This window comes from Mesorhizobium sp. M6A.T.Ce.TU.016.01.1.1, assembly GCF_003997065.1.
Taxonomy (GTDB): domain Bacteria; phylum Pseudomonadota; class Alphaproteobacteria; order Rhizobiales; family Rhizobiaceae; genus Mesorhizobium; species Mesorhizobium mediterraneum.
In genome coordinates this window covers 457,042-513,157 of record NZ_RZTJ01000003.1, presented here as the reverse complement: position 1 = coordinate 513,157, position 56,116 = coordinate 457,042, and the positions used below count along the sequence as shown (strand labels likewise).

General features: G+C 63.0%; 53 protein-coding genes (2 of these 53 running past the window's edge). 28 read left to right on the top strand and 25 right to left on the bottom strand.

The features are described from left to right. A protein-coding gene (gene der, locus EOC94_RS08580; RefSeq protein ID WP_127289759.1) for a ribosome biogenesis GTPase Der crosses the window boundary here: on the bottom strand, positions 1-1,187 show its 5' portion. 247 nt of this gene lie to the left of the window's left edge; the window shows 1,187 of its 1,434 coding nt (coding positions 1-1,187); the start codon lies at positions 1,185-1,187; its stop codon lies off the left edge, out of view. Positions 1,188-1,276: 89 nt separating this feature from the next. After that, positions 1,277-1,942, bottom strand: coding sequence for a tetratricopeptide repeat protein (locus EOC94_RS08575; protein WP_127289757.1), 666 nt, complete (start codon positions 1,940-1,942; stop codon positions 1,277-1,279). Between the two features lie 193 nt (positions 1,943-2,135). Between EOC94_RS08575 and EOC94_RS08570 the strand changes: the two genes are divergently transcribed. Beyond that, positions 2,136-3,140 (top strand): polysaccharide deacetylase family protein, encoded by a 1,005-nt coding sequence (locus EOC94_RS08570; RefSeq protein WP_127289755.1) that lies wholly within the window; start codon positions 2,136-2,138, stop codon positions 3,138-3,140. Between the two features lie 27 nt (positions 3,141-3,167). Here the strand turns inward: EOC94_RS08570 and sbmA are convergent, their stop codons facing one another. From sbmA to EOC94_RS08555, 3 genes are all read right to left on the bottom strand, one after another. After that, a complete protein-coding gene (gene sbmA, locus EOC94_RS08565; protein ID WP_095483942.1) occupies positions 3,168-4,445 on the bottom strand; it encodes a peptide antibiotic transporter SbmA in 1,278 nt (425 codons plus the stop codon). 121 nt (positions 4,446-4,566) lie between these two features. Beyond that, positions 4,567-5,727 carry a YbfB/YjiJ family MFS transporter gene (locus EOC94_RS08560; protein ID WP_127289753.1) on the bottom strand — a complete coding sequence of 387 codons (1,161 nt, stop codon included), beginning with the start codon at positions 5,725-5,727 and terminating at the stop codon, positions 4,567-4,569. 144 nt (positions 5,728-5,871) lie between these two features. Beyond that, a complete protein-coding gene (locus EOC94_RS08555; RefSeq protein WP_095483940.1) occupies positions 5,872-6,084 on the bottom strand; it encodes a hypothetical protein in 213 nt (70 codons plus the stop codon). 97 nt (positions 6,085-6,181) lie between these two features. Here EOC94_RS08555 and EOC94_RS08550 point away from each other — a divergent pair, with 97 nt between their 5' ends. The 3 genes from EOC94_RS08550 to EOC94_RS08540 all read left to right on the top strand — a co-directional run bounded on the left by EOC94_RS08550 (position 6,182) and on the right by EOC94_RS08540 (position 8,936). Continuing rightward, a complete protein-coding gene (locus EOC94_RS08550) occupies positions 6,182-7,090 on the top strand; it encodes a LysR substrate-binding domain-containing protein (protein WP_127289751.1) in 909 nt (302 codons plus the stop codon). Between the two features lie 188 nt (positions 7,091-7,278). After that, positions 7,279-8,535 (top strand): aminopeptidase, encoded by a 1,257-nt coding sequence (locus EOC94_RS08545; protein ID WP_127289749.1) that lies wholly within the window; start codon positions 7,279-7,281, stop codon positions 8,533-8,535. 44 nt (positions 8,536-8,579) lie between these two features. Next, positions 8,580-8,936, top strand: coding sequence for a DUF488 domain-containing protein (locus tag EOC94_RS08540; protein ID WP_127289747.1), 357 nt, complete (start codon positions 8,580-8,582; stop codon positions 8,934-8,936). Between the two features lie 24 nt (positions 8,937-8,960). Here the strand turns inward: EOC94_RS08540 and EOC94_RS08535 are convergent, their stop codons facing one another. After that, on the bottom strand, positions 8,961-9,314 hold the full coding sequence (locus tag EOC94_RS08535; RefSeq protein ID WP_126103309.1) for an ArsC family reductase: 354 nt from the start codon (positions 9,312-9,314) through the stop codon (positions 8,961-8,963). A 176-nt stretch (positions 9,315-9,490) separates the two neighbouring features. Here EOC94_RS08535 and EOC94_RS08530 point away from each other — a divergent pair, with 176 nt between their 5' ends. Continuing rightward, the gene (locus tag EOC94_RS08530; protein ID WP_127289745.1) at positions 9,491-9,856 is read left to right on the top strand and encodes a metalloregulator ArsR/SmtB family transcription factor; all 366 of its coding nucleotides are present in this window, start codon (positions 9,491-9,493) and stop codon (positions 9,854-9,856) included. Beyond that, positions 9,853-10,338 carry an SRPBCC family protein gene (locus tag EOC94_RS08525; RefSeq protein ID WP_127289743.1) on the top strand — a complete coding sequence of 162 codons (486 nt, stop codon included), beginning with the start codon at positions 9,853-9,855 and terminating at the stop codon, positions 10,336-10,338. The genes EOC94_RS08530 and EOC94_RS08525 overlap by 4 nt, the downstream gene beginning before the upstream one ends. Before the next feature lie 9 nt (positions 10,339-10,347). Here EOC94_RS08525 and EOC94_RS34505 read toward each other — a convergent pair whose 3' ends face one another. The 9 genes from EOC94_RS34505 to EOC94_RS08485 form a co-directional block, all read right to left on the bottom strand. Then, on the bottom strand, positions 10,348-10,542 hold the full coding sequence (locus tag EOC94_RS34505; RefSeq protein ID WP_245465524.1) for a hypothetical protein: 195 nt from the start codon (positions 10,540-10,542) through the stop codon (positions 10,348-10,350). Between the two features lie 106 nt (positions 10,543-10,648). Beyond that, positions 10,649-11,029: a hypothetical protein gene (locus EOC94_RS34500; RefSeq protein ID WP_245465523.1), complete on the bottom strand. Its 381-nt coding sequence runs from the start codon at positions 11,027-11,029 to the stop codon at positions 10,649-10,651. 30 nt (positions 11,030-11,059) lie between these two features. Continuing rightward, complete coding sequence (locus EOC94_RS08515) at positions 11,060-12,043, bottom strand: 2-dehydropantoate 2-reductase (protein WP_127289866.1); 984 nt, start codon at positions 12,041-12,043, stop codon at positions 11,060-11,062. A gap of 2 nt (positions 12,044-12,045) precedes the next feature. Then, entirely contained in the window at positions 12,046-13,578 is a 1,533-nt protein-coding gene (locus EOC94_RS08510; protein WP_127289741.1) for an acyl--CoA ligase, read from the bottom strand. Beyond that, positions 13,571-14,269, bottom strand: a complete 699-nt coding sequence (locus EOC94_RS08505; protein ID WP_126107223.1) for a fumarylacetoacetate hydrolase family protein — start codon at positions 14,267-14,269, stop codon at positions 13,571-13,573. The genes EOC94_RS08510 and EOC94_RS08505 overlap by 8 nt, the downstream gene beginning before the upstream one ends. Positions 14,270-14,271: 2 nt before the next feature. Then, a complete protein-coding gene (locus EOC94_RS08500) occupies positions 14,272-15,027 on the bottom strand; it encodes an ABC transporter permease subunit (protein ID WP_127289739.1) in 756 nt (251 codons plus the stop codon). A 6-nt stretch (positions 15,028-15,033) separates the two neighbouring features. Then, positions 15,034-15,837 (bottom strand): ABC transporter ATP-binding protein, encoded by an 804-nt coding sequence (locus tag EOC94_RS08495; RefSeq protein ID WP_127289737.1) that lies wholly within the window; start codon positions 15,835-15,837, stop codon positions 15,034-15,036. Position 15,838: 1 nt separating this feature from the next. Further along, the gene (locus EOC94_RS08490; protein ID WP_127289735.1) at positions 15,839-16,666 is read right to left on the bottom strand and encodes an ABC transporter permease; all 828 of its coding nucleotides are present in this window, start codon (positions 16,664-16,666) and stop codon (positions 15,839-15,841) included. 12 nt (positions 16,667-16,678) lie between these two features. Then, positions 16,679-17,674 (bottom strand): ABC transporter substrate-binding protein, encoded by a 996-nt coding sequence (locus EOC94_RS08485; protein WP_127289733.1) that lies wholly within the window; start codon positions 17,672-17,674, stop codon positions 16,679-16,681. A gap of 178 nt (positions 17,675-17,852) precedes the next feature. On the opposite strand from EOC94_RS08485, the gene EOC94_RS08480 reads away from it, so the two are divergent. Beyond that, positions 17,853-18,545: an FCD domain-containing protein gene (locus EOC94_RS08480; RefSeq protein WP_126103317.1), complete on the top strand. Its 693-nt coding sequence runs from the start codon at positions 17,853-17,855 to the stop codon at positions 18,543-18,545. Between the two features lie 66 nt (positions 18,546-18,611). Here the strand turns inward: EOC94_RS08480 and EOC94_RS08475 are convergent, their stop codons facing one another. The 7 genes from EOC94_RS08475 to EOC94_RS08445 all read right to left on the bottom strand — a co-directional run bounded on the left by EOC94_RS08475 (position 18,612) and on the right by EOC94_RS08445 (position 26,141). After that, positions 18,612-20,039 carry an aldehyde dehydrogenase family protein gene (locus EOC94_RS08475; protein WP_126103318.1) on the bottom strand — a complete coding sequence of 476 codons (1,428 nt, stop codon included), beginning with the start codon at positions 20,037-20,039 and terminating at the stop codon, positions 18,612-18,614. A 40-nt stretch (positions 20,040-20,079) separates the two neighbouring features. Further along, on the bottom strand, positions 20,080-21,165 hold the full coding sequence (locus tag EOC94_RS08470) for an ABC transporter ATP-binding protein (protein WP_126103319.1): 1,086 nt from the start codon (positions 21,163-21,165) through the stop codon (positions 20,080-20,082). Further along, positions 21,155-21,763: a cupin domain-containing protein gene (locus EOC94_RS08465; protein ID WP_126103320.1), complete on the bottom strand. Its 609-nt coding sequence runs from the start codon at positions 21,761-21,763 to the stop codon at positions 21,155-21,157. The genes EOC94_RS08470 and EOC94_RS08465 overlap by 11 nt, the downstream gene beginning before the upstream one ends. A 190-nt stretch (positions 21,764-21,953) precedes the next feature. Then, positions 21,954-23,024, bottom strand: a complete 1,071-nt coding sequence (locus EOC94_RS08460; RefSeq protein ID WP_127289731.1) for an ABC transporter substrate-binding protein — start codon at positions 23,022-23,024, stop codon at positions 21,954-21,956. Beyond that, positions 23,009-23,887 carry an ABC transporter permease gene (locus EOC94_RS08455; RefSeq protein WP_127289729.1) on the bottom strand — a complete coding sequence of 293 codons (879 nt, stop codon included), beginning with the start codon at positions 23,885-23,887 and terminating at the stop codon, positions 23,009-23,011. The genes EOC94_RS08460 and EOC94_RS08455 overlap by 16 nt, the downstream gene beginning before the upstream one ends. Then, the gene (locus tag EOC94_RS08450; protein ID WP_127289727.1) at positions 23,884-24,771 is read right to left on the bottom strand and encodes an ABC transporter permease; all 888 of its coding nucleotides are present in this window, start codon (positions 24,769-24,771) and stop codon (positions 23,884-23,886) included. Before EOC94_RS08450 ends, EOC94_RS08455 begins: the two co-directional genes overlap by 4 nt. An 86-nt stretch (positions 24,772-24,857) precedes the next feature. Next, positions 24,858-26,141, bottom strand: a complete 1,284-nt coding sequence (locus tag EOC94_RS08445) for an FAD-dependent oxidoreductase (RefSeq protein WP_127289725.1) — start codon at positions 26,139-26,141, stop codon at positions 24,858-24,860. Between the two features lie 276 nt (positions 26,142-26,417). On the opposite strand from EOC94_RS08445, the gene EOC94_RS08440 reads away from it, so the two are divergent. From EOC94_RS08440 to EOC94_RS08420, 5 genes are all read left to right on the top strand, one after another. After that, on the top strand, positions 26,418-27,575 hold the full coding sequence (locus EOC94_RS08440; protein WP_127289723.1) for a fumarylacetoacetate hydrolase family protein: 1,158 nt from the start codon (positions 26,418-26,420) through the stop codon (positions 27,573-27,575). A gap of 255 nt (positions 27,576-27,830) precedes the next feature. After that, positions 27,831-28,763: a substrate-binding domain-containing protein gene (locus EOC94_RS08435; RefSeq protein ID WP_127289721.1), complete on the top strand. Its 933-nt coding sequence runs from the start codon at positions 27,831-27,833 to the stop codon at positions 28,761-28,763. 118 nt (positions 28,764-28,881) lie between these two features. Continuing rightward, entirely contained in the window at positions 28,882-29,868 is a 987-nt protein-coding gene (locus EOC94_RS08430; protein WP_127289719.1) for an ABC transporter permease, read from the top strand. A 3-nt stretch (positions 29,869-29,871) separates the two neighbouring features. Next, positions 29,872-30,666, top strand: coding sequence for an ATP-binding cassette domain-containing protein (locus tag EOC94_RS08425; protein WP_095483917.1), 795 nt, complete (start codon positions 29,872-29,874; stop codon positions 30,664-30,666). Between the two features lie 70 nt (positions 30,667-30,736). Then, a complete protein-coding gene (locus EOC94_RS08420; RefSeq protein ID WP_095484020.1) occupies positions 30,737-31,759 on the top strand; it encodes a LacI family DNA-binding transcriptional regulator in 1,023 nt (340 codons plus the stop codon). 584 nt (positions 31,760-32,343) lie between these two features. Here the strand turns inward: EOC94_RS08420 and EOC94_RS08410 are convergent. Beyond that, positions 32,344-32,925, bottom strand: a complete 582-nt coding sequence (locus tag EOC94_RS08410; RefSeq protein ID WP_126103328.1) for a TetR/AcrR family transcriptional regulator — start codon at positions 32,923-32,925, stop codon at positions 32,344-32,346. A 167-nt stretch (positions 32,926-33,092) separates the two neighbouring features. Between EOC94_RS08410 and EOC94_RS08405 the strand changes: the two genes are divergently transcribed. Genes EOC94_RS08405 through EOC94_RS08395 form a run of 3 tightly spaced genes read left to right on the top strand, consistent with a single transcriptional unit; the run spans position 33,093 to position 37,799 of the window. Then, on the top strand, positions 33,093-33,443 hold the full coding sequence (locus EOC94_RS08405; RefSeq protein ID WP_245465522.1) for a hypothetical protein: 351 nt from the start codon (positions 33,093-33,095) through the stop codon (positions 33,441-33,443). Beyond that, positions 33,437-36,613, top strand: coding sequence for a multidrug efflux RND transporter permease subunit (locus EOC94_RS08400; protein ID WP_127289715.1), 3,177 nt, complete (start codon positions 33,437-33,439; stop codon positions 36,611-36,613). Before EOC94_RS08405 ends, EOC94_RS08400 begins: the two co-directional genes overlap by 7 nt. A gap of 16 nt (positions 36,614-36,629) precedes the next feature. Next, positions 36,630-37,799 (top strand): efflux RND transporter periplasmic adaptor subunit, encoded by a 1,170-nt coding sequence (locus EOC94_RS08395; RefSeq protein WP_126103331.1) that lies wholly within the window; start codon positions 36,630-36,632, stop codon positions 37,797-37,799. Between the two features lie 61 nt (positions 37,800-37,860). Here the strand turns inward: EOC94_RS08395 and EOC94_RS08390 are convergent, their stop codons facing one another. Then, complete coding sequence (locus EOC94_RS08390; protein ID WP_127289713.1) at positions 37,861-38,808, bottom strand: LysR substrate-binding domain-containing protein; 948 nt, start codon at positions 38,806-38,808, stop codon at positions 37,861-37,863. A 101-nt stretch (positions 38,809-38,909) separates the two neighbouring features. On the opposite strand from EOC94_RS08390, the gene EOC94_RS08385 reads away from it, so the two are divergent. The 5 genes from EOC94_RS08385 to EOC94_RS08365 all read left to right on the top strand — a co-directional run bounded on the left by EOC94_RS08385 (position 38,910) and on the right by EOC94_RS08365 (position 44,827). Next, positions 38,910-39,698, top strand: coding sequence for a 2OG-Fe(II) oxygenase (locus EOC94_RS08385; RefSeq protein WP_127289711.1), 789 nt, complete (start codon positions 38,910-38,912; stop codon positions 39,696-39,698). Positions 39,699-39,794: 96 nt separating this feature from the next. Then, on the top strand, positions 39,795-40,517 hold the full coding sequence (locus tag EOC94_RS08380; protein WP_127289709.1) for a GntR family transcriptional regulator: 723 nt from the start codon (positions 39,795-39,797) through the stop codon (positions 40,515-40,517). Between the two features lie 24 nt (positions 40,518-40,541). After that, a complete protein-coding gene (locus EOC94_RS08375) occupies positions 40,542-41,648 on the top strand; it encodes a mandelate racemase/muconate lactonizing enzyme family protein (protein WP_127289707.1) in 1,107 nt (368 codons plus the stop codon). Between the two features lie 339 nt (positions 41,649-41,987). Further along, positions 41,988-43,310, top strand: a complete 1,323-nt coding sequence (locus tag EOC94_RS08370) for a homoserine dehydrogenase (protein WP_127289705.1) — start codon at positions 41,988-41,990, stop codon at positions 43,308-43,310. Between the two features lie 20 nt (positions 43,311-43,330). Then, positions 43,331-44,827: an FGGY family carbohydrate kinase gene (locus EOC94_RS08365; protein WP_127289703.1), complete on the top strand. Its 1,497-nt coding sequence runs from the start codon at positions 43,331-43,333 to the stop codon at positions 44,825-44,827. Here the strand turns inward: EOC94_RS08365 and EOC94_RS08360 are convergent. Then, positions 44,824-45,786, bottom strand: a complete 963-nt coding sequence (locus tag EOC94_RS08360) for a sugar-binding transcriptional regulator (RefSeq protein ID WP_095483908.1) — start codon at positions 45,784-45,786, stop codon at positions 44,824-44,826. The genes EOC94_RS08365 and EOC94_RS08360 overlap by 4 nt on opposite strands. Positions 45,787-46,219: 433 nt before the next feature. On the opposite strand from EOC94_RS08360, the gene EOC94_RS08355 reads away from it, so the two are divergent. From EOC94_RS08355 to EOC94_RS08320, 8 genes are all read left to right on the top strand, one after another. Continuing rightward, positions 46,220-47,230, top strand: coding sequence for an ABC transporter permease (locus EOC94_RS08355; protein WP_127289701.1), 1,011 nt, complete (start codon positions 46,220-46,222; stop codon positions 47,228-47,230). A 117-nt stretch (positions 47,231-47,347) separates the two neighbouring features. Next, positions 47,348-48,286 (top strand): sugar ABC transporter substrate-binding protein, encoded by a 939-nt coding sequence (locus tag EOC94_RS08350; protein ID WP_127289699.1) that lies wholly within the window; start codon positions 47,348-47,350, stop codon positions 48,284-48,286. A 17-nt stretch (positions 48,287-48,303) separates the two neighbouring features. After that, positions 48,304-49,812 carry a sugar ABC transporter ATP-binding protein gene (locus tag EOC94_RS08345; RefSeq protein ID WP_127289697.1) on the top strand — a complete coding sequence of 503 codons (1,509 nt, stop codon included), beginning with the start codon at positions 48,304-48,306 and terminating at the stop codon, positions 49,810-49,812. Between the two features lie 143 nt (positions 49,813-49,955). Continuing rightward, a complete protein-coding gene (locus tag EOC94_RS08340; RefSeq protein WP_126103342.1) occupies positions 49,956-50,720 on the top strand; it encodes an SDR family oxidoreductase in 765 nt (254 codons plus the stop codon). Positions 50,721-50,728: 8 nt separating this feature from the next. Further along, complete coding sequence (locus EOC94_RS08335; protein WP_126103343.1) at positions 50,729-51,514, top strand: SDR family oxidoreductase; 786 nt, start codon at positions 50,729-50,731, stop codon at positions 51,512-51,514. Positions 51,515-52,089: 575 nt separating this feature from the next. Then, positions 52,090-53,064, top strand: a complete 975-nt coding sequence (locus EOC94_RS08330; protein WP_127289695.1) for an ABC transporter substrate-binding protein — start codon at positions 52,090-52,092, stop codon at positions 53,062-53,064. A gap of 76 nt (positions 53,065-53,140) precedes the next feature. Continuing rightward, positions 53,141-54,226 carry a glycine betaine/L-proline ABC transporter ATP-binding protein gene (locus tag EOC94_RS08325; RefSeq protein WP_127289693.1) on the top strand — a complete coding sequence of 362 codons (1,086 nt, stop codon included), beginning with the start codon at positions 53,141-53,143 and terminating at the stop codon, positions 54,224-54,226. Next, positions 54,223-56,116: the 5' portion of an ABC transporter permease subunit gene (locus EOC94_RS08320; RefSeq protein WP_127289691.1), read on the top strand. The gene runs 89 nt beyond the window's last position; only the first 1,894 of its 1,983 coding nucleotides appear in the window; it begins with the start codon at positions 54,223-54,225; the stop codon falls past the right edge of the window. The genes EOC94_RS08325 and EOC94_RS08320 overlap by 4 nt, the downstream gene beginning before the upstream one ends.

The window sequence follows — 56,116 nt, the reverse complement described above, 5'->3', positions numbered from 1 at the left end:
ATGCCTTCCAGCCAGCGGTTGAGCTTGCCGGTCGAGACGCGGCTGTTCCACACTCTGTGCGTCTTGATGACGGCATCCATCAACTTGTCGAGGCCGCGCCCAGTCTCGGCCGAGACCGGCACTGCCTGCATGCCCCGCGCCTGCGGCAACAGCCGCTCGGTCTTCTCGCGCAGTTCCGCCAGGAGTTCCTGGGGGTGGTCGATCATGTCCCATTTGTTGAAGGCGATCACCGGCGCGCGGCCCTCGCGGATGATCAGGTCGGCAATCTGCAGATCCTGCTTCTCGAAGGGAATGGTGGCGTCGAGCACGATGATGACGATCTCGGCAAAGCGGATGGCGCGCAAGCCGTCCTGCACCGACATGACTTCCAGCTTTTCGTGGATCCTGGCCTTGCGGCGCATGCCGGCGGTGTCGAACAGTTTCAGGCGGCGGCCATGCCAGTCCCAGTCGACGGAGATGGAATCACGGGTGATGCCAGCTTCCGGCCCGGTCAAGAGCCGCTCCTCGCCGATCAGCGCGTTGATCAGCGTCGACTTGCCGGCGTTCGGGCGGCCGACGACGGCGATGCGCATCGGCTTGGTATCGTCATAGCTCGGCTCGGCATCCGGATCGGTGATGTCCTCGCCGATCAGCACCTCGCTGGCGGCGGTCTCCTCGTCCGCATCCCCTTCTTCTTCGCCGAAGGCGCGCGCCTCGCCAAGCGCTGCGATCACCGCATCGCGCAAATCGGGCAGGCCCTGGCCGTGTTCGGCCGAGACCGGGATGGGCTCGCCAAGGCCGAGTTCCCAGGCCTCCAGCATGCCGCCCTGCGCGCCGCGCGCCTCGGCCTTGTTGGCGACGACGACAACCGGCTTGCCGGATTTGCGCACGATCTCGGCGAAGGTCTTGTCGTCAGGCATCAGCCCGGACTTGGCATCGATCGTGAAAAAGATCAGGTCGGCTTCGCGTATGGCGATCTCGGTCTGGGCGCGCATGCGGCCTGGCAGCGTCGAAGCAGCAGCGTCCTCGAAGCCGGCGGTGTCGATGACATCAAAATGCAGATCGTAGAGCTTGGCGGCGTGGACGCGACGGTCGCGGGTGACGCCCGGCGTGTCGTCGACAAGCGCCAGCTTCCTTCCCACCAGGCGGTTGAAAAGGGTCGATTTGCCGACGTTAGGCCGGCCGATGATGGCGACTTTGAATGTCATCGGACTCTACCTATTGTGCATGTCGTTGACCCCAAAACCGCTGCGCACCCTTGGGTCAAGCCCGAGGGCATGCTTTTGGGCAACATGCACTACGACGCGCTGCCCGACCCGCGGATCAGCTCGGACATCAACGTCGCCCGCTCGCGCGCGTTGCGCGGGGCGCCGTCATCCGAGGCGATCTGGTCGAACAGTTTCAGTGCGTCCGTCGCCTTGCCTTCCTTCCAGGCGGCAAGGCCGAGCGCCTCGCGCGCCGTATGGCGCAGCGTGTTGGTATCGGCGGTGAGAGCCTCGACGCGGCTGGAGACATCGGCGAAGGAACCGTGGTCAACGAGCAGCAGTGCTGCCCTGAGGCGCGCCATGTCGCGAAGACCCGATGGAATGTCTGCGTCGGCGGCGACCTCGTCGAAGTCCTTGACTGCGGCGGCGACGTCGCCCTTGTCCGCCTTGACGGTTGCCGCGCGCATGCGGGCGAGCAGCGGATAGGCGCCGTAGCCATCCTTTTCCAGCGCATCGAGGGCCGTCAGCGCTTCGTCGCTCTTGCCCTCATTGGCAAGCTTCAGCGCCTGCGAGAAGGCATCGCCCGAGCGATTGGCGCGGGTCTCGTCCCAATAGCGATAGCCGACGAAGGCAGCGGTGCCGACCACCACCAGCACCGCGAGCGCAAGCAAGGCAGGACCAAAACGGTCCCATAGCGCATGCGCCTGATCGCGACGCATCTCTTCGTTGACTTCGCGGATAAAACTGTCGTCCGACATGGATCAAAAACCATTCCTGCCCCGGCCGGGGCGTACATGAGCCCGCGTTTTAGCGAAATTCTGTCCGCATGGAAGGGGTTCGACAGGAAAATCGGCTAATCGCCGGATAGGCGACGTAAATGGCGACCGCACCCGCGCCACATTTCGCCGATAGCCGGTGCTCGAACCCTCCCCAAATCCAGATCAGATGTCGATGCCTCGCTTGTCCCGCATTGTTGCGTTTTCCATCGCGTCGCTTGCTGCGGCGGGCACTGCCGTCGCCGATCCGCCCGCGGCGCCTGCGCCGACAAAGCCGAAGCAGGTCGTCATCATCTCGTTCGATAGCGCTCGCGATATTCCGCAGTGGAAGCGCAGCCGGGCGCTGGCAGCCCGCACCGGCGCCCATTTCACCTATTTCGTGTCCTGCGTCTTCCTGCTCTCGCCGAAAACGCGCAAGGAATATACGGCGCCCGGCAAGACCGCAGGCAAATCCAACATCGGCTTTGCCGCCTCGAAACAGGAAGTCGCTGACCGGCTCGAGCAGATAAACCTTGCCGCCTCGGAAGGTCATGACATCGGCAGCCACGGTTGCGGCCATTTCGACGGCAAGGACTGGAGCAAGGCCGACTGGCTGAGCGAGTTCGGCTCTTTCTCACACATTCTCGAAAGCGCCTATTCGATCAACGGCATTGCCCCCGAACCCGCGGGCTGGCGCGAAATCGCGCGCAAGGCGGTCGGCTTTCGCGCGCCCTATCTGTCTGCAAACAAGGCGCTCTACGAGGCGCTGCCAAGGGCGGGCTACCTGTTCGACGCGAGCGGCGTCTCGCGCGGCCCAGTCCGGCCGACGACCGCAAATGGCATCACGCGCTTTTCGCTGCCGCAGATTCCGGAAGGGCCCCGCTCAAGGCCAGTTATCGCGATGGACTACAATCTCTATGTCAGACATTCCGGTGGCTTCGAGCGGCCGAGCAAGACGGACGAATTCGCCGACCGGACCTATGACGCCTTTCGCGCCGCCTTCGACGTCCAATACCAGGGAAAACGCATTCCGCTGGAGTTCGGCTTCCATTTCACGCTGATGAATGGCGGCGCCTACTGGAATGCGCTGGAGCGCTTTGCCGGCAAGGTCTGCACTAGGCCCGACGTCGAGTGCATCAGCTATCGCGACTATGTTTCGCGCCAACGCGGCCACGAAAAGCAGGCGTCGGTGGGCGGCTGAACCGGAAGCGCTCGCCGCCCGCCTCTCCTAGCTTGCCGGCTGATCCTCAGGGCGCAAGCCGGCTCGCTCACGCTCCAGATAATGCTGATCGATTTCGGGTAGCGGGGCCCCTTCAAGCGTCGCCTCGAAGGCGCGCAGGCGCTTGTAGATGGATATCAGTTCGACAATGGTCGGCCAGGAATTCACAAGATACTGGAACGAACTGGCGACTTGTGAAAAGGCGGTGACAATTTGCTGAAAAATTCCAAAGGTTATCTTACCAAGAGCCAAGGTTGGTACAAGAATAAGCGTGGCAAAAACGTTGTCAACCTGGAGATATAGATAGCGCACCATGTCGAAGTAGACATAATGAGCGTATAGCGTGAAGTAGTTCTTTCGAACATTTCTGAAAAGCTCGACCAGCGTTGGCGGCTGCGCTCGTTCCGTATCGTCCTCACCGAGGACAAGTTCCTTGCGCAGAGCGGCTTCAACACGCTGATTACGAAATTCCAGCCCGGGCAGCTTGACGCCGACGACTGCCAACAAGCCGGTTCCAAACAACGACCACGCGATCGCTGCAATAACCAACGGATAGGGGATTGCTCCGAGTATGGGGAGAGTTGGAACATGGAGAGAAAGGGATGCCAGCAAAGGTAGAAATGCAATCAGAGTCATGATGGAGTCGATGAAGTTCACTCCGAGCCCCTGCATTGTGCCCGAGAAGCGCATCGTGTCGTCCTGAACGCGCTGCGACGCCCCTTCGATATGGCGCAGCCTTGGCCAATAAGCCGTAAAATAGTCGTTCATCGCGGTGCGCCAGCGAAACACATAGTGCCTGACGAAAAAGACGTTCAGGACGGCAATGGTCATATAGACCAGGGCCAACGACAGGAACTGCCATACTCCGTAGTAAAGCTCGGCAGGCGTAACGGAGCCGGGCGTTGTCAGGGCCTTCTGCACCATGTCGTAAAACATGCCACGCCAGTCATTGAGCGCCACACTTATCTGCACGATGAAATTAGTGACGAAAATAATCAACGCAGAGCCAAGGATCGACCAGTTCTGCCAACGGTGTGGGGCATACAGCGCCCAAAAAAGGTAGAATACGCCCATACCCGCGAAGAAATATCCGTAGAACCAGAGGAATGCCGGTGTCAGGAATCTTATTGGGCTGATGACGGGTGCGGCCTGCGGATCGACCGGCGGCATCCCAAGCATCGTGCCAAGGTGCTCGCCGCCAAAAAACCATAGGATAACCAGCAGAAGGCTCCAGACGGCCGCCGAGATGAAAAAAAGCTTCGGCTGCGGGAAGAAGGATACAAACACTGTGGGGAAATCCTCGGTCGATGCGCAAATCAGCGGCGTTGCTGTTCAGCGGGCATAAGGTCACACATCGGTCGGAATGAAAATGCCCGTGCCCGATGCCCATCCCCGAGCAAACCCACAATCATGGCGATTTTGGCGCAGCCGACCAGGTGATCGCGCCCGAGACAAGCAGAACGGCGGCGGCCACGATCGATGCGAGGAAGAAGTCGCCCGAGGCTTGCGCAAGCAGACCGGCGACGATCGGACCGACGATCTGACCGAGGCCGAAAGAAGCCGTCATCAACGCCAAGGTCCGGCGTGGCGCTTGCGGGGCAAGCTGCCTTCCGGTCTGCAGGCCGAGCGCGGTGATGGCGATGAAAGTCCCGCCAAGCAGAAACCCGCCGAGCAACGGCCCAACGTGTCCGCCCATGGCGACGCTCGCGGTGACGCCGACCACCTCGACGAGGCACCCGAAGGCATAAGCCGCATACAGGCCGATCCTTGCGGCGATCTTCTGCCAGAGCCAGATCGAAGGAATCCCGGCCAGGCCAGTGACCATCCAGACCATGGCTTCGAACACACGACCGCCGCCACCCTGCCGGACGATGGCGATCAGAAACGTCGCCGTCACGATATAGCCGAAGCCGAACAGGCCATAGGCGACGATGATCTTCATCAGCGAGCGGTCCTTCGGCAGCGCCGGTTCGCGACCATCGGCGCCGTTGGTGGTCGCAGTGCTGCCGACCAGCAACGCCACGACGGCAAAGCCGCAGGCGGAGAATACGGCGGACCAGAACCAGCCCGCTGCCCAGCCGGCATGTTCGGTGACGAGGATAGCCATCAGCGCCGAGGACGCCGCTATGCCGAGGCCGACGCCGCCGAAATGCAGCGCCTGCAGGTCGTTTCGGCCGGCGGCGGCCAGATGGCCGAAAACGATGCTGGACAGGAAGACCAAGACGAAGGCGCTGGCCAGACCGGCAAGAAACCGGATGACGAGAAAGGCCGCCATCGTGTCGGCCAGGCCCATCAGCCCGGTGAGGACCGCGGTGGCGGCAAGACCGGCCAGCATCAGCAGGCGCTCGCGACCATGCGCCCAGCCGCCGACGGCTGCAAGCGCACCAATGAGATAGCCGAGATAGTTAGCGGATGCGATCCAGCCGGCATCGGCCGGCGACAGGCCAAGTTCCTCCATCATGCCGGGCAGGATCGGTGTGTAGACGAAGCGGCCGATGCCCATGGCAGCGGCCAAGCCAATCATGCCGGCAAAGGCGAGACGCAAAGGAGACGGCGAAACGGCTTTCATTGCAGTGCACAATAGGTGCACGAGCCTGTCAAACAATCCGCTTGCGTTGGGCCAGAACGGGTTGCCGCAGCCGCCAGCATCCAGCCTCTGCCCGCACGTGCCGGCAACTGAGGGCGACCGCCCGCTGCTACCGTTTCAGAAGCTTCAACCGCAACCTGCTTGCACGGTAGCCGTCTCGTAGGCAGTGCGCCGGGCCGTCAGCCGGAACGGCACGTCGCCGAGCTCGCGCTCCGACATGGTGTCGAGCACAGGATGCGACAGCGGATCGATCACCCATCGGGTGGTCTCGCTTTCAGGCGACCGGCTTTGCCGCGCGCCGGCAGCGGAAAAGACCCTGAGCAATGACAAAATCTTCATCGGATTTTCCTCCACTGGTCTGCTTGTTTCGCTAAAATCTGCCAATCAGCCCCGCGTTTCAATTGAGATTTCAATCGCGGCGGTTTAGAAAAACTGTATGGTCATGCTGAACCGCGTCCACCTCAACGGCTTGCGCGCCGTGGAAACCGTCGCCCGTCTGGGATCGCTTTCGGCTGCGGCGAGCGAACTCAACGTGTCCGCCAGCGCCGTCAGCCAGCAGGTCAAGCGAACGGAAGAGCAACTCGGCCAGACGCTGTTCGAACGAACGGCAAGCGGTCTGGTGCTGACCGAATTCGGCACCGTCTTCACCGCGCGCCTTGGGGCAGGTTTCCGTGAGCTTGCGCACGCCGTGGCGCTCGCCGACGAGACCTCAGAATGCACGCTGGTGGTTTCGGTCGCGCCGGCCTTCGCCTCGAAGTGGCTGCTGCCGAGGCTGTCGCGGCACTTCGCCCGGCATCCGAATGTGCTTTTGCGCATCGACGCCTCGGGCCGGATCGCCGATCTCGACCATTCCGACATCGACATCGGCATCCGGATGGGCGACGGCAAATGGCCGGGCGTCCGCGCGGAACTGCTACTGGCGCAGGAGGTGTTTCCGGTCTGCGCGCCGTCGATCGCGGCCAGACTGAAGTCGATCCAAGACCTGGCGCAGATCTGCGCCATCACCGACGAGCGGTCGATGATCAGTTGGGACAGTTGGTTCGAGGCGGCCGGGGTGAAGCCTGTCACCTTTCTCAAGGGTGCGCGTTTCACCGACCCGATGCTTTGCCTGGAATCGGCGATTGCCGGCCATGGCGTGATGCTCGCCTGGCAATTGCTGACGGCTGACGCTCTCACCGACGGCCGACTGGTCGCGCCGTTCGGCGTGCGCGCTGAGAGCGGGTTGGGCTACTGGCTGGTGACCGCCAAGACCGAAAGCCGCAAGGTCAGGGATTTCAAGATCTGGATCCGCGAAGAGATAGCGGCGACCATGGCGCAATTCGGCTCGCTCGCCAGCGTGGGTTGAACCTGGGCGCACGACCCCAAAAATCGGAATCGATTTTTGGAAAAGGATCATGCGCAAGATCAAAGTGCCACAGCGTCCTTTGCGCGTCCGACAGGACGCGCGGCGCTGTGGTAGTCGCAATCGCTGTGGAAAGCGCAGCGACGGCGATCTATGTAGGAACCAGACACCACATCACGGCAGGCAGGATCATGACCACACATTCGCGCGGCGTTTCCGCAACGATCGACCCGGTGAAACTCGACAGGCTGGCCGAAGTCGCCATCAAGGTCGGGTTGCAATTGCAGCCGGGGCAGGATCTGGTGCTGACGTCGTCGATCGCAGCGCTGCCTTTGACGCGGCGGATCGTCGAGCACGCCTACAAGGCCGGCGCCGGCCTGGTGACGCCGATCTTCAACGACGATGAGATCACGCTGGCGCGCTTCCGCCATGGCGCCGATGCCGGCTTCGACCACGCCGCCGGCTGGCTCTATGAGGGCATGGCGAAGGCCTTCGCCAACAATGCGGCGCGGCTCGCCGTGCGCGGCGAGGATCCGTCGCTGCTGTCGGCGCAGGATCCGGCGAAAGTGGCGCGCGCCAACAAGGCGAACTCGATGGCCTATCGGCCGGCGCTGGAAAAGATCACCGGCTTCGACATCAACTGGAACATCGTCGCCTATCCTGATCAGGCTTGGGCTAAGCAGGTTTTCCCGGGCGATACCGACGACGTCGCCGTAGCCAAGCTCGCCGACGCCATCTTTGCCGCCTCACGGGTCGATGTCGACGACCCGATCGGCAACTGGATGGCGCATAACGCCGCACTTCGCGGCCGCACCGCATGGCTGAACGGCCATAATTTCCACGCGCTGCATTTCACCGGACCCGGCACCGATCTGACCGTCGGTCTCGCCGACGGCCATGAATGGATGGGCGGCGCTTCGACCGCCAAGAACGGCGTCACCTGCAACCCGAACATCCCGACCGAGGAGGTCTTCACCACGCCGCATGCCAGGCGCGTCGAGGGCCATGTTTCGAGCACCAAGCCGCTGTCCTACCAAGGCACGCTGATCGATGAGATCTCGGTGCGTTTCGAGGAAGGCAGGATCGTCGAGGCAAAGGCTTCGAAGGGCGAGGACGTGCTGAAGAAGGTGCTCGACACCGATGAAGGCTCGCGCCGTCTTGGCGAGGTCGCGCTGGTGCCGCATTCCTCGCCGATCTCGGCGAGCGGGCTGCTGTTCTTCAACACGCTGTTCGACGAGAACGCCGCCTGCCACATCGCATTGGGACAGTGCTATTCGAAGTGCTTTGTCGACGGCGCCTCGCTCAGCCAGGACGAGATCGCGGCGCGCGGCGGCAACAAGAGCTTCATCCATATCGACTGGATGATCGGCTCGGACAAGATTGACATCGACGGCATCGGCAAGGACGGCAGCCGCGTGCCGGTCATGCGCAAGGGCGAGTGGGCGTAAGGAGCCGCCAACAGCCGTCATGGCGGTCAACCCCGGAGTTGACGATGAAACTCGACATCAAGGTCAAGCGCATCTATGAGCCGCCCTCGCCTAACGATGGGCAGCGGGTGCTCGTAGACCGCGTATGGCCGCGCGGCGTCCGCAAAGAAGACGCCGAGCTGACGCTATGGCTGAAGACCATTGCGCCAAGCGATGAATTGCGCAAATGGTTCGGCCACGAGCCGACGCGCTGGATGGAATTCCAGCAGCGATATCGCGGCGAGCTCGACAGGAACGGCGACGCGGTCGGCCAGCTGCGCGCCCTGTTCGACAAGGGCCGGGTGACGCTGCTCTACGGCGCCCAAGACGACATGCATAATAACGCAGTGGCTTTGGCCGACTATCTCAGCCTAAAGGGTTGAGGCGGCACGTCCGCTGCACCGCGTCTATTTCCCAACCACCGCCTGCTGGTAAACATCAGGCTTGAAGCCGACGAGGATGCGATCACTGAGCTCCAGCACCGGCCGCTTGATCATCGTCGGCTTGGCCAGCATCAGCGCCTTGGCTTTGTTCTCGTCGAGGCTCAGCTTGTCCTTGTCCGACAGTTCGCGAAACGTCGTGCTCGCCTTGTTGAGCAGGATTTCCCAGCCGACCTTGCTGGACCAGCCGTCCAGCCGCTTCGCGTCGAGCCCTTCGACCCGGTAGTCGTGAAACCGGTAGGCGACGTCATGGCGTTCCAGCCAGGTGCGGGCCTTCTTGATCGTGTCGCAATTGGTGATGCCGTACATGGTGATCGTCAAGATTGTGATCCTCGGACTGATCTGTGTTCGAATCCGGCGGCACCCTAAAACCGCATTTGCGACTTTGCCAGCGGCCAGGCCGGCATCTTCAAATTTTTGGGCTTGCCAATACTAAGGAATTTTCCTAAGTATTTTCCCGAACCATCTTTGGCCATGCGCAGTGCCGCGAGGAAGACATGACCGTCGCAACAAGCCCACAGACCGCGAGTCCGAACGTCCCACCGATCGACGGCATTTTCCGGGCGCTTGCCGATCCGACGCGTCGACGTGTTGTCGAGCGGCTGAACAGAAGCCCCGCCTCGGTCGGCGAGCTTGCCCAGCCCTTCGACATGGCCCTGCCCTCCTTCATCGAACATCTCAAGGTGCTGGAAGGTTGCGGGCTGGTGCGCTCGCAAAAGACCGGCCGCGTCAGGACCTACCGGCTTGCGCCAGAGCCGCTAAAGCTCGCCGAAAACTGGCTGGCCGAGCAGCGTGCAATGTGGGAGCGCCGCCTCGACCAATTCGATGCCTACGTCATGACACTCAAGGAGAAAGACATATGAGCCAGGCCCCTCTGTTCAAACCGGACCCCAGACTGGACCTCGTTCTCGAACGCGTCGTCGACGCGCCGCGAGAATTACTCTGGACCGCCTACACCAAGCCCGAGCATGTCCGGCAATGGTTCACACCGAAGCCGTGGATCGTCACCGATTGCGAGATCGACCTTCGGCCCGGCGGCCTGTTCAGGACCCGCATGCAATCGCCCGACGGCAAGGAGATCAACGACAGGCATTGCTGCTACCTCGACATCGTGCCGCGCGAGCGGCTGGTGTGGACCGATGCACTGCTGCCCGGCTATCGGCCGTCAGGAGACCCATTCATCACAGCAATCATATCCTTCCAGCCGGAAGGCAAGGCGACGCGCTACACCGCGACCGCCATCCACCGGGATGAGGCAACGCGCAAGAACCACGAGGAGATGGGCTTTTTCGATGGCTGGGGCACCGTGGTCGACCAGCTTGCGCAATACGTCAAGACGATTTGAGCAGATTGACTATGACGTGGCGATCAACGGCCAGCGATCCAGGTCCTTGTACACCGTCAGACCGCGCAAGCTGTGAATAAGAATGAATTCCCTTGCCACAAAGCTGATCGGATCGATGGGCTGCCTAGGGATGAATTTTTGGTCATAGGCGAGCGTCATGTGCGGAACGAAATGATCTGACGACCTGAGGCCGTTCGTCTTCATTCCGATCCCAAGCAGCCGGCTGAGTTCGCAAACCGGTCCGCTATCGGCCAGAAGAACTAGCGGTCGCGAGGGCGGCCTTCCCCCGCCGCCGGACGGCCGGGGAAGCTTACGGCATGGCGAAATGTGACTTCAAACTCTGGCATGATGACAAGTCGGCCTGACCGGGATGCAGCGAAGACGGTTTTCGGTCGAAGCCTTTTGTAGTCGCCGACATGTTGAAGACTGACGGAAACCGCTCTTCCAACAGCAGCGAGCCAGTTATGCCATTGACGTAGCAGAGTTGTTTCTGCACCGCCGAAAACGGGGAATAGTCCTTCTGCTGCAAGAACAATCCGAAGAACACATGATCAGGCCGTTTCGGCTGCCATGGCGGGGCGGGTATGCCGAAATCGAATTCGCCTTGGCGATACATACGCTCACGTTCGGCGAGGAACGCTCCTGTTTTACCATAAGAACAAAACGGGAACACACCTCCGGAGTCAAGCATGGTTCGAGGAACCCACTTACCCCGTCACGCCTACGTCAGATAGCAGCCGCGCTCGGTGGCGAGGCGGCGCACCAGTGCCAGCACGTTGTCGATGGTAGGCGTCGGCTGGCCAGTCAGCCGGCCAAGCTCCTGGACCGCCGTCACCAGCGCGTCGATCTCCATTGGACGGCCGCGCTCCAGATCCTGCAGCATCGAGGTCTTGTGTTCGCCGACGTCGCCGGCACCCTTGATGCGGCGGTCGACCGAGATCGGGAACCGGACGCCGAGGCTTTCGCCGATCGCCTGCGCCTCCAGCATCATGGTGCGGGCAAGCGTGCGAGTTGCCTCGTCGGCAGCGATTGCCGCAAGCGTGCTGCCGGTCAGCGCGGAAATCGGGTTGAAGGAGAGATTGCCCCAGAGCTTCACCCAGATTTCGCCGCGGATGTCGTCGCGGACGGGCACCTGCAGGCCCGCAGAAACCATCTCCTCGGCAAGCCGGGTGACACGTTCGCTCCTCTCGCCCGAGGGCTCGCCAAGCGAGAAGCGTTTTCCCTCGATGTGGCGGACCAGGCCGGACGCGTCCACCTCGGCAGCGGGATAGACGACCGAGCCGATGACGCGATCCGGCCCAAGCCGGTCCCAGATCACCCCACCGGGATCCACCGCTTGCAACCGCGTGCCTTCGAGCGCCCCGCCGATTTTATGGAAATACCACCACGGCACGCCGTTCTGCATGGTGACGACGGCCGTCCCCTCGCCCAGCAGCGGCGCGATCTGGTCGAGCGCTGGTGCGAGAGAATGGGCCTTGAGCGCCAGCACGACATAGTCCTGGACGCCCAGTTCCGACGCCTGCGCGGCGGCCCTGACAGAGGCGACGGATTCATGACCGTCCTCGATCAAGCGAAGCCCGTTCGCCTTGATCGCATCGAGATGCGCGCCACGCGCCACGATCGACAGATCGACCCGGCCGGCCATGGCAAGCTTGGCCGCGAGATAGCCACCGATCGCGCCAGCGCCAAAAATGGTGATCCGCATCATTATCCCAGACCGGGTTTGGCAAGACCGAGCTTGGTCGCGAGACCGATGCGCTGCAGCTTGCCCGTCGCGCCCTTCGGGATTTCGTCCAGGATCAGGACAATGCGCGGCACCTTGAAGTCGGCAAGCCGCATCGCGGCAAAGCTGCGAATATCGCCTTCGGTCGCGGCCATGCCCTCGCGCAGCACGATCGCAGCCGCGACCTCCTCGCCGAGCTTAGCGTGTGGCGTGGCGAAGGTGACGACCTGTGCCACCGCCGGATGGTCCATCAGCACGTCGTCGACCTCGAGCGGCGAGATCTTCTCGCCGCCGCGGTTGATGATCTCCTTGAGCCGGCCGGTGACGCGCAGATAGCCGTCGTCGTCGAGCACGCCCTGGTCGCCGGTATGAAACCAGCCATGCGCGAAGGCCGTGGCATTGGCGTCCGGATTTTTCTCGTAGCCCGCGGTGACATTAGCCCCGCGAATGACGATCTCGCCGGTTTCACCCGGCTTCAGCAATTGCCCGTCCAGCGCCATCACCGCCACCTCCGGTCCGGCGGCGGCGCCGACGCTGCCCGGCTTGCGCAGGCCCGGCGGCAGCCGGTTCGAGGCCATCTGGTGCGCAGCCTCCGTCATGCCGTAGGATTCAATCACCGGGCAGCCGAAGGTTGCTTCCAGCTCGGCCATCACCTGCGGCGGCAGCGATGCCGAGGACGAGCGGATGAAGCGGAGAGGCGCTGTCGCCAGCGCCTCGGCATTGCGCGCCGCACGCGGCAGGATCGCCTGATGCATGGTCGGCACGGCCGTGTACCAGCTCGGCCGCGCCTCGCTTAGCCAATGGAAGAAGCGCAGAGCATTGAAGCCCGGCGTGCAGAACACGCTGCCGCCGACGGCAAGCGAGGACAGCACCGCCGCGATCAGCCCATGGATGTGGAACAGCGGCATGATGTTGAGGCAGCGATCACCTGATGTCAGGCCGAGCGTCGCGCCGATATGGGCGGCTGAGGCGGCGAGATTGGCATGGCTGAGCGGCACCAGCTTGGGTCGTGACGTGGTGCCGGAGGTGTGCAGCAACAACGCGATGTCGCCATCCTCCGCCAGGCCGGACAAAACAGACGGACCAACCGGTTTGCCCTCGATCTTAAAACTGCCGGCTGCCGCGTCACCCCGCGTGACCAGCCTCAGCACCGCTATGCCGAGACGCTCGGCAACCGCGACCGCTGGGCCGCTTTCGTCCTCGGCGACCAGGATTGCGTTGGCGCCGATGTCGGAGAGATAAAAATCGAGTTCGTCGGCCCGGTAGGCCGGGTTGAGCGGCGCCGTCGAGGTGGCGGCCGCCACGGCGACAAAGGCAGTGGCCATCTCCGGCCCGTTCGGCAGCACGATGGCTATCCGGTCGCCACGGCCGAGGCCCAGTGCATGGAGCTGCGCTGCTGTTTCGGAGATCAGGCGGCGCAGCCCGCCATGGGTCAGCGTGATCCTGTCGGGTGCCGAAATCGCCGGCGCTTCATCCGCTCCGGCGGCAAGCGGTTCAATGATCGACGCTTCAGACAACGCGAACCTCTAGGTCGCCGACGCCATCGATATGACCGCGAAGAACATCACCGCGAACAACCGCGCCGACGCCCGCCGGCGTGCCGGAAAGAATGATGTCCCCCGGCATCAACGTGAAAAGACCTGAGAGATAGCTGATCATTTCCGGAACTTTCCAAATCATCTGGTTGAGGTCTCCGGTCTGTTTGCGCTCGCCATTGACGTCCAGCCAAATCGCTCCCTGGGTTGGATGACCGATCGAGCTTGCCGGAACCAACGGCGTGCATGGCGCCGACGCCTCGAAGGCCTTGCCGACCTCCCATGGACGGCCCATGTCCTTCGCCTTACCTTGCAGGTCGCGCCGCGTCATGTCGAGACCTACGCCATAACCGAATACGCAGTCCAGAGCCTTTTCGACCGCGATGTCCGTGCCGCCGCTTTTGAGCGCCACGACCATTTCGATCTCGTGATGGACATCGTTGGAGGCCGGAGGATATGGAAATTCTCCGCTAACATTGAGGTTGTCGGGGTTCTTCTGGAAGAAGAACGGTGGCTCCTTGTTGGGGTCGTGTCCCATCTCGACGGCATGCGCGGCATAGTTCCGCCCGACGCAATAGACGCGGTGCACCGGAAACATCTTGTCGGTTCCCGCCACCGGAATGCTTGGGATTGCGGTCGGTTCGATGACGTAGCTTGAGGTCGTGCCGTGCATGTTCACTGTCTTGCTCCTGCATAGTATTCGACTTTGGCTTCGGCCCTTTCGATCAGTTCGGCGATCAGCAGGGCGAAGGCAAAAAGGATGATGGTCAAGGCCCAGAATTCGGCCATGCGGAAATTTCGCGAGAAGGTCTCGAACAGCGCGCCGTAGCCGACGATGGCGACGAGCAACTGGCCGATGACGACGCCCTTGACGCCGCGGATGAGGCCGAGGCGGATGCCGGCGAGGATCTCCGGGAGTGCCGCCCACAGGATGATCTTGGAATAGAGCGCCGGGCGCGAGGCGCCATACGAACGCGCCATCTCGATCAGTGACGGCGATATGTGGCGGACCCCGGCGCGTGTGTCGAGAACGATGATCCAGATCGCAAACAGGAACACCGCTGCAACGATCGTCTTCTCGCCGAAGCCGAACAGGATCATCAGCACCGGGACGATGGCCGAGAGCGGTGCGCTTGAAAAGATGTTGACCCACATGCCGAGCAAATCGTCGGCAATCTTGATGCGTCCCATCAGGACGCCCAGAGGCACGCCGATGACGATCGACAGGGCCATGCCCATGGCGAAGGCGCGAAGGGTCGTGACCGTCGCGCTCTGCCAGGACGAGGTCTGTACGAGATTGAACGCTGCAGCCAGCACGTCGCTAAACGGCGGCAGCAGAAAGATAAGGTCCAGCCGGCCGACGACTTCCCATACGACGCACCAGACGAGCAGAGATGCCATCATTGGTACACGGTAGCCAAACAAGGTCATGGCCGGTCACTCCACATACTGCTTCAGCCCCTGCCAGATCTCGTCGACGGTATCGAGATAGTGCCTGTCGCGATGAATGCGCTCCGGGTCGCCGGAGCGATCGATTTCCGGTTCTATGATCTGCGAGACCCGGCCGGGTCTCGGCGACAGCAACACGATGCGGTCGGAGATGTAGACCGCCTCCTCGATCGAGTGCGTGACGAAGATGAAGGTCTTGTTCTGGTTGGTGCGCAGCCGGATCAGGTCTTCCTGGAACTTCCGCCGGTTCTGCTCGTCGACCGCCGAAAACGGTTCATCGAGGAGCAGGACGTCGGCATCGACCGACAAGGCCCGCGCCAGGCCGACGCGCTGGCGCATGCCGCCCGACAGCTCGTGCGGATATTTGTCCTCGAAGCCGGCGAGCCCCACCTCGGCGATATAGCGGCGGGCGATGTCCTCGCGCTCGGCCTTGTTCGTGCCGCGCAATTCCAGCCCGAAGGCCACGTTGCGTGTCACGGTCGCCCAAGGCATCAGCGCAAAGTCCTGGAACACGAAAGCGCGTTCGGGGCCTGGGGCGCTGACGCGCTTGCCGTTGATCGCGACGGTGCCGCCATCAGCCCGTATCAGCCCGGCTATGATCTTCAACAGCGTCGTCTTTCCGCAACCGCTGGGTCCGAGAAGGCTGGTCAGCTTGCCCCTGGGAAAGTCGAGATCGATGCCGCGCAACGCCTCGACATTGCCGTAGGTCTTGGAGATTCCTCTCACTTCCACGATTGAATCGATCGGTGCGGGAACCGGCGACGGTCCATTTCGCAATGCGGTCGCGCCCATTTTAAGCACCTCTACTCTCGGGCCTGAAAACACGGACTTCCACCCACTGCAGAAAGACGAGCGTCAGGGTGGAAAGCGCGATGATCGAGGCAATTGTTGCGTACATCTCGGCGTAATCTGCGCGCGAGCGGTGGAAGGTGATGAGGTCGCCGATGCCGGTCGGGGTGATCAGCAGCTCGGCGAGCACCACGCCGACGAACCCGGCAGCGACGCCGAGGCGCAAGCCGGCAAAGATCACCGGGCTGGCGTCCGGAAGAATGATCTTGGCGACGGTCTGCCAGCGTGTGCCCATGAACGATCGGCACATGGCCAGCAACGACTCGTTGACGTTGCGCACGGCCTTGTAGGTGTTGAGCACGATGACCGGCAGCGCCAGGATCATGACGGCGAGCGTCTTGGCGGTCATGCCGATCCCGTAGACGAAGGTGACCATTGGAATGAAGGCGGCGACGGGTGCAGCCTGAAGCACGATGAACACGGGGATTAGCAGCCATTCGCCGGTGCGCCATAGACCACAGATCGTGCCGAGACCGACACCCAGGAACGCCGACAAGACAACGCCGAGCACCAGCGGCTGCAGCGTCGAGAGGTAGGCAGTTGCCAGGCTGCCATCGGCGAGCAATCCGAAAAACGCGACGATCGTGTCGGAAAAAGTTGGGAAGGCGAAGCTGACGGGAATGCGGCCGGCCACCTCCCAGATTCCCGCGAACAAAGCGATCGACACGAGCCTGAGCAGGATCGGCTGGTCCCATGATGCGCCCGTTGCACTGCGATTGGAACGAGGAGCGAGGCCGGCAGCCTCGCCGTCGGTTCTGATGCTTACGGCCATCCGGCAGGCCGCCTATTTCTTGCCGAGCTTGGCGACAGCACGGTCGAGTGCCGAGACATCCCAGAAGTTCTCGACCTTGAGGCTCGCGGGATCGCCTTCGATCTGGCCGGCAAGGCTGAAGAAGGCAAAGTCGTCTGCGGCCGCATCCGCTCCGCCGCCATTCAGCGCAAGGCTGCCGGCTTCCGCGGTTTCCTTGTAGTATTCGGTGATTTCGCCATCCGCTTCCGCGCCGAGATCCGGCAGCAATTTGTACTTGTTGCGGAGCTCGACCGCCACCGCCGGGTTCGCAGTGATTTCGCGCGCGGTCTTCATCAGTTCCTCGACCAGGATATCGACGTCGGCGGCGTTGTTCTTCAGATAGTCTGCGGTCGCGAAAAGCGCTTCGTCCGAGGCGCCGAGATCCTCGACCGGCAAGACGATGAACTTTCCGGGGGCTTCGGCCTCGAGCGCGCGCCTGTTGGCGGCGTCGACGATCGACGCCTTGATGGTTCCCTGGAGCAGCGCATTGCGGCGAACCTCGGAGCCCGGGACATAGCTGATGTTGCCGAGCTTGATGCCGTGATTTTTCGCCATCAGGAGCATGACGGCCTCGGTACCAGAGCCGCGCGCCTGAACGGCGACTTCCTGCCCGTCGAGATCCTTCCATTCCTTGTAGAATTCGCTGTTGACGACGGGAAAGAAGCGCAGCGTCGATATCTGCGCAAAGATGCGAATCGGCACGCCCACCTTCTGGATCAGAGTATAGGGCGCGCCGATGCCGACATCGGCCTGGCCGCCGACAATGGCCTGGGCAGCCAGATCCTCGTCATTGAGAATGATGAGCTCGACATTCACGCCGCGTTCCTTGGCGCGCTCTATCGCGGCGAGTGTCTGGATGGATTCTATACCGGGAAGGTCGCCGAATGCGATGCGCATGTCGCCCGCGTTAGCGGCCGACAGGGGCAGTGCCCATGCCAGGGCCGCGACAAAAGCGGTGGCAAGGATGGTACGTCTGGTCATGCTGGCCATTGTCATTCCTCCCGTTTCTTGTAACCATTACCTTAATTGGTTAAGGCCACAGACCGGATTGGTCAAGGAGAAACTGCGGCGTGTCGGACACGTTCGCCCAGAAAACTCGGCAGTTGACGGTTTGCGCTAATCGTTTTAACACCAACAAAGGGAAATCTTATGCGAATTGGTTAAATTGATGGACGATCCCGGAAATGGCGGCCACGCCGCCCTGGTTCAGCTTCAGGCCTATCTTGCCCAGATGGACCATGCCGGCGAGACTCGGCTGCCTGCCGAGCGGGAACTGTCGGAGAGCCTCGGCGTATCGCGCGGCGATCTGCGCAAGGCGCTGGCGGTGCTCGAGAAAGACGGCCGCATCTGGCGTCACGTCGGCAGGGGCACCTTCGTCGGCAGTGGACCGGTCGAGGAGACGATTGGGATTTCGGAAATCGCCGGGCGCACGAATCCGGCCGACGTGATGCGCGCGCGTCTCATCATTGAGCCCGAGATTGCGCGCGAAGCGGCGCTGCACGCCACGCTTTCGGATATCGCATCGATGCGGCAATCGCTGGTGCAGACGCGGGAAGCCGTCACATGGCGGCAATATGAGAACATCGACAATCTGCTCCACCGCCAGATTGCGCAGGCGAGCCGCAACAATGTGCTGCTCGGCCTGTTCGACGTCCTGAACGCGGTGCGCCGAACCGTGGTCTGGGGACGTCTTCGTTCAGATGGCGCCCGTCCTCCGGCGGACCATCACAGCTTTGCCGACCATGAACGGATCGTCGAGGCGATCGCCGAACGCGACCTTGGCGGCGCGGCCGCGGCGATGCGCCTGCATCTCCAACAGGTCGAGCGGCGCCTGATCCCTGTCCGCGAAGCCGCCGAATAGCTTGGATTGGCCACGCTACAGCGCCGCGCGTCCTTCTTAAACGCGCGGCGCTGTTCGGGTCATGCGCTAGGCGCCGTAGCCGATGATGCCCTTGATCTCGAGGAAATCATGGATCGCCCAGTCGGCATATTCGCGGCCGTTGCCGGATTGCTTGTAGCCGCCGAAGGGCGCGAACGTATCCCACTCCGGATAGTTGATCGAGACCTGTCCGGCGCGCAGGCGGCCGGCGACTTTTCGCGCGTGATCGATATCCCCGGATTGCACATAGGCGGCGAGGCCATAAACAGTGTCGTTGGCGATCTTCACCGCGTCGTCGTCGTCATCATAGGAGATGACCGAAAGCACCGGCCCAAAAATCTCCTCCTTCTCGATGGTCATGCCCGGCGTGACGTGACCGAAGACGGTCGGCCTGACATAGTAGCCGCGGTTGAGGTGCTCCGGCCGGCCGGGACCGCCGGTGACCAGCGTAGCACCCTCGGCGATGCCGGCCTCGATCAGCCGCTGGATCTTGTCGAACTGGATGTTACTGACCACCGGACCGAGCTTGGTCTCTTCCGAGCGCGGATCACCGACCTTGTGCGCTTCGGCCGCTTTCTTGGCGATCGTCAGCGCCTCGTCGTGGCGGGCCGCCGGCACCAGCATGCGCGTCGGCGCGTCGCACGACTGGCCGCTATTGCCGAAACAGGCGTTGACGCCCTGGCGCACGGCCGCCTCGAAGTCGGCGTCGGGAAGCACGATGTTGGCCGATTTGCCGCCGAGCTCCTGCGCCACGCGCTTGACGGTCTCGGCCGCCGTCTTGGCGACGATGATGCCGGCCCGGGTCGAGCCAGTGAAGGAAACCATGTCGACATCGGGATGGCCGGCCATGACCTGCCCGACGTCGGGACCGGTGCCGTTGACCATGTTGTAGACCCCCTTCGGCGTGCCTGCCGCCTCCATCACTTCCGAAAAGATGACGCCGCTGATCGGCGCGATCTCGGAAGGCTTCAGCACGACCGTGCAGCCGGCGGCGATCGCCGGCGCCACCTTGCAGACGATCTGGTTGAGCGGCCAGTTCCATGGCGTGATCAGCGCGCAGACGCCGATCGGCTCCTTGACCACCATGGTGCCGCCGCGCTTCTCGCTGAATTCGTAATCCTCCAGCGCTTTGATGGTGGATTCCATATGCGCCCTGCCTGCCCAGGCCTGCGCCTCGCGCGCCCAGGTGATCGGCGCGCCCATCTCCTGGGAGACAGCTTGCGCGATATCCTCGTAGCGCTCGTTGTAGACCTCGAGGATGCGCTTCAGCAGCTTCAGACGCTCGGCCTTGCTGGTTTGGGAAAAGGCCGGAAAGGCCGCCTTGGCCGCTGCCACGGCGCGATCCACATCGGCCTTCGAGCCGACGGAGATTTTCGTGTAGGCCTCTTCAGTAGACGGGTCGATCACATCCAGCGTTGCCGGCACCACGGGCGCGACCCATTTTCCGTCGATAAAGAAGTTCAGATGATTGCTCATCGGGTAATGCTCCGGTTTTCTGGAAAAGATAGGGAACAGATTAGCTGGGTAGCATAGGGCAGTTAGCGCCACGGCGCAGGCTGATATGCGCCACGTCGCCGACGCTGAATTGAAAACCTTCCGCCCGGCGTGGCGCGTCGATAACCACCGGTATCCCCTGCCCCAATTCGGCGTGCAGGCGCAAGGTGCGGCCGTGAAAGACGATGCTGCTCACCCGCGCCGGCGCGGTGCCGGTCGCCGCTTCGGTTGCTGCCAAAAGATCCTCCGGACGCACGCCGATGGTTCGCACCGCGCCTTCACCCGGTGCTTCGCCGGTTTCCGACGTGGCTTCCAGCGGCAAGGCGCCGGCGTTGAAATGCAACCGATCGCCGTCATGGCCGACAAAGCGCGACTGCAGCAGGTTCATCGTGCCGATGAAACTGGCGACGAATTTGGTGGCGGGCCGGTCGTAGAGCGCTGCCGGCGGTGCGATCTGCTCGATACGGCCCTTGTTCATGACGACGATGCGGTCGGAGATCGACAGCGCCTCGGTCTGGTCGTGGGTGACCATGACGAAAGTGGTGCCAAGCCGCGACTGCAGCCGCTTCAGCTCGACCTGCATCTGTTCGCGCAGATGCGCGTCGAGCGCCGATAGCGGCTCGTCGAGCAACAGCACACGCGGTTCGCAGACGATGGCACGGGCAAGCGCGACGCGCTGGCGCTGGCCGCCCGACAATTCGGACACGCGGGCGCCGAGCTTTTCGGCAAGGCCAACCATGTCGAGCGCTTCGCCGACGCGCTTTGCCTGTTCTGCCCCGGAAAGCTTGCGCAGCGACAGGCCGAAGCCGACATTTTCGGCGACGTCCATGTGCGGAAACAGCGCATAGTCCTGGAACACGGTGTTGACCGGCCGGTCAAACGGCCTGAGTGCCGTGATGTCACGGCCTTCGAGCAGCACCCGCCCGCTCGACGGGCTTTCGAAACCAGCGATCACCCGCAGGCTGGTGGTCTTGCCGCAGCCGGAGGGTCCGAGCAACGTCAGGAACTCGCCGCGGGCAATGTCGAGATCGATGGTGTCGAGACCGACGATGCCGCCGGGGAACATCTTCGACACCGCATCCAGCCGGACGAGAGGATCAGGCGCCATCGCGAACCTCGGACGGCTTGGTCGTGTTGACCCAGAGAATCTGGCAGCGCTCGACGCCCGGATTGCGGAAGGCATGCAGCAAGGTGCTCTTGAAGGCGAAGCTGTCGCCGACCTTCAGCCCATAGGTGGTGGAATCGACCACCAGCTCGACCTCGCCCGCCATGACGAACCCGAATTCGTGGCCGGCGTGCGCATAGGCCTCGGCGGTGCCGCCGCCGGCTTCCACCGTCACCAGCATGCCGGTGAGCGTGGCGGCCGGCGGCGACAGCAGCGCCTTGGCAATGCCTTCCGATTTCACCGGGATTTGCCGACGGCTGTTGGCGCGCACGCAATAGAGGTCGTTGCCGGCATCGTTGCCGTCGGCGATCAGCGCCGACGGCTCGATGTCGAGCGCGGCGGCAAGCGGCCAGATCACCTTGACGCGAAGCGAGGACAGGCCGCGCTCGATCTGGCTGAGCGCACCGATCGAAACGCCGGCCTTGGCGGCAAGCTCGGCCAGCGAAAGGTTGCGTCCCAGCCTGAGCGCCCGCACGCGCCGGCCGACCCGCACATCGGCGTCGTCCTTCGGCTTTTCAGCCGTTTCGTTTCGTATGTCCATCTGTTCGTCCTCGTTTACGGCACGGCGGCTTTCCCTTCTCCCCCTGTGGGAGAAGGTGGCCGAGCGAAGCTCGGTCGGATGAGGGGTGTTCCAGCTTGGCACCAACGGCGCTCCGGCCAGCACCCCCCAACCGTCTTGGCGCTGCGCGCCAATCCACCTTCTCCCACAAGGGGAGAAGGGAAGGCCAGACTCAGCCGCCTGCCTTGACCTTCTCAAACATCTTGGCGAGTTCGTCATTCTGTTTCATCGGCCCGGTGAAGACGGTGGTCTTCAGCATCACTTCCGGATCGGACGGCAGCTGCAGTTTCTCCAGTTCTTCCTTCGGCACCGCAGCGAAGGCCGAGCTGGTCGAACTGCCGTAGCCATAAGCCTGGATCAAGTATTTTCCCGAATCCGTCTCCAGCCGGCTGTTGATGAAGTCATAGGCGAGATCGACGTTCTTGGCATCCTTGAGCATGACGAAGCCGCACGACCAGGTCAGCATTCCTTCCTTCGGCTTCATGAACTCGACCGGAACGCCCTGCTTCTTGAGCGAGGTGGCTGACGCATTCCAGGTCATGGCGGCGACCAGCTGGCCGCTGGCCAGTGCCTGTTCGACCGAGGTCATGTCGGTGGTGTAGTTTGAGAGCAGCGGGCGCTGCTCGCGCAGCTTTTCCGCCACCTTGTCCATCTGTTCCGGCGTCATGTTGAATGGATTGACGCCGGCGAGAAGGGCCGCCACCACGGGCGTGTCGTGGACGGCGTCGATCGTCGCCATGCGCCCGGCATATTGCTTGTCCCACAGCAAGTTCCAGCTCGGTTCCGGGTTCTTCACGAGATCGGTGCGGTAGAGGATCGAGGTGTTGCCCCAGTCCCACGGCACCATCCAGACCTTGCCGTCGCCGGCCTGCAGGTCGGGCAGGTTCCTGAAGACCGGAAAAATCGAATCCCAGTTCTTGATGCGCTTGGTGTCGATCGGCTGCAGCAGGCCTTCCTTGTTCCAGCGCGCCACCTTGTCGTAGCAGGGATGCGCGACATCAGGGCGGAAACCGGCCTTGACCTTGGTGAAGGCATCATCGTCGTCGCCGAACATCGAGGCTTCTACGCCATCGGGGTGTGCGACGAGGAAGCTCTTGTTGAAGTCGGGCAGTTCGTAGCCCGACCAGGTGAAATATTGCAGCTTGTCGGCCGCAAACGCGACGGTCGACGAAAGCGCCAGCGCGAAGGCGGCCAATCCGGCTTGGACTGTCTTACGATTTATCGATTTCAGGTCGAATGCCATTGCAGTTCTCCTCTTTCGGTTTCTTCTGGTTTGGACAGGTCGGCGGGCACCGGCCGCTGAGCGGCGGCGAGCCCACGATGGCGCAGGATTTCGGCCATTGCCGCGATGACGAAGGACAGGGCCAGGATTGCCGTGCCCAGCGCCATGACGGTCGGCAGCGACTTCGGGAATCGCAGCTGGCTCCAGATATAAAGCGGCAGCGTCGGCTCGGTGCCGGCCAGGAAGAAGGCGACGATGAACTCGTCGAAGGAGGTCAGGAAGGCCAACATGAACGCCGACACAATGGCGGGCAGGCTGAGCGGCAGCATGACCCGCCTGAATGTCGTCCAGTCGGAAGCGCCGAGATCGAGCGCGGCCTCGCGGATCGTCTTTGGGATAGCGGCGAAGCGGCTTTTCATGATCACCACCGTCGTCGGCAGCGCCACCAAAATGTGGCCGAGGACGATGGCGATGCGCGACGGACCGAAGCCGATGAGATTGACCAGGATCAGCAGCGAGATACCGACGATGACGCCGGGGATCAGGATCGGCAGCCGCGCGATGGCGCTGATCGTGAGGGCAAGCGGCGAGCGGCCGTAGAGGTCCATATAGGACACGGTGATGCCGCAAAGCGTCGCGCCGGTGGCGGCAATCGCGCCGATGACGAGGCTGTTGGCAAGAGCGCCGGACAGCGCCGAATTGCCGAACAGCGTCGCGTACCATTCAAACGTGAAGCCTTGCAGCGGAAACGCCGCCTGGATCGAAGCATTGAAGGAGAAAAGCGGGATCAGCGATACCGGCAAATAGAGGAATACCAGATAGACAAGCACGTAGGCGCCGAGCCAACTCCCACCTTTCTTTGCGTCTATGCGCGCCGCGCTCATGTCCGGCTGCCAAACCTGCGGTCGGCGAAACGCACGACCAGCACCACGGCGAGGATGACCAGCATGACGGCGACGGCGAGCGCTGCGCCGAATGGCCAGTCATTGGCCTTGCCGAACTGGGCCTGGATCAGCGTGCCGATCATGGTGCTGGCAGGGCCGCCGACCAGCGCCGGGGTCACATAGTCGCCAACCGTCGGCACGAAGACGACGAGGGCCGCCGCCAGCACCCCCGGCATCGAGTTCGGCAGCACGACGCGGCGGAAGCTGGTGAACGGTCTGGCGCCGAGATCGGAAGCGGCTTCGAGCAGCGATTTGGGGATGGTGTCCAGCGCCACATAGATGGGCAGGATGGCGAATGGCGCGTAGGCGTGAGCCAGCGTGACGACGACGGCCGCCGGCGTGTTGAGAAACGCCAATGTCGGCTCGAACCAGATTCCGCTTTCGATCAGCGCCGAGTTCAGCACGCCATTGTAGGCGAGCACGATCTTCCAGGCGAAGACGCGCAGGAGATAGCTGGTCCAGAACGGCAACGTCACCAGAAACAACAGCAGGCCGCGCCGCCGGCCGGCGTGGAAGGCAAGATAATAAGCGACCGGATAGGCGGTGACGACCGTTGCCAGCGTCACCAGACCGGCGATGGTCAGCGAGCGCAGCGTCACCGTCCAGTACAGCGGGTCGGACACCACCGTGATGAAATTCGCAAGGGTGAAACCGGCGCCCAACAGCGAACCATCATTGCCGCGAAAGGCGAGGAAGAGCACGAGGCCGAGGGCAAACAGGATCAGGAAGAAGGTGACCAGTCCGCCCGGCAGCAGCATGGCCAAGCGGAAACCCGAAGAAAACCGGGATTCCGGCGGCGGCTGTATCGCAACGATGGTCGACATCGTCTTACCCTATCGGGATTTTGAAATCGCCTAAGATTTTTTCATAATCATGAAACTGTCAAGCTGATTCCTGCGCCGGCATGAAATCAGCGCTCGAATGCATCCAGCATACGATACCAGGCGATCGTCGCGGCAACGCCGATCTGCCGAAAGGCCTGCAACGGGATCGGCCGGATCGGAGAGACCGGAAACGGCAATTGCCTGGCATCGCCGCTCGCCAGATAGCCAGCAATGCGCTCGCCAAGCGCGGTCATCAGGCCGACGCCACGGCCCTGGCAACCGACCACGGCCATCAGGCCCTGCTCGGGCTCGTGGATATGCGGGAGATGATCCGGCGTCATCGCCACCCGACCAAACCAGCGCTTTTCGACGGCAACGCCGGACAGCGCCGGATAGAGCCGGAGCAGCGCGCGCTCGAGATGCGCCCAGTCACCTTCGCTGGTCGGCAGCGCCATCCCGCCGCGCCCGCCAAGCACCAGCCGGCCGTCGGCGCTCTTGCGGTAATAAATGAGGATGCGGCGCGAATCCGACACCGCTTGCCCCTCCGGCAGAATCCCGGCTGCCACATCGGGCGGCAGCGGCGCTGTCGCGATCTGGAAGGAGTGCAACGGAACGATCGTCTCGGCGAGACCGGGGAGCAAATCCCCGGTATAGGCGTTCGTCGCCAGAATGACCGCTTTCGCCTGCAATTCGGCGCCGCCTTCCGTCGAAATGCGCCAAAGGCCGGCGTTCTTGCCGAGGCCCACCACCTTCTGGTGCTCGGCGATCTTCACGCCTGCGGCCGAGGCGATCCGTGCCAGCTCCGACGTGTAGGCAAGCGGATCGATCACGCCGGCGCGGCGGTCGAGCCAGCCGCCGAGATAGCCCCGCGCGCCAGTCAACGCGGCGATCTCGGTCCGGCTCAGAAGCCGGACATCGGCGCCGCGGGCCTGCCATTGCCGGTCCCTGTTCGCCGCCGCCTTCAGCGCCGTCTCGGTGTGCGCTGCCTGGATCCAGCCGTTGCGAACGAACGGCACCGCCAGTTTCTCGTCGCGGATCGATTCGAAGACCGCATCCGCCGTCGAGGCGGCAAAATTGACGAGGATCTCGCCGCGGTCGGGGCCAAAATGCTCCAGCAGCCATTCCGGATCATATTTAAGGCCGGGGATCACCTGGCCGCCATTCAGGCCCGATGCGCCCTGGCCGATCTCACCGGCTTCCAGCACCTGCACGGCAAGCCCGAACCGGGCTGCATGCAAGGCGGTCGACAGACCGAGGATCCCGCCACCGACGATAACGACATCGACACGTTGCCCGCCGGGAAAAAGCGACTGGAATGCAGGGGCCGCCGGCGGCTTCTGCCAGATCGGATCGTAAAACGGTACGGGCAAAGGTCACCTGAAATGGATTTCGTCAAATGAAAATCCTAGTGACGATTTCATGATTTTGAAAGCTCGTTTCCGCTTCGCAATTAGGACACGCCAAGGTCAATTACCGTCCAGCCGCGCGGAGATTGCCCGGACAGATTGACAAAACTTGCCTTGAGGACGGGATAGACCTTTGGCGGGAATTTGTTGAAAGTGCCGCCGCGGGCCAGGCTTTTGATGAACCATTGGTCCGGCAGTGACGACCGTCACAGCAGAACAAGACAGCAGAGGACCGCAGCCATGACGAACACCACTCTCCTGCCCGACGAGGGCCTCTTCATCGGCCGCGCCCGGACAAGCGATAGGTCCCATCCGCTGGTGGTCACGGTGCGCGACGGCACTGTCTTCGACATCACGTCGAGCATGGCACCAACCGTGCGCGACGTCTGCGAGATGCCGGATCCGGCAGGCTACGTCCACGCTGCCGGGGGCGAACCAATCGGGTCGCTTGACGCAATCGCCGCCAACAGTTTCCAGGCCACGCGCGATCCGCAAAAACCATACCTGCTTTCCCCGGTCGACCTGCACGCCGTCAAGGCGTCTGGTGTCACCTTCGTCGTCAGCCTGCTCGAACGGGTCATCGAGGAGCAGGCGCGCGGCTCGGCCGAGAAGGCGGATGCCATTCGCGCCGACATTGCCGGGCTGATCGGCCATGATTTGTCGAAGCTCAAGCCCGGCTCGGTGGAAGCGATGGAGATCAAGGCCAAGCTCATCCAGCGCGGCGCCTGGTCGCAATATCTGGAAGTGGGTATCGGCCCCGATGCCGAGATCTTCACCAAATGCCAGCCGATGGCGTCGGTCGGCTTCGGCGCCGATGTCGGCCTGCATCCGGTGTCTACCTGGAACAATCCGGAGCCGGAGATCGCCATGATCGCCGCCAGCAGCGGCCGGATCGTCGGCGCGACGCTCGGCAACGACGTCAATCTGCGCGACGTCGAGGGGCGCTCGGCGCTGTTGCTCGGCAAGGCCAAGGACAACAACGCCTCGGCCGCGCTTGGCCCGTTCATCCGGCTGTTCGACGATAGCTTTTCCATCGATGACGTGAAGCAAGCCACCGTGCGTCTGAAGGTCGAGGGCGAGGACGGTTTCTCGCTGGAGGGCGCAAGCTCGATGGCCGAGATCAGCCGCTCACCGGAGGAGCTGGTCGCCGCAGCGATGGGGCCGCATCACCAGTATCCCGACGGGCTGGCGCTCTATCTCGGCACCATGTTCGTGCCGTCGAAGGATCGCGGTGAAAAGGGCAAGGGTTTTACGCACAAGGTCGGCGACATCGTCACCATCTCGTCGGAGAAATTCGGCGCGTTGGTCAACCGGGTGCGGCTGTCGCCCGACTGTCCGCACTGGACCTACGGCGCCAGCCATCTGATGCGGGACCTCGCCAAGGCCGATCTTATATAGGTTCCCGTCCGCCTGCGCCTTGTCTTCGGCGACGAGGATCCGCCTGCCTGGAAAATATCAGCCAAACTGATGCAATCTGATGGGACGAGTGATGGCGCATTGTCGCGCGCCAACTACCACTGGCAAATGGAGGCTTGCCATCGACCGAAAAAGCGGATGCTCTGATGCATCCAGATCGGCGCTGGCAAGAATACGATCAGGGTTTGCCGTGATCGTCGTCGGAGGGAGGCAGTTTTCAAAATGGGAGGAAATCAAATGCTGACAAGGCTACGACTATTTGTATTCGGCTTGATCATGGCGCTGGCCATTCCGGCGGCGGCGCAGGCCAAGACCTTCTACTGGATTTCGCATGGCGGCCCGGCCGACCCGGTCTGGACCTATTTCCTCGCCGGCGCCAAGCAATGGGCTGCGGACACCGGCAACACCGTCAACACCTCGTTCCACAATGGCGACGTGGCATCCCAGCAGGAGGCCGTTCGCGCGGCCATCGCCGCCAAGGCCGACGGCATCACCACCACCAGCCCCGACCCGGGCAGCCTTATCGAGCTCGCCAAGGAAGCACGGGCGGCAAACATCCCGATCATCAACTTCAACACACCCGATCCGAAGGCGGACTTCAACGCCTATGTCGGCGGCGACAACGTCACCTTCGGCAAGAACTGGGCGCAGTATCTGGTCGACAAGGGCCTGGTGAAAAAGGGCGATTTCGTGTGGATGCCGGTCGAAATCCCGGGCGCCACCTATGGCGTCCAGGAAGAAGAGGGCATCAAGAGCGTCTTCGAGCCGCTCGGCATCACCTATGAAATCACCGAGGCGACGCTCGACCAGGCCGAAGCCATCAACCGCATGGTCGACTATCTCACCGCCAACAGGGCCAAGGTCAAGGCGATCATCGGCCTCGGCGATCTGGTGACCGGCTCGATCAAGCGCGTGTTCGACCAGGCCGGCATCAAGCCGGGCGAAATCCCGGTGGTCGGCTGGGGCAACTCGCTCGATACCACCCAGGAGGTGCTGACCGGCTACGTCAATGCCGGGCAGTGGCAGGATCCGCAGGCGACCAGCTATGTGGCGCTTTCGCTCGCCAACATGGCCGCGAGCGGCATTCCCCCCGGCTTCGACGTGATCACCGGCGCGCTCTACGAAAAGGACACCGCGCAGGTCTACGACGACATCCTGTCCGGCAAGTAAAACCGCGATCGGGATGATCGCGGCGCCTGCCGCGGTCATCCCCATCATTTCGCCGTGCCTCGAATCCGCCTTGTGCGGTGCCGGGTTTGGTCAGTTCCAACCATGTCGCGGGTCCAACGTGGAAAATAGTTCCATCATCCAACGCTCGATCGCCAGGCCGGAATTCGGGCCCTTCGTGCTGCTTGTGGTCGAGCTCGCCGTGTTCTGGGGGTTCAACCACGACTTCCTGTCGCCACAGAACATCAGCAACATATTGGCCTTCACGGTCGAGCTCGGCCTGATCGCGCTGGCGATGACGCTGTTGATGACATCGGGCGAATTCGACCTCTCGGTCGGATCGCTGTTCGGCTTCTCCCCTGTCTTGATGTGGACACTCTTCAACAGCGGCCTCACCTCGCTGGAAGCCGGCTTCGTCGTGGCCTTGCTGGTTGCCGCCTTCATCGGCCTGGTCAATGGCTGGTTCGTGACGCAGCTCAAGATCCCGTCCTTCCTGGTGACGCTCGGCATGCTGCTGGTGGTGCGCGGCACCGCCCTGTTCGTCACCAACGGATTTCCGCAGCGCACCTGGAGCGCCGAAGGCAGCTGGCTCGCCGAGGCGCTGGTCGGCGATTTCTTCATAGGACCGTTCCGCATCTACATGTCGCTGTTCTGGTTCATCGCAGCCGCGATCGCGCTCGGCTACGTGCTGACGCAGAGCCGGACCGGCAACTGGATCCAGGCGGCCGGCGGCAACCCCAACGCGGCGAAGGCTCGTGGTGTCAACGTCAGCGGCGTCAAGATCGGCCTGTTCATCCTGTCATCGATCATGGCTTCGCTTGCCGGCGTCATCAGCTCATTGCGCACCTCCGCCGCCAATCCCAACAGCGGCACCGGCTACGAGCTCGAAGTCATCGCCATGGTGGTGATCGGCGGCACGGCGCTGACCGGCGGACGCGGCACCATCATCGGCACCGTGCTCGGCATCCTGATCCTGCGCGTCATGCGCAACGGCATCGTGCTGATCGGCGTGCCGGGCCTTGCCTACAACATCTTCATCGGCGCGATCATCCTCGGCATGATGGCGCTCCATTCATGGCTGGAACGCCGGCATCAGGCAGGGAGTTGAACCATGGCTGAACCGCTTGTCCGCATGGAAAACATCCGCAAGTCCTACGGGCGCGTGCAGGCGCTCGTCGACGCCAATTTCCATGTCAATGAAAGGGAGATCGTCGGTCTGCTCGGCGACAATGGTGCCGGCAAATCGACGCTGATCAAAGTGCTGTCGGGTGCGGTTCCGCTGACCAGCGGCGACATCTTCATCCGCGGCAAGAAGGTGGACTTCCGCAGCACCAGCGATGCCATCGCCCACGGCATCGAGACGATCTACCAGGACTCGGCGCTGGTCACGCAATTGTCGATCGCGCGCAATCTGTTTCTCGGGCGCGAGCCGATCAAGCCGCCGCGTTTCCTCAACCGCATGGACCAGGAGGCGATGAACGTGGTCGCCCGCGATCTGCTCAAGCAGGTCGGCATCTCGAAGAACATCCCGCCGACGACGCCGATCGGCTCGCTCTCCGGCGGTGAGCGGCAGGCCGTGGCGATCGCGCGCGCCATGCATTTCGACAGCGACCTCATCATCCTCGACGAGCCGACCAACAATCTGGGCGTCGCCGAGACGCAAGGCGTGCTGAGCTTCGTGCGCAGCGCCCGCGATTCAGGCCATTCCTGCATCTTCATCGCCCATAACATCCACCACGTCTTCCAGGTGGTCGACCGCATCGTCGTCATGCGGCGCGGCAAGGTGGTCGCCGACGATATCGATCCGAAGAACACCAACGTCGCGGAAGTCGAACGGATCATCACCGGCATGTCCGATGAGCAGATCCACGACGCCATCGTCCAGGGGAAGCAATCGCAGGGCTGAGCGGGCCAGTTGGAAGCCGGGTTCGCCGTATCTCTGGCACGGGATCACATCAGCTCCTATGACTGCGACCATGAAAGCCACCGTTGCGGACATCGCCAGAAGCTGCGGGTTGTCGACCGCCACGGTCGACCGGGTGCTGAACAACCGGCCGGGTGCCAGCGCGGCCAACCGGCAGCGGGTGATGGAGGCGGCCAAGCAGCTCGGCTATTTGCCGGTCGTGGATCAGGTCACACTGCCCTCGCGGCCGGCGCATCTGGAATTCTTCCTGCCGATCGGCTCCAACGCCTTCATGATGGATCTGGCAAATCATATCGAGGATTATGCGGCGCGCCTGCCGCTCGTCGCCTCCTGCCGGATCCACAAGCTCGCCGGCATCTCGCCGAGCGCGTTGCAGGCAGCCGTCGAAAACCTCTCGCTTAGGGCAAACGGCGTTGGCGTCATCGCGATCGATCATCCGAGAACGCGCAACATCCTGCGCGAGATCGTCGAGGCCGGCATCCGCCTGGTCACGCTGGTGTCGGACGTGCCGGGCGCACCGCGATCGGCCTATGTCGGCATCGACAACCGTGTGGCCGGCCGCACCGCGGCGCTGTTGATGGGACGTTTCCTGGGCGGGCGCCGGGGCCATCTGGCAATGGTCGTCGGCTCACGCTCCTACCGCGGGCACGAGGAACGCGAAATGGGCTTTCGGTCCGTGCTCAGCGAGGAGTTCCCCAATCTGACCGTCACCAGTGCCGTCGAGATCAACGATGAGCCTGATATCAGCTACAGGGCGACGATGAAGGCGCTGCACAACGAGCCGGAGCTGCTCGGCATCTATTGCGTCGGCGCTGGACGCTCTGGCGTGGCGAAAGCGCTGCTGGAAGCCAAGCCGCAAAGGAAGCCGGTGTTCATCTGTCACGACCTGACAAGGGCGACACGCGGCTATCTCGTCGATGATCTGCTTGATGTCGTCATCGACCAAAACGCGCGGCTGATCGCCGAGCAATCGGTCATTCGCTTGCTCGGCTCGATCGCTTCCTCGGCGCCCTATTTGACGCGGAAGTTCATCGAACCGCGCCTGATCTTCAAGGAAAACGTCCCGGTGCAGTGACGCCGCGCAAGGGCGACGTTCAATCTGCCCATAGTTAAGATTCGGTTGATACAGCAAATCTGCACATCTGCTATGCATCTTTCGTTGTTGCCGAATCATTGGGCAATCGGTAGTTTCGCAGTTGTCGGCCATCTACTCCTCCCAGATGCGATGCCGACGCTGAGTGCGGTACACCTCCTCCCGTGCCGTATTCGAAATCAAGCCCGCTGCCACCTCCTCCCGGCAGCGGGCTTTTTTGTTCCGGCTCCGGGTGTGGGCAAAGGCGGAGGTCATGACCATCACCGGACACGATTATCGGTCCGCGCGTCGAATGACCATTAGGGGCGATCGCCACCGGCTTGTTCGGCGAGCGGTAGGGCATGTTGCAGCCGCGATCAGCGGATTCGCCGGAATCCCGTCACACTTGTCACTCTCACCAATTCGCTATCGGTCCTATCCTGCCTCACCAAGCAACAGGTCGCGCGGTGGTGCGGCGACAGACCGGCAAAGGAGACGCGCGATGACGGTACATCCGAACGGACAAAAAGCATTCGGCGGCGCGGCTCGCAATGAACACGCCACCGGTCGTTCCGCCGCTTGCGAGACTATCTGGCCCTGAAAGAGGTGATCAGGCCTTCCGCCATGCGGACGAATTGCGCGCTAGGGCCCTCGGCTCCGACGCTTTGCAGGCTGACGCGGGCGCCTTCAAGCAGCAGCGACAATGTATCGGCGAGAAGTTCCGCCTGTCCGATGCCGGCATCCCGGCACAGGCCGACCAGGCGTTCGCGCTGGGCCTGCTTGAGCTCCTTGATCACCCGACGGGCCGGATGGTCGGTCTCGCTCAACTCAATGGCGGCGTTCGCCATGTCGCAACCGCGACCGTCACTCAACAGGCAATCAGCCGCCATCCGAACCCAGGCGTGCAACTGCGCAAGCTTGTCGCCCGGATGCTCGGCCTCGAACTTTTGCCACATCGCATTGGCGCTGCATGCGGTCGCCCGCAGGCACTCGATGACCAGGTCGTCCTTGGACTCGAAATGACGGTAGAGCGTCATCTTATTGGTACCGGCGGCCTCAGTGATCGCGTCGACGCCGACGCCCTTGATGCCATGCTTGTGGAACATATCCCGTGCCGTTTCCAGGATGCGATCCCGCGGGCGGATGCGTTCCGCAGTGCCGTCTTCCATCAAAACCTCCTTGGTTTCCGGGGTTTCCGAAAAATCCCTCGGCGCACCTCTTGACTAGGGTGTTACCGGTCTGTAACTTCTAGATGTTACTTACTGGTAACACCCCAATTGCCTCGTGTCAAATCTCGCAGGCGCCTGTGAATAGCCTCCGCCGAATCGGCCCAGGCATGAAACTGCGCCCTAGGCGATTTTTGGCCGCGAACAAGAAGACCACCCGATCTGCGGCATGCGCCGCGGATCGCAAGCCAGGAGCCGCTACGATGTCGCAGCGCAAAGATTTGACGATCGACGAAGTTGTTAAGGATCCAATGATCCGGATGCTGATGAAGGCCGACCGCGTCGACCTGCGCTCTTTCGAGACGATGCTGCGTACTCTTGCGGATGCGCAAGGGTACGGCCGCAAGGCGCCGCATCGTTTTCTGGAAGATTCGGGTCAAAGGCGCAGCCGGCGGCTGTCCAGAGTGGCCAAGGCTTTTGGCGAGGCGAGAGCATCGGGCGAGGCGTGCGTGTCATGGTAAACTTCTTCATCCACCGACCGATCTTCGCATCGTCGATCGCCATCATCATGGTGCTCGCCGGGGCGATCTGCTATTTCCTGCTGCCTGTCTCGCAGTTTCCAGACATCACGCCACCTCAGGTCGTGGTCAGCGCCAACTATCCGGGCGCCAGTGCGCAGGTCGTGGCCGACACCGTCACGACGCCGCTCGAACAGCAGATCAACGGCGTTCAGGGGATGACCTATATGTCGTCATCGAGCTCCAATGACGGCTCGTCGACGATTACCATCACCTTCGAGGTCGGCTATTCCCTGAGCACCGCCGCCGTCGACGTCCAGAACCGCGTGTCGCAGGCGGCGTCCTCGCTACCGGCCATCGTCAACCAGGGCGGCGTGACGATCAAGAAGCAGAACCCGAATTTCGTCCTGATCGTCAACCTCACCTCGCCCGACGGCTCCGTCGATCCGGTCGCGCTCAGCAACCTCGCCTACCTGCAAGTGGTCGACCCGCTGAAGCGCCTGCCAGGCGTCGGCGACGTGCAGATCTTCGGCGAGCGGCGGTATTCGATGCGCGTATGGCTCGATCCAGACAAGCTCGCCAATCTCGGCATCACCGCCGTCGATGTCCAGAACGCCATCGCCGAGCAGAATGTCCAGGTCGCGGCCGGCAAGATCGGGCAGTCGCCGGCGCCGGCCGGCACCGCTTTCGAAATGCAGGTCAACGCGGTCGGCCGACTGAGCGACCCCAAGGAATTCGGCGACATCGTCGTGCGCGCCGATGCCGCGAACGGTTCGTTGGTGCGGTTGCGTGACGTTGCGCGCATCGAACTTGGCGCCCTGCAATATTCGTCGTCGGCCTTCTTCGCCGAAGACCCGACCGTGGTGCTCGCCGTCTACCAGATGCCGGGCTCGAACGCGCTCGATCTGCAGCAGCGCGTCAAGGACAAGATGCAGGAACTGTCGGGCCGCTTCCCGAAGGGCGTGAGCTACGCCATGCACTACGACACGACGCGCTTCGTCTCGGCGTCGATGCACGACGTGCTGGTCACGCTCGGCGAGGCGCTGGTCCTGGTTGTCGCGGTGGTGTTCATCTTCCTGCAGAGCTGGCGCACCACGATCATCCCGACGATCGCGATTCCGGTGTCGCTGGTCGCCACGCTCGTCGTCATGTACATGTTCGGCTTCTCGCTGAACATGCTCAGCCTGCTCGGCATGGTGCTGGCGATAGGCCTCGTCGTCGACGATGCGATCGTCGTCGTCGAGAACGTCGAGCGCCAGCTGGAGGCCGGCCTCAAACCGCTGGCTGCCACGCGCGCGGCGATGGCCGAGGTCACCGGCCCGATCATCGCCACGACCGCCGTGCTGATGGCCGTGTTCGTGCCGGTCGCCTTCATACCCGGCGTTTCCGGCCGGCTCTACAACCAGTTTGCGCTGACGGTGGCGATCTCCTTCGGCATCTCCGCCTTCGTCTCGCTGACGCTCACTCCGGCGCTCAGCGCCGCCTTCCTGCGCCACCGCCCGGCAACGCAGTTCGTGCTGTTCCGCTGGTTCAACACGGGCTTCGAACGGCTGTCGCATGCCTATGCCCATGGTGTGCGCTTCCTCATCCGCCTGCGCTGGATCATGCTCGGGCTGTTCGCGGCCGGGCTTGTCGCCACCTATTTCGTCTGGCAGCGCCTGCCCTCGACCTTCCTTCCGGTCGAGGACCAGGGCTACTTCTTCGTGGTCATCCAGTTGCCGGATGGGGCGTCACTGGAACGCACCGACGCCGTGGCCCGGAAGGCACGCGCCATCCTGCAGAACACCCCCGGCGTCGATATCGTCGGCTCGATCAGCGGTTTGAACTTCCTAACCAACGCAGCCCAGTCGAACTCAGCGGTGGAATTCGCCATCCTGAAGCCATGGGACGAACGCGGCCCTGACCAGAGCGCCTCGAAGCTCGTCGCCGACGTGCGCTCGAAGCTCATGGAGCTTCCGGAAGCCTTCGCGCTGAGCTTCGATCCGCCTTCGATCCCGGGCATCGGCACGACCGGCGGCTTCGAATTCCAGGTGCAGGATCTGACCGGTCGCGGCAGCGCTGCGCTCAACGATGCGACGCAAGCCGTGCTCGCCGAGGCGCGCAAGCAGCCCGAGCTCAACCCGCAGCAATTGTTCTCGTCGTTCTCGACCTCGACGCCACAGTTCAACTACGACCTCGACCGTAACAAGGCGAAGCTGCTCGGCCTCAGCCTGCCTGACGTGTTCAACACGCTGCAGATCTATCTCGGCTCGCTCTATGTGAACGACTTCAACCTGTTCGGCCGCACCTTCCGGGTGACGATCCAGGCCGACAAGGATGCGCGTGCGGGTGCTGCCGACATTTCACGGCTCTATGTGCGCAATGCCTCTGGCGGCATGGTGCCGTTGAGCACACTCGGCAAGCTCGTGCCTATCGTCGGCCCGGAAACCGTCCCGCATTACAACAACAATGCGTCGGCCCTGATCAATGGCGGTGCTGCACCCGGTTACTCCTCGGGCCAGGCGGTCGCGGCGATGGAACGTGCCGCTGCCACGGCGCTGCCGAAGGATTTCGGCTACGAATGGACGGGCATCACCTATCAGGAGCTCAAGGCTGGATCGATCGCCTCGATCGTCTTCGGTCTCGCCATGGTCTTCGTCTTCCTGATCCTCGCCGCCCAATATGAGAGCTGGGCCATGCCCTTCATGGTTCTGCTCGCGGTGCCGCTTGCCCTGTTTGGTGCCTTCGTCGCCTTGTTGATGCGCGGCATGCAGATCGACGTCTATTCGCAGATCGGCTTCGTCATGCTGATCGGGCTGGCGGCAAAGAACGCCATTTTGATCGTGGAGTTTGCCCGGCGCCGGCGCGAGGAAGGTCTCAGCATCGTCGACGCGGCAATGGAAGCGGCGCGTTTGCGGCTGCGGCCCATCCTGATGACCGCCTTCGCGTTCATCCTCGGTGTGCTGCCGCTGATGTTCTCCACAGGTGCCGGTGCAGCGAGCCGCCAGTCGATCGGCACCACCGTCTTTGGCGGCATGGTCGCGGCGACAATCCTGTCGCTGGTGTTCGTGCCGGTCTTCTATGCGGTGATCGAGCAACTGCGCGAGCGCGGCAGCAAGAACGAACCCGTTGCCGAACCGACTGAACCCACTGCCGAACCCGCTTTCGCGCGATTGGCCGAAGCGGCCGAATAGGATTGGAGAATTGATCATGCGTAAATGGAAAATTGCGTTGGGAGCGGCCGTCGCCCTGGGGGCGATCTCGATGGCGAGCGTTCACTTGCTCGACATGGGCAATTTCGGCCTCAACGCCGGCACGGCAGGAGCGGCAACGCCCGAACCCGCGGCGCCCGAGCCCGCAGCGTTTGTCATGCCGGTGCCGGTGGTGAGCGTCGTCAAGAAGACGATCCCGATCTATCTCGACTATGCGGCCCGCACCGAGCCGATCCGCAGCATCACGCTGCAAGCGCGCGTACCGGGTTATCTGCAGGAGCAGGTCGCGCCCGACGGCAGCGATGTCAAGAAGGGCGACCTTCTCTACAAGATCGCTCCAGAGGATTTCCACGCTGCCCTCGACCAGGCGAAGGCGCAGGTCCAGCGCGACGAAGCAACGCTTGACTATGCCCGTTCCAACCTTGGCCGCGGCACCGAGCTCGCCAAGAGCGGATACATCGCCAAGGATGCGTTCGACCAGCGCACCAGCAGCTTGCGCGAGGCCCAGGCCTCGCTCGCCGTGAACCAAGCGGCTGTGCGGACCGCCGAGCTCAATCTGAGTTATTCGGAAATCAAGGCGCCGTTCGCCGGGCGCGTCGGCCGCAACCAGGCTTCGGTTGGAACGCTGGTCAGCGTCGCCGGCACGGTGCTCAACACGCTGGTGCAGCTCGACCCGATCTATGTCACCTTCAATCCGAGCGAAACGGATCTGGCGCAGATCGAGGAAGCCCGCGCGGCGGGGCCGATCGACGTCGACGTCCTGCTTCCCGGCGATACAGAACCGCGCCAGAGAGGTCAGCTCACCTTCATCGACAACACGATCGATCGCTCGACCGGCACCATCACCGCACGGGCGACGATCGGCAACGCCAAATTCACGCTGCTGCCGGGCCAATATGTTCGCGTGAAGCTGCATATCAAGCAGCAGCCCGATGCGCTGATGGTGCCGCAGACGGCGTTGGGATCGAGCCAGCTCGGCAAATACCTCTACGTCGTCGGCAAGGACAACACTGTCGACCAGCGCATCGTTTCGCTCGGGCCGACCAACGGCGATCTGGTGGCCATCTCGAGCGGCGTATCGGAAGGTGACCAGGTGATCACAGGCAATCTGCAGAAGATCGGCCCCGGAATGCCGGTCTCGCCGCTGCCACAGAAACCGGCCACCTGATACCCCCCGTCAGGTCCGGTCCAGCGGCGCCCTCGGCTCCCACGCCAAGGGCGCCGTTTTGCTATGTTTGTTTTTCCGCAATTCCGGACGGAAAACCGCTATGCACTTTTCCTGGAATTGCTCCAAGCAGCGCGACGAGCCCGGCAACATCGGCGCGCTCAGCCTTTGACGCAGGCATGAAGGCGCAATAGGGATGACCGAGGCGCAGAGATACCAACGAGGGCGCGATTAGGCGCCCGGCTTCCAGGTCCCCATGGGCCATGGCCCGCTGGCCAAGCGCAATTCCGAGACCAAGCCTCGCCGAGACGATCGCCAGGCTGGACAGACCGACACGGCGCCCATGCGAGGGATCAGGCGCGCGGCTGCCGCCTGACGCCGAAAACCAATCCGCCCATGTCGGATGCGAGGCATAGTTCGGACCCCAGTTGGTGTGGATGAACAAGCTCTCGTGCACATCCGCAAGGCTGGATGCATCGTTGCCGTATCTTTGCCAGAAGTCCGGCGCGCAGACCGGCAGGACGTCGTCATGGATGAGGCGGACCATCCGCAAACCGGGATAGTGATAGTCGCCATAGCTGATGCGAAGATCGATGTTCTGGCGCATCAGGTCGACGGGATCGTCTTCGACGCGGACGTCGATCGCCATTTGCGGGAAGGCATCGAGAAGAACGGCCAGCCTGGGCGCCAGCCACAATTCGGCCAGCGAAAACGGCACGCTGACGACGAGACGCGTCCTCAGCCCGCCCTCCAGCATGCGCCGACCGATCGCCGCGATGTCGCCCAAGGCGCGTGCGGTCTGCGGATAGATTGCGTGGCCGGCGTCGGTCAGCGCGATGCGGTTGCCGCTGCGCACGAACAGCTGCTTGCCGAACCAGGTCTCGAGATTGCGGATCTGCTGGCTGACCGCCGCCGAGGAAACGCCGAGTTCGATGGCGGCCAAAGTAAAATTGCCAGTCCGCGCGGCGACCTCGAAGGCCTTGATCGCGTTCAGCGGGGGGAGCCGTTCCATGAACCTTCCGTAAGTTTTTCCTGCGGAAGACTAATAATTTTCGCCGTTGAGAGAAAGATTTTTTTGCCGTCTTCTACGCTCGAACCTTGGAGCATGAGACGATGAAAGACATTCTCGATCTGGACCGGTACCCGCTCGACCGTGAAGGCAGCGCTGAATGGAAGCGCCTTGTGGAGGCCTCGATCGCGGCGCTGGAAGCCGATGGCATGTTCAATCTCGAGGGTTTTTTGCGGCCTGGCGTGGCCGAACGGGCGGTGCGGGAAATCCAGCCCGTCATGGACAGCCGGTCGCACATGCACAAGCGGATGCATAACATCTACTTCAAGCCCGATATCCCGGAGCTCGCTCCGGACCATCCCGCGCTGCGCAAGGTCGAGACCATCAGCCATACGGTCTGCGCCGACCAGATTCCTGGCAGCCTAGTCCTCGCCATCTACGAATACGAGCCGCTGCTGCACTTCTTGGCGGCGGCGATGGGGAAGACGCAGCTGCATGTCATGCAGGACCCGCTGGCGCGCACCAATGTGATGGCCTACCGCGCCGGCGAGGCGCTGAACTGGCATTTCGATCGCTCGGAATTCACCACGACGCTACTGTTGCAGGCGGCGCAACGCGGCGGCGACCTCGAATACCGCACCGATCTCCGGTCGGACGACAATCCCAATTACGACGGCGTCGCCAGGCTGCTCGAAGGGCGCGACCCCGAGGCGAAGATACTGCGCATGAAGCCGGGCACGCTGAACGTCTTCCGTGGCAAGAACACAGCGCATCGCGTCACCACAGTCGAAGGCGAGCGCGAACGCATGATCGCAGTGTTCTCCTACTATGAGAAATCAGGCGTGATGTTCAGCGACGAGGAACGGGTCGGCTTTTACGGCCGGGCTGCGTGAGAACGAAGTCACCGACATTCTGCCCGGAATCCAGAAATAACCACTTGTTAGATTGTCGACAATCTGCTTGATTTCGGCTCCTTTTGGAGTGACCGAATGGGGAAGCTGGATTTTGCTCCGATCGCGGATACGACAAGGCGCGCCGAGATCGTGGCGTTGCTCAGGCGCGCGATCCTGACGGGCCAGCTGGAACCGGGGCAAAAACTCAACGAGCTTAGGATTGCCGAGCAGATGCGGGTGAGCCGCGCGCCGCTGCGCGAAGCGATGCGCGAACTGGTGCAGGAAGGCATCCTGACCAGCATTCCCTACGCCGGAACCTTCGTCATCGACGTGACCGCCAAGGACATCGACGATGCCTATTCGCTCAACAAGGTGCTGGACGCGTTCGCCATCGAACTGACCTGGCGGCTGCGCGACCAGCGCTTCTTTGATGAGCTCGATCGGAGGCACGAGGCGGTGAAACAGGCGACGCGCAACCTCGACACCACCCGCCAGATCGAAACGGCGCTGCAATTGCACGGCCTGATCCATGAATGGGCCGACAATTCAGTGTTGCTGGAGACCTGGCAGCGCCTGGCCAGCCGGCTGCAGATGTATTTTGCCCTCCACCAGCGGGCGCGCAAAGAGCCGGTGCCTGCCGAAGACATCCACGAGGCCTATGTACGGCTGTTGAAGGGCTCCGACATGCGCGCCGCCCAGCGCCATGCCCGCGAGCATATCGACCTCGATTTCGAGGAACTGCTTGCCTATGCGCGCAGCCTCGAACAGCGAGCTTCCAAAGGCGCCAAGGCGACCGTAGCCAACCGGCAGCAAATCTGAACATCGCGAACAACGGATAAACACGTGCAGATCAAAACCATCAAAGCCTACCATGTCGTGCAGCCCTTCGTGGACGGGCCCTATCGCATGTCCAAGGGGCGTGTCGCCGATGCGTTCGACGCGGTGATCGTCGCCATCACCTCCGACAGCGGGCTGACCGGCTGGGGCGAGATGGCGCCGCTCGGCAATTTCTACTCGCCGGCCTTCGCAGCCGGCACGCGCGCCGGCGTCATGGAAATCGCGCCGCATCTGCTCGGCCACGATCCCCGGGCCTTGGCCAGTATCGGCAGGCTGATGGACACGGTGTTCAAGGGCCATCCCTACATCAAGTCGGCGCTGGACATGGCATGCTCAGATCTTGCCGCACGCGCCGCCGACGTGCCGCTGGTGACGCTGCTCGGCGGACGCGAGAGCGAGACGGCTGAGCTTTACAAGGTCGTCACCCATGGCACGGTCGACGCGATGGCGGCGTTGGCCAAACGCATCGTCAAGGATGGGTTCCATCGGCTGCAGGTCAAGGTCGGCGGCAATGTCCGTGACGACATCGAGCGCGTCACCGCGGTGGCCGCTTCGGTGCCGAAGGGGACGGTGATCTTCTGCGACGCCAATGCCGGATGGACGCCCTATCAGGCGCGCCAGTTCACTGACGCAACGCGCGCCATCGACTACACGTTCGAGCAGCCCTGCACCACGATCGACGAATGCATGTCGGTGCGCCGCTCGCTCGACAAGCCGATGGTGCTGGACGAGTCCGTCGCCTCGCTGGACGACATGCTCGACATCCATCGCAAGGGCGCGGCCGACGGGCTGACGCTGAAAATCTCGCGGCTGGGCGGCGTCACCAAGACGCGCCAGATCCGTGATGTTGCGGTCGACCTGGGCTTCATGATCACCGTCGAGGACACCGGCGGCGCCGAGATCGACACATCAGCCATGGCGCATCTGTCGCTGTCGACGCCGGAGGAGCGCCGGCTGCACGCCATCGCCTTCCACGAATGGGTGACGGTGCGCACCGCATCGAACGTGCCGCCCGTCTCGGGCAGCCGCATGGGCATTCCGGACGGGCCGGGCCTCGGCATCGACGTCGTTCCCGACCTGCTCGGCGCGCCCTTCTTCGCGGTTGGCAGCTGAGATACCGGCATGCGCCGAGCATGCCGTCTCGGTCATCGCCGTCTGCGTCCCAAAGATCACTGTCCTTCCCTGCCCCCTAAAGCGCGTCGGGTTGAAACGGATTCAATCGACGCGCTTTGAGTCTTTGCTTTATGCATGTCGTTATCCTGCTGCGCACTTTTGGCGACAGGCACCAGCTGGCTGCGCAATCAAGCCGCGTGCCAGGGCGCAAAAGCGAAATCAAACAATTTTGCGAAAGAGGCTGCCGAATTGCAGGTTGAAATATTTTTCATTTGGAAATAGGAATGTTCAAAATGATGATCTCGACGCTGCGGCGCGTCAGGAACTGGAGGAAGCGACATGGCCCATCCGCAATTTGCAGCGGAACTTTTGCAACGCGCTGAAAAGCAGGGACCAATCACTATCGGGCTTGCCGGCGCCGGGCAGATGGGCACCGATATCGTCGTCCAGGTTGCGCTGATGCCGGGCATGCGGATCGGCGCCATTTCCGAGGTCAGGCCGCAGGCGGCGATCGACGCAGCACTTCTCGCCGGCCACGACCGCTCCGACATCGTCCAGGCCGGCAATGCGGCGGCGATCGACCGTGCCATCGAGGCCGGCAAGATCGCGGTGACCGAAGACCTGCATGCGCTGGCATCCGCCGGCCGCATCGACGTCATCATCGACGCGACAGGCAATCCCAACATCGGCACGCTGTTCGCGCTCGAAGTGATGAAGAACGGCAAGCACATTGTCATGCTCAACGTCGAGGCCGACATCACCATCGGCCGTTTCCTGAAAGAGGAAGCGCGCAAGGCCGGCGTCGTCTATACGGGCGCGGCCGGCGACGAGCCGGCCTGCACGCTGGAGATCATCGGCTTTGCCAAAAGCCTCGGCTTCAACATCATCGCCGCCGGCAAGGGCAAGAACAATCCGCTGAAGATCGACGCCATGCCGGCCGACTACGAGAAGGAGGCGGCAGAGCGCAACATGAATGCGCGCATGCTGGTCGAGTTCGTCGACGGCTCGAAGACGGCGATCGAGATGGTGGCGATCGCCAATGCCACCGGCCTGGTGCCCGACGTGCCGGGGATGCATGGCCCGACCGCAACGCTTGAGGAACTCGCCAGCGTGCTTTGCCCGCGCGAGGATGGCGGCGTGTTGCATCGCAAGGGCGTCGTCGACTATTCGATCGGCAAGGGCGTGGCGCCCGGCGTGTTCTGCATCATTGAGACCCGGCATCCGCGGGTGCTGGAGCGCATGATCGACCTCAAGGTCGGCAAAGGCCCCTATTTCACGATCTTCCGGCCCTACCATCTGACCAGCCTGGAAGTGCCGCTGTCGGCGGCGCGTGCCGTGGTCTACAAGCGCGCCGACATGGAGCCGCTCGACCATCCGGTGGCCGAGGCGGTGGCGGTTGCCAAGAGCGACCTTAGCCTCGGCCAGTCGCTCGGCATGATCGGCGAGAACGACTATCGCGGCTTCGCCATGACGTGGGAGGACGCGCGCGCCCGCGGCGCCCTGCCGCTCGGCCTCGCCGAACGCGCCAAGGTGGTCAAGCCGGTCAAGACCGGCGACTTCCTCACCTATGAAAATTGTGTACCCGACGATTCGATGGTGATAACCCAGATCCGCCGTCGTCTCGACCAATCGGACGGGCGGTTCGTTACAAACGCAGCCTGACTCCACCGGATAACCGCCTGATGGACGATGTCGTAATCGGGATCGACGCCTCGACGACGGCCGTGAAGGCGATCGCCTTCACGCGCGACGGCGAGGAGCTGTTCCAGGCGCGCGAAGCCTATCCGCTCGCCAATCCCAAGCCCGGCCATTTCGAGCAGGACGCCGAACACTGGTGGACCGCACTGCTCGGTGCATTGAAACAGGTCACTGAGGCGGTTGGCGCTTCGCGCGTGGCGGCGATCTCCATCGCTCACCAGCGCGAGACCTTCACGCTGATCGATCATGCCGGCAAGCCGCTCATTCCGGCGATCTTGTGGCTGGATGAGCGTGCTCGCCCGCAAGTTATAAGGCTGTCGTCCGAACTCGGCCGCGAGGCGATCCGCGACTGGAGCGGCAAGCCACCGGACCCGACGCCCGCGCTCTATGCTGTTCGCTGGCTTGCCGAACACCAGCCGCAAGCGCTCGACGACGCAGCCGCAATCGTCGACGTGCATGGCTTCTTCGTCCACCGGCTGACCGGACATCTGGTCACCAGCACGGCAAGTGCGGATCCGCTCGGGCTGCTCGATGTCAAGAATGGCACCTGGCACCCTGAGCTCGTTGCGGCCGCCGGGCTGCGGCCGGACCAGTTGCCGGAGCTGGTCACGCCCGGCACGATCTGCGGCGGACTCAGTGAAAGCGTGGCCCGACTGACCGGCCTGAAAGCCGGCACGCCTGTCGTCGCCGGCGCCGGCGACGGCCAGGCGATGGGCCTCGGCATGGGGGTCTACGACGAAGGCAAAAGCTATCTTTCGCTCGGCTCGGGCGTCGTCAGCGGCTGTTATTCCCATGAGATCACGACGTCGGACGCGTTTCGAACGCTGGTCTCACCGACCGGCTCGGGATTCATGCTGGAGACCGTGCTGCGCTCGGGCATGCAGTTGGTCGACTGGATCGTTCGCACGACCGGTTCGCCGTCGGCCGCAGCGCTGGAGAAAGCGGCGGTGGACGTTGCCGCCGGCAGCGAGGGACTGCTTGTCATGCCGTACTGGGCTGGCGTGATGAGTCCTTATTGGGACGGTGCGGCGCGCGGCGCCATTGTCGGCCTGTCACTCGACCATGAACCGAAGCACCTTTTTCGAGCGGTTCTGGAAGGCATCGCCTTCGAGCAGGCCATCGCCAGCGAGGCAATGGAAACTCAAGCCGGCGGCAAACCGGCGGCGATGATTGCCGCCGGCGGCGGCACCAACTCAGCTCTGCTGATGCGGATCATGGCAAGCGTGCTCGAGCGGCCGCTCTCCGTCTCACCGGTCAACGAAGCCGCAGCACTCGGCGCCGCCGTGCTGGCGGCTTCGGCCGTCGGATGGTTTGCCTCGCCCCAGACGGCGGCCGAGGCGATGACCGCACCGCCGACCAGGCATGTCGATCCGGTCGAGGGGCTGGTCTCCGGTTACCGCGCGCGCAAGGCGATCTACCGCGACCTCTATCAGGCGACGCGCGACATCCATGTGCGGCTTGAGGCGCTCGGAAAGGGCTAGCGGTTGAGCAGGCCCTTGGCCGCATCCTCGTCGGTGATCAGAACCGACACTTTGGTGTTGGCGAGCGCCGCCCGCATGATGGCAATCTTTTCCTGCCCTCCCGAGACCAGGATGATGGCCGGGATGTCCGCCAGATCCTGCAGCGGATAGGCGCAGACCCGGCGATTGACCTCATGGTCGACGAGTCGGCCCTCGGCGTCGATGAAATGACATAAAATATCGCCAACGGCGCCAGCCGCCTGCAGCTCCTCGAGTTCGCTGGGCTTGATGAAGCCGTAATTGGCGATCGGGCTGTCGTTGGAAAACGATCCGACGCTGAGCACGGCGATGTTTGCCCGGCGCGCACGGAAGACGACGTCCTGAACGCTGCGCTGGCTCATGAAGGCGTCACGCTGCTCCGGCCTGTCGGCATAGACCGGGACCGGCAGCAAAAAGCACTCGGCGCCGATCTTTTCGGCGAATTCCCAAGCGCTTTCGGTCGGGTTGAGCGGCTGGGCGTGAGTGAGGCCGCCCAGCATGGAGACCACCGTCGTCCTGGCGATCGGCCGCCGCGGCAATTCATTGATGGCGAATTTCAGCGTCCGCCCCCAGCCGAGCGCGATGACATCGCCGGCATTCACGTTGTCGGCCAAATAGGCGCCCGCGGCATGGCCGATCATCAGCGGCGCGTTGCTCCGGTCGGCGGCCGACGGCACCACAACGGCCTGGCTGAGCCCGAAACGCTGCTTCAGAGCCTCTTCCAGCACCATGCATTCGACGACGCTGTCCCGGATGCGGAACTGGACGACGCCCTCCTCACGCGCGGCGGAGAGGATACGATGCACCTTGATGCGGCCGATGCCGAGGATCTCCGAAATCCTCTCCTGCGTCAGACCCTCGACATAATAGTGCCACGCGGCACGGGCCTTCAGCTCGACATCCGGGAAGCGCGAGGCCTTGTCATTCTCTATCATCGCCATCTTTTTGCCCTCCCGCGGTCGTCCGGATCTTTAGATGCCATTCAGATGGCATATCCGACCAAGCGACACGAAATCGTTCTGCGTGCCCAGGATTCAAGATTTAAGATATCGACAGGATAACGTCCACAACGCGAGATGAAAGCCAAATGGTCAACATTTACTTTGTCTTGGCCGTCCTGCCCTGCTCAAGCAGCTGGAATGAATTCGCAGGGATGAGACCGGACCTGAAACGCCGCATTTCGTGCTCTTCCGTAAGGCAACCCGCCTGTTGGCGCAAACCAGGGCGGAATGATGCCGCGGGCCTTGACAATTTTCCGATGAACAGTTTAGCTGAACAAAATTGCATACCAAAGATAAATTGTTCACAGGGAGGTGCCTGGTGAACAGCGGCGAGCCGGCGACCCATCGCCGAACTGCTGGTGGAGGAGACAAAATGGCTGTGAGCAACGGTGCAAGCGAGTTGAAAGCCGGCCCAAATGCGCAGGCCGCGGCGGGCGCGAAGCTTTCTGCCCTGTTCGCCGGGACCATGGGACCACTGATCGGGCTGGTGCTGCTGTGCCTCGCCCTGTCGCTGACCACCGACACGTTCCTGACGGTCCGCAACATCCTCAACGTGCTCGACCAGGTCACGGTGCTCGGCATCATGGCGATCGGCATGACGCTGGTCATCCTGATCGGCGGCATCGACCTGTCCGTCGGCTCCGTCCTGGCGCTCGCCGCCATGGTGATGGGTTTTGTCGCCCACCCCGACTATCTCAATCTCGGCATGCCCGCTGGGATCGTCACGGCACTTGTCGTTGCTGGACTTTGCGGTCTGGTTTCAGGCCTGCTCGTGACCGTCACCAAGCTGCCACCCTTCATCGCCACGCTGGCCATGATGTCGGTGGCGCGCGGTCTCGCCAACATGATCACCGACGGCTCGCAGATCATCGGCTTTCCCGACTGGTTCACCAGCCTGTCGATCATTCGCCATTTCGGCTTCCTGTCGGTCACCGTCGGGCTGATGATCGTGCTGGCCATCATCTTCGCGATCTTCCTGAATTACCGCGCGACCGGCCGCAGTCTCTATGCCATCGGCGGCAGCGCCGAGGTCGCCAGGCTGTCCGGCATACCGGTCAAGTCGCTGACCAACTGGGTCTATGCGATCTGCGGCGTGCTGGCCGGGCTCGCCGGCATCGTGCTCGCGGCACGGCTCGATTCCGTCCAGCCGAGTTCCGGCTTCGGCTACGAGCTGGACACGATCGCGGCGGTGGTGATCGGCGGCGCCAGCCTATCGGGCGGCGTCGGCTCGATCGGCGGCACCGCTATCGGCGTGCTCATCATCGGCGTGCTGCGCAACGGGCTGAACCTGCTCGGCGTGTCGCCCTTCATCCAGCAGGTGGTGATCGGCGTCGTGATCGCGCTGGCGGTGGCCACGGATACGTGGCGGCGCAGAGCGCAATGAAGAATTCGCCCGGGTGTCCGGGCGAAAACGGATCGGTTGATCCGAACTGGGAGTTGTTCGGCCAAGGGCGCCGTGATGCGCCGGCGGGACAGATTTGAATATCAACGGAGGAAACACATGCTGACCAAACGTTCATTGCTGCTTGCTGCCGCGGCCGTCATTCCGCTGCTCGGATTGTCCGACATGGCCTCGGCCAAGGAGGCCAAGAAGCTTGGCCTTGCCGTCGCCAATCTACAGGCCGACTTCTTCAACCAGATCAAGCAGTCCGTCGAAGCCTACGGCAAGGAAAAGGGCATCGAAATCGTCACCGTCGACGCCAAGGGCGATTCGGCGACCCAGGTCAGCCAGGTGCAGGACCTGATCACGCAAAACATCGATGCGCTGATCTACATCCCGGCCGGCGCTACCGCCGCCACCGTGCCGACCAAGACGGCCAAGGCTGCAGGCATCCCGGTCATCAATGTCGACCGCAACGCCGACGGCGCGCCCGGCGACACCTTCATCGCCACCAACAGCGTGGCATCGGCCAAGGCGGTTTGCGACTACATCGCCAAGCAGGCCGGCGGCAAGGGCGAGCTGATCATCATCCATGGCCAGAAAGGCACGACGCCCGAGGTCGACCGTTCGAAGGGCTGCGGCGAAGCGCTGAGCGCCTATCCCGACATCAAGGTGGTCGGCGAGCTGTGGAGCGAAGGCTGGCATCAGGACGAAGGCTTCAAGCTGACGCAGGATCTGCTGCAGTCGCATCCCGACGTCTCGATCGTCATCGGCCAGGCCGACGCGCTGGCGCTCGGTGCTGCACAAGCGGTCAAGGTCGCCAATCCCGGCCACAAGGTCTGGGTTGCCGGCTTCGACGGCGACGTGGCGGCGCTCAAGGCACTAAAAGGCGGCCTCTTCGACGTGACCGCGACGCAGCAGACACAAGGCATGGGGCGGCTTGCCGTCGATGCGGCGATCAAGCTGGTGGCCGGCGAAACCGTTGCCGCAGAACAGCTGCAGGACGCGACGCTGACCACCAAGGACAATGTCGATCAATTCATCGCCAAGCATCCCTGACAATCGGTAGCGGAACGATGTCCTTGGATCCCAGCCATACGCAGGCCCCGCATCTGGGGCTCTTCGTCAGCGGCCTCTGCAAGAGCTACGGACCGGTCCAGGTCCTGGCCGATGCGAGCTTCGAGGTACGACCGGGAGAGGTCGTGGCGCTGCTTGGAGAAAATGGCGCGGGCAAGTCCACCGTCTCGAACATCATCGCCGGGTCGACCAAACCCGATGCCGGCAGCATCACATGGCGGGGGAAACCCTATTCCCCCGCCTCTCCCGCCGAGGCCATCGACGCCGGCGTCGGCATGATCCACCAGGAATTGAAGCTGCTGCCGGACCTGTCGGTCGCCGAGAACGTCTATGTCGGGCGCCTGTTGATGCGCGGCGGCCGCATCGACCGCGCGGCAATGAATGCGCAGGCATCGGCGCAGCTGAGGCGCCTCGGCCTCGATGTCTCGCCGGAGCGCAAGGTGCGCACGCTGCGCATCGCCGCCCAGCAGCAAGTCGAGATCGCAAAAGCGCTGACGCTCAATGCCGAGCTTCTGATCTTCGACGAACCGACGGCAGCGCTTGGCAGCGAGGAAACGGAGCTGTTGTTCAAGCAGATCCGCAAGCTCAAGGCGGAAGGCATGTCCTTCATCTATATCAGCCACCGGCTGGACGAGATCGCTGAGATCGCCGACCGTGTGGTGGTGATGCGCGACGGGCGCATCGTCGCCCGGCACGAGCGCGCCGACATCCCGGTGCGCACTGTGGTTGAGCAGATGGTCGGCCGCAGCGTCGAGCGGATGTTCCCGCCGCTCTCGGAGCCGGGCAGCGAGGCGCTGCTCGAAGTCGAGAACCTGTCCTCGCCGGAACGCAGTTTTCAGAATGTCAGCTTTTCGGTGCGGGCCGGCGAAATCCTCGGCATCGCCGGGCTGATCGGCGCCGGCCGCACGGAGCTGGTGCGGGCGATCGCCGGCGCCGATCCGATTTCTTCCGGCTCGGTGCGCGTCGCCGGCAAACCTGTGCATCTCAATGGCCCAGCGGCCGCGATCAAGGCCGGCGTCGTGCTGGTGCCGGAAGACCGCAAAGCGCAAGGCGTGGTGCTCGACCAGACCATCGGCGAAAATCTGGCGATCGGCAATTTCGACCATGTCGCGCCGAACGGCTGGGTGTTCCCGAAAGCAGTGCAGAAATTCGCCGAGGCCGGCATCTCCAGGCTCGGCGTCAAGGGCCGGCCGAACCAGGCGATCAGCAAGCTTTCCGGCGGCAATCAGCAGAAGGTGATCATCGCCAAATGGATTTCACGGCCGCCCAAGGTGTTCATCCTGGACGAGCCGACACGCGGCATCGATGTCGGCGCGCGCGCGGCGATCTACGATGTCATCGCCGACCTCGCCCGCTCCGGCATGGCGGTGGTGGTGGTGAGCTCCGATCTCGAGGAAGTGCTCGGCTTGTCGCATCGCGTGCTGGTGCTTAGCCGTGGCCGCCAGCGCGGAATTCTCGACCGCAGCGAAGCGAGTAACGTCGCCGTCATGGAACTTGCCACAAGCTAGGACGTAACCAGCGATCGGGGAATCGGAACAAAGCGCAGCAGGTGATATTCTCCCAAGCACCGGACCGCGCGGGGCGCCAGCCAAGACTGGCGCCCCTTCCTTCCTTCCTAGGCAGCACCGGCGGCTCAACAGGGAACATTTCGATGAAATTATTCGATCTTCATGGGGACGTTGCTCTCGTCACCGGCGCCGGCAGCGGCATCGGGCAAGCGATCGCCATCGGCCTGGCCGAAGCCGGCGCCGACATCGCCTGTTTCGGCCATGCCTCGAAGGGCGGGCTGGACGAGACCGCGCACAGGATCTCGGCGCTTGGCCGCAAGGCGTTGGTGCTGACCGGCACGGTGACTTCAGAGGCCGATCTCGCGGCAGCGATCGAACGCACGGAGAAGGAACTCGGCGCGCTGACCATCGCCGTCAACAATGCCGGCGTTGCCGCGGCCGAGCCGGCCGAGACACTGTCGCTGGAGAAATGGCAGAAGCTCTACGACGTCAATGTCAGCGGCGTGTTCCTGTCCTGCCAGGCCGAAGCGCGCGCGATGCTGACGCGGCGCAAGGGCTCGATCATCAACATCGCCTCGATGTCGGGCTCGATCGTCAATCGCGGCCTGACCCAGGCGCATTACAATTCATCCAAGGCCGCCGTCATCCACATGTCGAAGAGCCTTGCCATGGAGTGGGCCGATCGCGGCCTGCGCGTCAATGTCGTCAGCCCCGGCTATACGCTGACGCCGATGAACAAGCGGCCGGAGGTCGCCGACCAGGTCAGGATCTTCGAGCGCGATACACCAATGGGGCGCATGGCGGCGCCCGAGGAGATGGTCGGGCCGACCGTGTTCCTGGCCAGCCGCGCCTCGAGTTTCGTCACCGGCATCGACCTGATCGTCGATGGCGGCTTCGTCTGCTGGTAGGAGAGAAAATGCAGAAGCGATTTGAAGGTAAGACGGCAGTCATCACCGGCGCCAGCGGCGGCATCGGTGCGGCCATGGCCAGGCGCTTCGCGGCGGAAGGTGCTGCGGTCGTCGTCAGCGCCATCGACCCGCGCGTCGATGAGGTCGCTGCCGGACTGAAGGCGGAAGGCGCCAAGGTCGCATCACTGCGCATGGACGTGACCAAGAAGGACGAGGTCGCTGCCCTCTACGATCTGGCCGAGCAGCAATTCGGCCGCGTCGATATCTCCGTGCAGAATGCCGGCGTCATCACCATCGCCAGGATCGAGGCGATGACCGAGGCCGAATGGGACAAGGTGATGGCGGTCAACACCAAGGGCGTGTTCCTGTGCTGCCAGGAGGCGATCGCGCGCATCCGCAAGCATGGCGACGGCGGCCGGCTGATCAACACCGCCTCCGGCCAGGCGCGGCAGGGTTTCATCTATACGCCGCATTATGCGGCGTCGAAATTCGGCGTGGTCGGGATCACCCAGAGCCTCGCCAAGGAAGTGGCCAAGGAGAAGATCACCGTCAACGCGATCTGTCCCGGCATCATCGACACGGACATGTGGGCCTACAACGACGCGGCTTGGGGCAAGCTGATGGGCGACTACAAGCCCGGCGAGCTGATGGCCGAATGGGTGAAGAACATCCCGATGGGCCGCGCCGGCAGCGGCGAGGATGTTTCCGGCCTGGTCAGCTTTCTGGCCAGCAACGACGCAGCCTATATCACCGGCCAGACGATCAATGTCGATGGCGGCCTGATCATGTCGTGAGGCGCCACCGCTTCTTTCCTTCTCCCCCTGGGGGAGAAGGTGGATTGGCGCGCAGCGCCAAGACGGTTGAGGGGTGCTGGCCGGAGCGCTGTTAGTGCCAAGCTGGAGCACCCCTCATCCGACCGAGCTTCGCTCGGCCACCTTCTCCCACAAGGGGAGAAGGAAGAGGCACGCGAGGCGCAACGCCGTCGATCCTCCTTCGGACCCCGCCTTACCCGCCTGCGAATAGCATTATGCATTGCGCAACATGAACGTTGGTATATATAATTTCATCCTATGAAAATGGCTTCGGTGATCGCCGACAGCCGACGTCATGGGACCTCGATGGCTCGCAAGCTTGAGGGCGCCGAAAGACCGGCGATCGATCCGCGGATCACTGCTTCGGCAGCACGGCAGCCATGACGCGACGCGTCCCGCACGACATCTTCATCGAATTGGGCATCATTCCGTCTGCGGCGGCAGCAATGTGGTGCCTACGGCCTTGCGCAACGACCAGCTTTTCCAACACAATCAAAAAAAGACGAGAAGAAGGGAACGAACGATAACTTCCACCAGAGCTTGACAGGAGAACAAGCATGTCACTGCGGAGTATGATTTCGAGACTATCAATGGGAGCACTAACACTTGCCGCGGCAAGTGCACTGACGCCTTCGGCCCAGGCTGCGGCGCCGGAATCCAACGACCCGATCAAGATCGCGCTGTTCGACTGGACCAGCGTCAACCTGAACGCAAAGATCCTCGGCGGCATTCTTGAAAAGCTCGGATACACGGTCGAGTACCCGACCGCCGACTACCTCTCCAGCCTGACCACCGGCCTTACCAATGGCGATCTCTCTGTCGCCATGGAATTCTGGGACACGACGGCCGGCGAAGCTATGAAGGCCTCGGATGCGACCGGCCAGACCGAACGCCTCGGCAAACTTGGGCCCAAGGCCAAGGAAGAATGGTGGTATCCCGAATATATGAAGGAGAAATGCCCCGGCTTGCCGAACTGGGAAGCGCTGAAGGACCCGAAATGCGCCGAGGCATTCTCGACGGCCGAAACGGCGCCGAACGGCCGCTATCTCGGTGGCCCCGTGACATGGGAGGGTTTTGACGACGAGCGTGCCGCGGCGCTGAAGCTGCCCTTCACCGTCATCCATGCCGGCACCGATGCGGCGATGTTCGCCGAATTGGAATCGGCCTACCAGCGCAAGGCGCCGATCATGCTGTGGGTCTATTCGCCACATTGGGCGCCAGCCAAATACAAGGGCGAATGGATCGAATTCCCCGACTATACGGCGGAGTGCTACGACGATCCGAAATGGGGCGTGAACCCCGAGGCAAAGTATGACTGCGGCAAGCCGCATGGCGAGATCTGGAAATATTCCTGGGCCGGCATGAAGGACAAATGGCCGGTCGCCTACAAGGTTGCGAAAAACTACACGGTCGACACCGACGAGCTCAACAAGATGAGCGGCCAGATCGATCTCGAAGGCAAGACGCCGGAAGACGTCGCCGCTGCCTGGATCGCCGCCCACGAAGCCGACTGGAAAGCCTGGGCCGAGTGATCGTTCCAACTGGAAAACTGCGAGACCCGGTCATTCATGGCCGGGTCTCTATCCCCTATTCCAGAAGGACGACTGCATGGCCGATACGACTGAACAGGTGCCGCACGCGGCAGGCATGCCAAACGATGCCCGCCCGGTAAAACTTGCCTGCCGCAACGTCTGGAAGCTGTTCGGCGCGAACGCGGCCAATTTCATCCGCCAACGCAACGGCAAGGCCAGCATGGCGGACGTCGCTGCGGCCGGGCTGGTCGGCGCCGTGCGCGCCGTCGACCTCGAAATCCGCCAAGGCGAGATTTTCATCATCATGGGCCTGTCCGGCTCCGGCAAGTCGACGCTGGTGCGCTGCATGTCGCGACTGGTCGAGCCGACGCATGGCAAGGTCGAGTTCGAGGGCAAGGATCTGCTGAAGATCTCCGATGCCGCGCTAATCGAGCTGCGGCGTCACCGCATGGGGATGGTGTTCCAGAATTTTGCCCTGCTGCCGCATCTGAACGTGCTGGAGAACATCGCCTTTCCCCTGGGCATCCAGGGGCAGGACCGGCCGACGCGCGAGAAGCGCGCGCGGGAAGTGATCGAGCTCGTCGGCCTGCGCGGGCGCGAGCATTTCTATCCGCGTGAGCTTTCCGGCGGCCAGCAGCAGCGGGTCGGCATCGCCCGCAGCCTCGCGACCAAGCCGGAAATCTGGTTTCTCGACGAGCCGTTCTCGGCGCTCGATCCGCTGATCCGCCGCGAGATGCAGGACGAGCTGATGCGGCTGCAGACCATGCTGCACAAGACCATCGTCTTCATCACCCATGATTTCGACGAGGCCATCCGGCTGGCCGACCGCATCGCTATCATGAAGGACGGCGAGGTCATCCAGATCGGCACGCCGGAGGAGCTGGTGGTCAATCCGGCGACCGACTATGTCGCCGAATTCACCCGGGACGTCGACCGCGCCAAGGTGATCTCGGCACGAAGCCTGATGCGCGCCTGCGACGGTACGGAACATGGCGGCGCGGTTGCGCCGGATGCCAAGATATCAAGTTTTTCGGCAAGCATCGTCTCCGCCGGCAAGCCGTTCGCGGTGGTCAACGGCACCGGCAAGCCGATCGGCGAGGTCACGCCGCAAGCGGTGATCGATCTTCTGGCAGGCATCGATCGTCATGGGGCCGGCGCATGACGGTGACGGCAAGCGCCAGCGCAGCGAGACCCCGGCCGGTTCAGACCTGGCTGGCGATCTGGGCCTGCGCCCTCGCCGCCGTGCTTGCCGTATTCCTGCTGCAGGACAGGCTGCCATGGGCCGTCAACTATCCGGCCAGCGCAATCGTTCCCGTCGCCGACTGGGTCAGCGCGCTGATGAACCTGACAAAGTCGAACTTTTCCTGGCTGACGCGGTCGATCACCGCGGCGCTCAGCGTGCCGCTCGATTTCGCGCTCAATCTGCTCGCCAAGAATTTCAAAATCGGCCGTGGCGCGGATATGATCGTCTTGCCGCGCCTGTCCTGGGTCGGCGTCTGCATCGCTGCATTCCTGGCCGGACGCGCCGCCGGTGGCTGGAAGCTCGGCGCGCTGGTCGGCGGCTGTTTTCTCTACATTGCGCTGTTCGGCCAATGGACCAGCGCCATGCTGACGCTGGGGCTGATCTCCATCGCCGTGCCGTTCTGCATCGTCACCGGATTGTTCGTCGGCATCTGGGCGTGGCGCAAGCCATGGGCGGAGAGGCTGTTGATCTCCCCTGCCCTTGATCTGATGCAGACCATCCCGACCTTCGCCTATCTGATCCCGATGCTGCTTTTGTTCGGCAACAGCCCGGTTTCGGCGATGATCGCGACGGCCATTTTCGCGACGCCGCCAATGGTGCGCGCGACGATGCTGGGGCTGTCGCGGGTGCCGTCCGAAATCGACGATTTCAGCGCGATGGCCGGCTGCACGGCGCGCCAGAAACTGTGGCGCGTGCTTTTGCCCTCGGCGCGTCCAACGCTGATGGTCGGCGTCAATCAGGTCATCATGCTGGCGCTCAATATGGTGATTATCGCTTCGATGATCGGCGCCGGTGGCCTCGGCTACGACGTGCTGCTGGCGCTCAGGGCGCTGAAGGTCGGCGAAGCGATGGAAGCCGGCCTCGCCATCGTGGCGCTGGCAATCGCGCTCGACCGGCTAAGCCAGGCGATCGCGCGCAATCACGCGCAAGGCCATGCCTATCAGGAGGTGAGCCCGAGCTTTTGGCGGCGCTACCCCAACCTGACGCTGGCTATCGCCGTCCTTGCGGCCACGACGCTGCTTGGCCTGTTCGTGCCGGCCTTCGCCGCGGTGCCGAAGGTGATCACCTTCACCACCGCACCCCTGTGGAAGACAGCGGTGAGCTGGATCACGATCAACTTCTTCGACACGATCGAAGCGTTCCGCGTGGCCCTCATTCTCAACGTGCTGAACCCGGTGCGCGCCTTCTGCGAAGGCTTTCCATGGCTGGGCGCGGTGTTCCTGCTTGGCCTTGCCGGCTACCAGCTCGGCGGCCTGCGCCTGGCCGCCCTGGTCGCCGCGCTGACCGTCTTCTGCGCGGTGACCGGTCTCTGGGAAAAAACCATGGCGACGGTCTACCTCTGCGGCATCTCGGCCTTCATCGCTTGCCTGATCGGCATCCCGATCGGGCTGATGGCATCGCGCAGCGACCGCGTCGAGAAGATCGTCACGCCGGTCATCGACACGCTGCAGGTGCTGCCGTCGTTCTGCTTCATCATTCCGGTGGTGATGCTGTTCCGCGTCGGCGACGTGACGGCGATGATCGCCACGGTCGCCTTCGCCGTGGTGCCGGCCATCCGCTACACCAATCACGGCCTCAGGCAGGTGCCGCCGGCACTGATCGAGGCGGCAAAGGTGTCGGGCTGCACCAAGCGCCAGACGTTCCTGCGCGTGCAGCTGCCACTAGCGTTGCCTGAGATCATGCTCGGCGTCAACCAGACGATCCTGATGGCGCTGGCAATGATCATCATCTGCGCCATGGTCGGCACACGCGATCTCGGCCAGGAGGTGTTCATCGCGCTGTCCAAGGCCGATTCCGGCCGCGGCATCG

What these genes read in the sequence shown, in the direction of transcription:
- EOC94_RS34505 (WP_245465524.1), bottom strand. Translation starts at nt 10,542, where the DNA reads ATGAAGACGAACGGCCTCAGGTCGTCAGATCATTTCGTTCCGCACATG.
- EOC94_RS08530 (WP_127289745.1), top strand. Translation starts at nt 9,491, where the DNA reads ATGACCGTCGCAACAAGCCCACAGACCGCGAGTCCGAACGTCCCACCG.
- EOC94_RS08500 (WP_127289739.1), bottom strand. Translation starts at nt 15,027, where the DNA reads ATGACCTTGTTTGGCTACCGTGTACCAATGATGGCATCTCTGCTCGTC.
- EOC94_RS08350 (WP_127289699.1), top strand. Translation starts at nt 47,348, where the DNA reads ATGCTGACCAAACGTTCATTGCTGCTTGCTGCCGCGGCCGTCATTCCG.
- EOC94_RS08540 (WP_127289747.1), top strand. Translation starts at nt 8,580, where the DNA reads ATGAAACTCGACATCAAGGTCAAGCGCATCTATGAGCCGCCCTCGCCT.
- EOC94_RS34500 (WP_245465523.1), bottom strand. Translation starts at nt 11,029, where the DNA reads ATGCTTGACTCCGGAGGTGTGTTCCCGTTTTGTTCTTATGGTAAAACA.
- EOC94_RS08325 (WP_127289693.1), top strand. Translation starts at nt 53,141, where the DNA reads ATGGCCGATACGACTGAACAGGTGCCGCACGCGGCAGGCATGCCAAAC.
- EOC94_RS08385 (WP_127289711.1), top strand. Translation starts at nt 38,910, where the DNA reads ATGAAAGACATTCTCGATCTGGACCGGTACCCGCTCGACCGTGAAGGC.
- EOC94_RS08495 (WP_127289737.1), bottom strand. Translation starts at nt 15,837, where the DNA reads ATGGGCGCGACCGCATTGCGAAATGGACCGTCGCCGGTTCCCGCACCG.
- EOC94_RS08345 (WP_127289697.1), top strand. Translation starts at nt 48,304, where the DNA reads ATGTCCTTGGATCCCAGCCATACGCAGGCCCCGCATCTGGGGCTCTTC.
- EOC94_RS08570 (WP_127289755.1), top strand. Translation starts at nt 2,136, where the DNA reads ATGCCTCGCTTGTCCCGCATTGTTGCGTTTTCCATCGCGTCGCTTGCT.
- EOC94_RS08560 (WP_127289753.1), bottom strand. Translation starts at nt 5,727, where the DNA reads ATGAAAGCCGTTTCGCCGTCTCCTTTGCGTCTCGCCTTTGCCGGCATG.
- EOC94_RS08550 (WP_127289751.1), top strand. Translation starts at nt 6,182, where the DNA reads ATGGTCATGCTGAACCGCGTCCACCTCAACGGCTTGCGCGCCGTGGAA.
- EOC94_RS08410 (WP_126103328.1), bottom strand. Translation starts at nt 32,925, where the DNA reads ATGGAAGACGGCACTGCGGAACGCATCCGCCCGCGGGATCGCATCCTG.
- EOC94_RS08555 (WP_095483940.1), bottom strand. Translation starts at nt 6,084, where the DNA reads ATGAAGATTTTGTCATTGCTCAGGGTCTTTTCCGCTGCCGGCGCGCGG.
- EOC94_RS08460 (WP_127289731.1), bottom strand. Translation starts at nt 23,024, where the DNA reads ATGGCATTCGACCTGAAATCGATAAATCGTAAGACAGTCCAAGCCGGA.
- EOC94_RS08450 (WP_127289727.1), bottom strand. Translation starts at nt 24,771, where the DNA reads ATGTCGACCATCGTTGCGATACAGCCGCCGCCGGAATCCCGGTTTTCT.
- EOC94_RS08455 (WP_127289729.1), bottom strand. Translation starts at nt 23,887, where the DNA reads ATGAGCGCGGCGCGCATAGACGCAAAGAAAGGTGGGAGTTGGCTCGGC.
- EOC94_RS08440 (WP_127289723.1), top strand. Translation starts at nt 26,418, where the DNA reads ATGACGAACACCACTCTCCTGCCCGACGAGGGCCTCTTCATCGGCCGC.
- EOC94_RS08490 (WP_127289735.1), bottom strand. Translation starts at nt 16,666, where the DNA reads ATGGCCGTAAGCATCAGAACCGACGGCGAGGCTGCCGGCCTCGCTCCT.
- EOC94_RS08405 (WP_245465522.1), top strand. Translation starts at nt 33,093, where the DNA reads ATGAAACTGCGCCCTAGGCGATTTTTGGCCGCGAACAAGAAGACCACC.
- EOC94_RS08420 (WP_095484020.1), top strand. Translation starts at nt 30,737, where the DNA reads ATGAAAGCCACCGTTGCGGACATCGCCAGAAGCTGCGGGTTGTCGACC.
- EOC94_RS08505 (WP_126107223.1), bottom strand. Translation starts at nt 14,269, where the DNA reads ATGCACGGCACGACCTCAAGCTACGTCATCGAACCGACCGCAATCCCA.
- EOC94_RS08355 (WP_127289701.1), top strand. Translation starts at nt 46,220, where the DNA reads ATGGCTGTGAGCAACGGTGCAAGCGAGTTGAAAGCCGGCCCAAATGCG.
- EOC94_RS08340 (WP_126103342.1), top strand. Translation starts at nt 49,956, where the DNA reads ATGAAATTATTCGATCTTCATGGGGACGTTGCTCTCGTCACCGGCGCC.
- EOC94_RS08475 (WP_126103318.1), bottom strand. Translation starts at nt 20,039, where the DNA reads ATGAGCAATCATCTGAACTTCTTTATCGACGGAAAATGGGTCGCGCCC.
- EOC94_RS08525 (WP_127289743.1), top strand. Translation starts at nt 9,853, where the DNA reads ATGAGCCAGGCCCCTCTGTTCAAACCGGACCCCAGACTGGACCTCGTT.
- EOC94_RS08425 (WP_095483917.1), top strand. Translation starts at nt 29,872, where the DNA reads ATGGCTGAACCGCTTGTCCGCATGGAAAACATCCGCAAGTCCTACGGG.
- EOC94_RS08485 (WP_127289733.1), bottom strand. Translation starts at nt 17,674, where the DNA reads ATGGCCAGCATGACCAGACGTACCATCCTTGCCACCGCTTTTGTCGCG.
- EOC94_RS08515 (WP_127289866.1), bottom strand. Translation starts at nt 12,043, where the DNA reads ATGCGGATCACCATTTTTGGCGCTGGCGCGATCGGTGGCTATCTCGCG.
- EOC94_RS08380 (WP_127289709.1), top strand. Translation starts at nt 39,795, where the DNA reads ATGGGGAAGCTGGATTTTGCTCCGATCGCGGATACGACAAGGCGCGCC.
- EOC94_RS08365 (WP_127289703.1), top strand. Translation starts at nt 43,331, where the DNA reads ATGGACGATGTCGTAATCGGGATCGACGCCTCGACGACGGCCGTGAAG.
- EOC94_RS08545 (WP_127289749.1), top strand. Translation starts at nt 7,279, where the DNA reads ATGACCACACATTCGCGCGGCGTTTCCGCAACGATCGACCCGGTGAAA.
- EOC94_RS08470 (WP_126103319.1), bottom strand. Translation starts at nt 21,165, where the DNA reads ATGGCGCCTGATCCTCTCGTCCGGCTGGATGCGGTGTCGAAGATGTTC.
- EOC94_RS08465 (WP_126103320.1), bottom strand. Translation starts at nt 21,763, where the DNA reads ATGGACATACGAAACGAAACGGCTGAAAAGCCGAAGGACGACGCCGAT.
- EOC94_RS08390 (WP_127289713.1), bottom strand. Translation starts at nt 38,808, where the DNA reads ATGGAACGGCTCCCCCCGCTGAACGCGATCAAGGCCTTCGAGGTCGCC.
- EOC94_RS08575 (WP_127289757.1), bottom strand. Translation starts at nt 1,942, where the DNA reads ATGTCGGACGACAGTTTTATCCGCGAAGTCAACGAAGAGATGCGTCGC.
- EOC94_RS08435 (WP_127289721.1), top strand. Translation starts at nt 27,831, where the DNA reads ATGCTGACAAGGCTACGACTATTTGTATTCGGCTTGATCATGGCGCTG.
- EOC94_RS08330 (WP_127289695.1), top strand. Translation starts at nt 52,090, where the DNA reads ATGTCACTGCGGAGTATGATTTCGAGACTATCAATGGGAGCACTAACA.
- EOC94_RS08395 (WP_126103331.1), top strand. Translation starts at nt 36,630, where the DNA reads ATGCGTAAATGGAAAATTGCGTTGGGAGCGGCCGTCGCCCTGGGGGCG.
- EOC94_RS08400 (WP_127289715.1), top strand. Translation starts at nt 33,437, where the DNA reads ATGGTAAACTTCTTCATCCACCGACCGATCTTCGCATCGTCGATCGCC.
- EOC94_RS08360 (WP_095483908.1), bottom strand. Translation starts at nt 45,786, where the DNA reads ATGGCGATGATAGAGAATGACAAGGCCTCGCGCTTCCCGGATGTCGAG.
- EOC94_RS08480 (WP_126103317.1), top strand. Translation starts at nt 17,853, where the DNA reads ATGGACGATCCCGGAAATGGCGGCCACGCCGCCCTGGTTCAGCTTCAG.
- EOC94_RS08370 (WP_127289705.1), top strand. Translation starts at nt 41,988, where the DNA reads ATGGCCCATCCGCAATTTGCAGCGGAACTTTTGCAACGCGCTGAAAAG.
- EOC94_RS08335 (WP_126103343.1), top strand. Translation starts at nt 50,729, where the DNA reads ATGCAGAAGCGATTTGAAGGTAAGACGGCAGTCATCACCGGCGCCAGC.